At 59.0% G+C, this 56,996-nt stretch carries 57 protein-coding genes (1 of these 57 running past the window's edge); 12 read left to right on the top strand and 45 right to left on the bottom strand.

Annotated elements, in window-relative coordinates:
* The 29 genes from VL688_04775 to nth form a co-directional block, all read right to left on the bottom strand.
* Positions 1–1,454, bottom strand: the 5' portion of a protein-coding gene (locus VL688_04775; protein HTL47358.1) for a glutamate synthase subunit beta. Its footprint begins 46 nt before the window's first position; the window shows 1,454 of its 1,500 coding nt (coding positions 1–1,454); the start codon lies at positions 1,452–1,454; its stop codon lies off the left edge, out of view.
* Between the two features lie 3 nt (positions 1,455–1,457).
* Positions 1,458–6,056, bottom strand: a complete 4,599-nt coding sequence (gene gltB, locus VL688_04770) for a glutamate synthase large subunit (GenBank protein ID HTL47357.1) — start codon at positions 6,054–6,056, stop codon at positions 1,458–1,460.
* Positions 6,057–6,175: 119 nt separating this feature from the next.
* The gene (locus tag VL688_04765; GenBank protein HTL47356.1) at positions 6,176–6,613 is read right to left on the bottom strand and encodes a CBS domain-containing protein; all 438 of its coding nucleotides are present in this window, start codon (positions 6,611–6,613) and stop codon (positions 6,176–6,178) included.
* Between the two features lie 72 nt (positions 6,614–6,685).
* Complete coding sequence (locus VL688_04760) at positions 6,686–6,913, bottom strand: ribbon-helix-helix domain-containing protein (GenBank protein ID HTL47355.1); 228 nt, start codon at positions 6,911–6,913, stop codon at positions 6,686–6,688.
* Between the two features lie 137 nt (positions 6,914–7,050).
* On the bottom strand, positions 7,051–7,308 hold the full coding sequence (gene grxC, locus VL688_04755; GenBank protein HTL47354.1) for a glutaredoxin 3: 258 nt from the start codon (positions 7,306–7,308) through the stop codon (positions 7,051–7,053).
* Entirely contained in the window at positions 7,308–8,510 is a 1,203-nt protein-coding gene (locus tag VL688_04750) for a 4-hydroxy-3-methylbut-2-enyl diphosphate reductase (protein HTL47353.1), read from the bottom strand. Before VL688_04750 ends, grxC begins: the two co-directional genes overlap by 1 nt.
* A gap of 1 nt (position 8,511) precedes the next feature.
* Positions 8,512–9,531 (bottom strand): deaminase, encoded by a 1,020-nt coding sequence (locus VL688_04745; GenBank protein ID HTL47352.1) that lies wholly within the window; start codon positions 9,529–9,531, stop codon positions 8,512–8,514.
* Between the two features lie 155 nt (positions 9,532–9,686).
* Positions 9,687–10,319 carry a hypothetical protein gene (locus tag VL688_04740; protein HTL47351.1) on the bottom strand — a complete coding sequence of 211 codons (633 nt, stop codon included), beginning with the start codon at positions 10,317–10,319 and terminating at the stop codon, positions 9,687–9,689.
* Between the two features lie 53 nt (positions 10,320–10,372).
* The gene (locus VL688_04735) at positions 10,373–10,687 is read right to left on the bottom strand and encodes a ferredoxin family protein (protein ID HTL47350.1); all 315 of its coding nucleotides are present in this window, start codon (positions 10,685–10,687) and stop codon (positions 10,373–10,375) included.
* A gap of 104 nt (positions 10,688–10,791) precedes the next feature.
* On the bottom strand, positions 10,792–11,526 hold the full coding sequence (locus VL688_04730; GenBank protein HTL47349.1) for a M48 family metalloprotease: 735 nt from the start codon (positions 11,524–11,526) through the stop codon (positions 10,792–10,794).
* Positions 11,527–11,605: 79 nt separating this feature from the next.
* On the bottom strand, positions 11,606–12,223 hold the full coding sequence (locus tag VL688_04725) for an HAD family phosphatase (protein HTL47348.1): 618 nt from the start codon (positions 12,221–12,223) through the stop codon (positions 11,606–11,608).
* On the bottom strand, positions 12,220–13,212 hold the full coding sequence (locus tag VL688_04720) for a hypothetical protein (GenBank protein ID HTL47347.1): 993 nt from the start codon (positions 13,210–13,212) through the stop codon (positions 12,220–12,222). Before VL688_04720 ends, VL688_04725 begins: the two co-directional genes overlap by 4 nt.
* 96 nt (positions 13,213–13,308) lie before the next feature.
* Positions 13,309–14,103 (bottom strand): arginine deiminase-related protein, encoded by a 795-nt coding sequence (locus VL688_04715; GenBank protein HTL47346.1) that lies wholly within the window; start codon positions 14,101–14,103, stop codon positions 13,309–13,311.
* Positions 14,093–15,046 (bottom strand): 2-dehydropantoate 2-reductase, encoded by a 954-nt coding sequence (locus VL688_04710; GenBank protein HTL47345.1) that lies wholly within the window; start codon positions 15,044–15,046, stop codon positions 14,093–14,095. Before VL688_04710 ends, VL688_04715 begins: the two co-directional genes overlap by 11 nt.
* Positions 15,047–15,928, bottom strand: coding sequence for a GTPase Era (era, locus tag VL688_04705; GenBank protein ID HTL47344.1), 882 nt, complete (start codon positions 15,926–15,928; stop codon positions 15,047–15,049). It lies immediately after the preceding gene.
* Positions 15,918–17,144, bottom strand: coding sequence for a DUF748 domain-containing protein (locus VL688_04700; GenBank protein ID HTL47343.1), 1,227 nt, complete (start codon positions 17,142–17,144; stop codon positions 15,918–15,920). Before VL688_04700 ends, era begins: the two co-directional genes overlap by 11 nt.
* Positions 17,141–18,406, bottom strand: coding sequence for a Glu/Leu/Phe/Val dehydrogenase dimerization domain-containing protein (locus tag VL688_04695; GenBank protein ID HTL47342.1), 1,266 nt, complete (start codon positions 18,404–18,406; stop codon positions 17,141–17,143). The genes VL688_04700 and VL688_04695 overlap by 4 nt, the downstream gene beginning before the upstream one ends.
* A complete protein-coding gene (locus tag VL688_04690; GenBank protein ID HTL47341.1) occupies positions 18,403–19,539 on the bottom strand; it encodes an aminotransferase class V-fold PLP-dependent enzyme in 1,137 nt (378 codons plus the stop codon). The genes VL688_04695 and VL688_04690 overlap by 4 nt, the downstream gene beginning before the upstream one ends.
* A gap of 26 nt (positions 19,540–19,565) precedes the next feature.
* The gene (moeB, locus tag VL688_04685) at positions 19,566–20,714 is read right to left on the bottom strand and encodes a molybdopterin-synthase adenylyltransferase MoeB (GenBank protein HTL47340.1); all 1,149 of its coding nucleotides are present in this window, start codon (positions 20,712–20,714) and stop codon (positions 19,566–19,568) included.
* Between the two features lie 12 nt (positions 20,715–20,726).
* On the bottom strand, positions 20,727–21,689 hold the full coding sequence (locus tag VL688_04680; protein ID HTL47339.1) for an aldo/keto reductase: 963 nt from the start codon (positions 21,687–21,689) through the stop codon (positions 20,727–20,729).
* 17 nt (positions 21,690–21,706) lie between these two features.
* Entirely contained in the window at positions 21,707–22,756 is a 1,050-nt protein-coding gene (locus VL688_04675) for a tagatose 1,6-diphosphate aldolase (GenBank protein ID HTL47338.1), read from the bottom strand.
* 86 nt (positions 22,757–22,842) lie between these two features.
* A complete protein-coding gene (gene trxA / locus VL688_04670) occupies positions 22,843–23,166 on the bottom strand; it encodes a thioredoxin (GenBank protein ID HTL47337.1) in 324 nt (107 codons plus the stop codon).
* A gap of 151 nt (positions 23,167–23,317) precedes the next feature.
* Positions 23,318–23,683, bottom strand: a complete 366-nt coding sequence (locus VL688_04665; protein HTL47336.1) for a response regulator — start codon at positions 23,681–23,683, stop codon at positions 23,318–23,320.
* Positions 23,684–23,696: 13 nt separating this feature from the next.
* A complete protein-coding gene (locus VL688_04660) occupies positions 23,697–26,132 on the bottom strand; it encodes an ATP-binding protein (GenBank protein HTL47335.1) in 2,436 nt (811 codons plus the stop codon).
* Positions 26,133–26,151: 19 nt separating this feature from the next.
* Positions 26,152–26,994 carry a response regulator gene (locus VL688_04655; GenBank protein ID HTL47334.1) on the bottom strand — a complete coding sequence of 281 codons (843 nt, stop codon included), beginning with the start codon at positions 26,992–26,994 and terminating at the stop codon, positions 26,152–26,154.
* Positions 26,995–26,998: 4 nt separating this feature from the next.
* The gene (locus tag VL688_04650) at positions 26,999–27,391 is read right to left on the bottom strand and encodes a response regulator (protein ID HTL47333.1); all 393 of its coding nucleotides are present in this window, start codon (positions 27,389–27,391) and stop codon (positions 26,999–27,001) included.
* A gap of 65 nt (positions 27,392–27,456) precedes the next feature.
* Complete coding sequence (locus tag VL688_04645; protein HTL47332.1) at positions 27,457–30,075, bottom strand: ATP-binding protein; 2,619 nt, start codon at positions 30,073–30,075, stop codon at positions 27,457–27,459.
* An 89-nt stretch (positions 30,076–30,164) separates the two neighbouring features.
* Positions 30,165–30,413, bottom strand: coding sequence for a helix-turn-helix domain-containing protein (locus VL688_04640; GenBank protein ID HTL47331.1), 249 nt, complete (start codon positions 30,411–30,413; stop codon positions 30,165–30,167).
* A gap of 179 nt (positions 30,414–30,592) precedes the next feature.
* Positions 30,593–31,240, bottom strand: a complete 648-nt coding sequence (gene nth / locus VL688_04635) for an endonuclease III (protein ID HTL47330.1) — start codon at positions 31,238–31,240, stop codon at positions 30,593–30,595.
* A gap of 41 nt (positions 31,241–31,281) precedes the next feature.
* On the opposite strand from nth, the gene VL688_04630 reads away from it, so the two are divergent.
* Positions 31,282–32,160 carry a DMT family transporter gene (locus VL688_04630; protein HTL47329.1) on the top strand — a complete coding sequence of 293 codons (879 nt, stop codon included), beginning with the start codon at positions 31,282–31,284 and terminating at the stop codon, positions 32,158–32,160.
* Between the two features lie 4 nt (positions 32,161–32,164).
* On the opposite strand, the gene VL688_04625 is transcribed toward VL688_04630, so the two are convergent.
* The 14 genes from VL688_04625 to VL688_04560 all read right to left on the bottom strand — a co-directional run bounded on the left by VL688_04625 (position 32,165) and on the right by VL688_04560 (position 46,647).
* Complete coding sequence (locus VL688_04625) at positions 32,165–32,968, bottom strand: DUF1189 family protein (GenBank protein ID HTL47328.1); 804 nt, start codon at positions 32,966–32,968, stop codon at positions 32,165–32,167.
* A 2-nt stretch (positions 32,969–32,970) separates the two neighbouring features.
* Complete coding sequence (gene greA, locus VL688_04620) at positions 32,971–33,444, bottom strand: transcription elongation factor GreA (GenBank protein HTL47327.1); 474 nt, start codon at positions 33,442–33,444, stop codon at positions 32,971–32,973.
* A gap of 106 nt (positions 33,445–33,550) precedes the next feature.
* The gene (locus VL688_04615; GenBank protein ID HTL47326.1) at positions 33,551–34,585 is read right to left on the bottom strand and encodes a ThiF family adenylyltransferase; all 1,035 of its coding nucleotides are present in this window, start codon (positions 34,583–34,585) and stop codon (positions 33,551–33,553) included.
* A gap of 82 nt (positions 34,586–34,667) precedes the next feature.
* The gene (gene mqnE / locus VL688_04610) at positions 34,668–35,756 is read right to left on the bottom strand and encodes an aminofutalosine synthase MqnE (GenBank protein HTL47325.1); all 1,089 of its coding nucleotides are present in this window, start codon (positions 35,754–35,756) and stop codon (positions 34,668–34,670) included.
* A gap of 3 nt (positions 35,757–35,759) precedes the next feature.
* Positions 35,760–36,854 carry a flavodoxin-dependent (E)-4-hydroxy-3-methylbut-2-enyl-diphosphate synthase gene (ispG, locus tag VL688_04605; protein HTL47324.1) on the bottom strand — a complete coding sequence of 365 codons (1,095 nt, stop codon included), beginning with the start codon at positions 36,852–36,854 and terminating at the stop codon, positions 35,760–35,762.
* The gene (gene nadA / locus VL688_04600) at positions 36,851–37,777 is read right to left on the bottom strand and encodes a quinolinate synthase NadA (GenBank protein HTL47323.1); all 927 of its coding nucleotides are present in this window, start codon (positions 37,775–37,777) and stop codon (positions 36,851–36,853) included. The genes ispG and nadA overlap by 4 nt, the downstream gene beginning before the upstream one ends.
* 18 nt (positions 37,778–37,795) lie before the next feature.
* Positions 37,796–39,196 (bottom strand): phosphomethylpyrimidine synthase ThiC, encoded by a 1,401-nt coding sequence (gene thiC, locus VL688_04595; protein HTL47322.1) that lies wholly within the window; start codon positions 39,194–39,196, stop codon positions 37,796–37,798.
* Positions 39,197–39,384: 188 nt separating this feature from the next.
* A complete protein-coding gene (gene phoU / locus VL688_04590) occupies positions 39,385–40,065 on the bottom strand; it encodes a phosphate signaling complex protein PhoU (protein ID HTL47321.1) in 681 nt (226 codons plus the stop codon).
* Positions 40,066–40,142: 77 nt separating this feature from the next.
* The gene (locus VL688_04585) at positions 40,143–41,582 is read right to left on the bottom strand and encodes an ATP-binding protein (protein ID HTL47320.1); all 1,440 of its coding nucleotides are present in this window, start codon (positions 41,580–41,582) and stop codon (positions 40,143–40,145) included.
* Positions 41,572–42,264, bottom strand: coding sequence for a response regulator transcription factor (locus tag VL688_04580; protein ID HTL47319.1), 693 nt, complete (start codon positions 42,262–42,264; stop codon positions 41,572–41,574). Before VL688_04580 ends, VL688_04585 begins: the two co-directional genes overlap by 11 nt.
* 195 nt (positions 42,265–42,459) lie before the next feature.
* A complete protein-coding gene (locus VL688_04575) occupies positions 42,460–43,908 on the bottom strand; it encodes an RtcB family protein (GenBank protein HTL47318.1) in 1,449 nt (482 codons plus the stop codon).
* A gap of 91 nt (positions 43,909–43,999) precedes the next feature.
* Positions 44,000–44,428, bottom strand: a complete 429-nt coding sequence (locus VL688_04570; protein HTL47317.1) for an archease — start codon at positions 44,426–44,428, stop codon at positions 44,000–44,002.
* Positions 44,429–44,444: 16 nt separating this feature from the next.
* Complete coding sequence (locus VL688_04565; protein ID HTL47316.1) at positions 44,445–44,834, bottom strand: response regulator; 390 nt, start codon at positions 44,832–44,834, stop codon at positions 44,445–44,447.
* A gap of 19 nt (positions 44,835–44,853) precedes the next feature.
* Positions 44,854–46,647, bottom strand: coding sequence for an ATP-binding protein (locus VL688_04560; GenBank protein ID HTL47315.1), 1,794 nt, complete (start codon positions 46,645–46,647; stop codon positions 44,854–44,856).
* A gap of 135 nt (positions 46,648–46,782) precedes the next feature.
* Here VL688_04560 and VL688_04555 point away from each other — a divergent pair, with 135 nt between their 5' ends.
* Positions 46,783–47,448, top strand: coding sequence for an FAD-dependent oxidoreductase (locus VL688_04555; GenBank protein HTL47314.1), 666 nt, complete (start codon positions 46,783–46,785; stop codon positions 47,446–47,448).
* A 144-nt stretch (positions 47,449–47,592) separates the two neighbouring features.
* Here VL688_04555 and VL688_04550 read toward each other — a convergent pair whose 3' ends face one another.
* Both VL688_04550 and VL688_04545 read right to left on the bottom strand, forming a co-directional pair.
* Entirely contained in the window at positions 47,593–48,072 is a 480-nt protein-coding gene (locus tag VL688_04550; GenBank protein ID HTL47313.1) for a (deoxy)nucleoside triphosphate pyrophosphohydrolase, read from the bottom strand.
* Entirely contained in the window at positions 48,045–49,052 is a 1,008-nt protein-coding gene (locus tag VL688_04545; protein HTL47312.1) for an RsmB/NOP family class I SAM-dependent RNA methyltransferase, read from the bottom strand. The genes VL688_04550 and VL688_04545 overlap by 28 nt, the downstream gene beginning before the upstream one ends.
* 45 nt (positions 49,053–49,097) lie before the next feature.
* On the opposite strand from VL688_04545, the gene VL688_04540 reads away from it, so the two are divergent.
* The 10 genes from VL688_04540 to VL688_04495 all read left to right on the top strand — a co-directional run.
* Entirely contained in the window at positions 49,098–50,285 is a 1,188-nt protein-coding gene (locus tag VL688_04540) for an FIST N-terminal domain-containing protein (protein ID HTL47311.1), read from the top strand.
* 65 nt (positions 50,286–50,350) lie between these two features.
* A complete protein-coding gene (gene ndhC / locus VL688_04535) occupies positions 50,351–50,719 on the top strand; it encodes an NADH-quinone oxidoreductase subunit A (GenBank protein ID HTL47310.1) in 369 nt (122 codons plus the stop codon).
* A gap of 1 nt (position 50,720) precedes the next feature.
* Positions 50,721–51,506, top strand: coding sequence for an NADH-quinone oxidoreductase subunit B (locus VL688_04530; protein ID HTL47309.1), 786 nt, complete (start codon positions 50,721–50,723; stop codon positions 51,504–51,506).
* Complete coding sequence (locus tag VL688_04525) at positions 51,503–52,087, top strand: NADH-quinone oxidoreductase subunit C (protein HTL47308.1); 585 nt, start codon at positions 51,503–51,505, stop codon at positions 52,085–52,087. Before VL688_04530 ends, VL688_04525 begins: the two co-directional genes overlap by 4 nt.
* Positions 52,088–53,245 (top strand): NADH-quinone oxidoreductase subunit D, encoded by a 1,158-nt coding sequence (locus VL688_04520; protein HTL47307.1) that lies wholly within the window; start codon positions 52,088–52,090, stop codon positions 53,243–53,245.
* A complete protein-coding gene (locus VL688_04515) occupies positions 53,245–53,886 on the top strand; it encodes an NADH-quinone oxidoreductase subunit I (GenBank protein HTL47306.1) in 642 nt (213 codons plus the stop codon). Before VL688_04520 ends, VL688_04515 begins: the two co-directional genes overlap by 1 nt.
* Positions 53,887–55,026, top strand: a complete 1,140-nt coding sequence (gene nuoH, locus VL688_04510) for an NADH-quinone oxidoreductase subunit NuoH (GenBank protein ID HTL47305.1) — start codon at positions 53,887–53,889, stop codon at positions 55,024–55,026.
* 71 nt (positions 55,027–55,097) lie between these two features.
* The gene (locus VL688_04505; GenBank protein HTL47304.1) at positions 55,098–55,610 is read left to right on the top strand and encodes an NADH-quinone oxidoreductase subunit J; all 513 of its coding nucleotides are present in this window, start codon (positions 55,098–55,100) and stop codon (positions 55,608–55,610) included.
* Positions 55,607–55,918: an NADH-quinone oxidoreductase subunit NuoK gene (gene nuoK / locus VL688_04500; GenBank protein HTL47303.1), complete on the top strand. Its 312-nt coding sequence runs from the start codon at positions 55,607–55,609 to the stop codon at positions 55,916–55,918. Before VL688_04505 ends, nuoK begins: the two co-directional genes overlap by 4 nt.
* Positions 55,918–56,996 (top strand): NADH-quinone oxidoreductase subunit L (locus tag VL688_04495; protein ID HTL47302.1); only part of this gene is annotated, 1,079 nt, incomplete at its 3' end. The genes nuoK and VL688_04495, both read left to right, overlap by 1 nt.

The raw sequence follows: 56,996 nt of genomic DNA, 5'->3' as shown, positions 1-56,996 counted from the left end.
TATTCGTCGACCGAGCGCGCGGCGCCGCGTCCTTCGTTGATGGCCCACACGATGAGGCTTTGGCCGCGGCGCATATCGCCCGCCGCGAAAACGCCCTTGATGTTCGTAGCAAACTTGCCATGCTCGGCCTTCGCGTTCGAACGCTCGTCACGTTCGACCTTCAGGTCCGCGAGCACCGTATCTTCCGGTCCTAAAAACCCCATTGCAAGCAGCACAAGACTTGCCGGCAGGAGTTTTTCCGAGCCCGGGATTTCTTTTGGAATAAAACGGCCTTTGTCGTCCTTGGCCCATTCGACCTTCACGATTTCCAGCTGCTTCACGTTCCCCTTTTCGTCCGGGATGAAACGCCTGGCGGTCACGAGGTACTGGCGCGGGTCGTCGCCGTAGACGGCCTTGGCTTCTTCCTGACCGTAATCGAGCTTGTAGACCTTCGGCCATTCCGGCCACGGATTGTTCGACGCGCGTTCCATCGGCGGCTTGGGAAGGATTTCCAGCTGCACGAGGCTTTTGCATTTGTGGCGCATCGAGGTGCCGACGCAGTCCGTGCCCGTGTCGCCGCCGCCGATCACAATGACGTCTTTGCCTTCGGCGGAAATAAAATCAGCGCTCTGCTTCTTGTCGAGCAGGCTCTTCGTGTTGCGGTGCAGGAACTCCATCGCGAAATGGATGCCCTTCAGGTTACGGCCTTCGATCGGAAGGTCGCGCGGCTTGGTCGCGCCGCCGGCGAGCACCACGGCATCGAAATCCTTCAGGAGCTTTTCCGAGGGATAATTTTTGCCGACTTCGGTGTTGGTGACGAACTGCACGCCTTCAGCCGTCATGAGGTCCACGCGGCGCTGCACGTATTTTTTGTCGAGCTTCATGTTCGGAATCCCGTACATGAGCAGCCCGCCGATGCGGTCCGCGCGCTCGAAGACCGTGACCAGATGCCCGGCCTTGTTGAGCTGCGCCGCGGCCGCGAGGCCCGCGGGTCCGGAACCCACCACGGCGACCTTCTTGCCCGTGCGCTTGGCCGGAGGCTCGGCAACCACCCAGCCTTCTTCAAAGCCTTTGTCGATGATGGAGCATTCGATGTTCTTGATCGTGACCGGCGGCTGGCTGATGCCCACGACGCAGGAGCCTTCGCAGGGCGCGGGACAGACGCGGCCGGTAAATTCGGGAAAATTGTTGGTCTTGTGCAGGCGGTCGAGCGCTTCACGCCACAGGCCGCGGTAGACGAGATCGTTCCACTCAGGAATCAGGTTGTTGACCGGGCATCCGGACGCCATGCCGGAAAGCAGCGTGCCCGTGTGGCAAAAGGGAATGCCGCAGTCCATGCAGCGGGCGCCCTGCTCCTGGAGTTTGGGAACCGCCATGTGCTCGTGAAATTCGCCCCAATCCTTGATGCGGTCCTTCGGATCGCGGTCATGCGGAAGCTGGCGGGGAATTTCGATGAAACCTGTAGGCTTTCCCATGGTCTAATTGCCACCAATGCGAGAAAGGTCGCGCGCATTTTCTTCGAACGCCGCCATGATGGCCTCGTCGCCGCTGAGACCGGCGCCTTTGACGCGTTCGAGAGCCTGCAGGACTCTCTTGTAATCTTTGGGGAGAACCTTCACGAACTTCGGGACCATTTCTTCCCACAGGTTGAGGATCTGCTCGGCGCGCTTGCTTTTCGTGTAATCCGCGTGGCGGCGGATGATGGCGCGCAGCTCTTCGATTTCGTTCGGATCGTTCAGGGATTCCAGTTCCACCATCTGCTTGTTGCAGTTCTGGGGAAACGTGCCCGCGGCGTCCAGCACGTACGCGACGCCGCCCGACATGCCGGCCGCGAAATTGCGGCCCGTGGCGCCGAGCACCACGACCTTACCGCCGGTCATGTATTCGCAGCCGTGATCGCCCACAGATTCGACGACCGCATGGACGCCGCTATTACGCACGCAGAAGCGCTCGCCCGCCATGCCGCGGATGTAAGCTTCGCCCGTCGTGGCGCCATAAAACGCCACGTTTCCGATGATGATGTTTTCTTCGGCCACGAAGGTCGCCTTCTGCGGCGGATACACGATGATGCGGCCGCCCGAAAGGCCCTTGCCCACGTAGTCGTTGGCGTCGCCTTCGAGTTCCAGCGTCATGCCGCGCGGCATGAAAGCCCCGAAACTCTGTCCGGCCGAGCCGGTGAAATGAAGATGGATGGTATTGTCCGGAAGCCCCTGCGGCCCGTGGCGGCGCGTGACTTCGCTGCCGAGGATCGTGCCGACCACGCGGTTCGTGTTACGAATCGGGAGCGTCGCCTTGACGGGTTCCTTCCGCGAAAGCGCGGGCTCGCAGAGATCGAGCAGCACGCGGTTGTCCAGCGCGTTTTCCAGGCCATGGTCCTGCTTCACCTTGCAGTAGCGGCCCACCGAATCCGGCACCTTGGGCTGATAAAGGATCTTCGAGAAATCCAGCCCCTTGGCCTTCCAATGATCCACGGCTTTTTTCGGGTTCAGCCTGTCCGCGCGGCCGATCATTTCGTTCAGCGTGCGGAAGCCGAGCTGGGCCATGATCTCACGCAGTTCCTGCGCGATGAAAAACATGAAATTGACGACGTGCGCCGGATCTCCCGTGAATTTCTTGCGCAGCTCCGGGTCCTGGGTGGCCACGCCGACCGGACACGTGTTCAGATGGCAGACGCGCATCATGATGCAGCCGAGCGCGACGAGCGGCGACGTCGCAAAGCCGAATTCCTCGGCTCCGAGCAGCGCGGCAATGGCCACGTCGCGTCCGGTCTTCAGCTGGCCGTCGGTTTCGACCGCGATGCGGTCGCGGAGATTGTTCAGGACGAGCGTCTGATGCGTTTCGGCAAGCCCCAGCTCCCACGGAATGCCCGCGTGCTTGATGCTGGAAAGCGGCGAAGCGCCCGTGCCGCCGTCGTAGCCGCTGATGAGGACAACGTCCGCGTGCGCCTTGGCGACACCCGCGGCGATCGTACCTACGCCGACTTCAGCGACGAGCTTCACGCTGATGCGCGCGTAGTGGTTCGAGTTTTTGAGGTCATGGATGAGCTCCGCGAGGTCTTCGATGGAATAGATGTCGTGGTGCGGCGGCGGCGAAATAAGGCCCACGCCCGGCGTGGAAAGACGCACTTTCGCGATCCACGGATACACTTTCGTGCCCGGAAGCTGCCCGCCTTCGCCCGGCTTGGCGCCCTGCGCCATTTTGATCTGCAATTCTTTCGCCTGCACGAGGTACTCGCTCGTCACGCCGAAACGGCCTGAAGCCACCTGTTTGATTGCGCTGTTGCGCGAATCGCCGTTCGGGTCCAGCGTGTAACGCGCCGGATCTTCGCCGCCTTCACCTGTGTTGCTTCTGCCGCCGATGCGGTTCATGGCAATGGCGAGGCTTTCATGCGCTTCCTTGCTGATGGAACCGTAGGACATGGCGCCGGTCTTGAAACGCTTCACGATGGTTTCCACGGGCTCGACCTCTTCGAGCGGCACCGGCTTCAAGCCATCCAGATTGAATTCAAGAAGGCCTCGCAGCGTGCAGTAATGCCGGGACTGTTCGTCCACGGACTTGGTGTATTCCTTGAAGACCTTGTAGTCTTTCGTGCGCACGGACTTCTGGAGCTTGTGCACGGTCTCGGGATTGAAGAGATGATATTCACCGTCCTTGCGCCACTGGTATTGGCCGCCCGCGTCGAGCGTCTGGCCGTTCACCTGGCGTTCCGGGAACGCGTGGCGGTGGCGGCGGCGCACTTCTTCGTTGATTTCCTCGATCCCGGCGCCTTCGATGCGGGACGCGGTCCAGGTAAAATACTTGTCCACGACTTCCTTATTAAGGCCGACCGCCTCGAAGATCTGCGCGCCGCAGTAGCTGGCGATGGTCGAGATGCCCATCTTCGACATGGTCTTCACCACGCCCTTGGCCAGCGCCTTGGCGTAATTTTTCACGGCATCTTTGTGCGTGCGGCCCACGAGGATGCCCTGGCGGATGAGGTCATCGAGCGTTTCGAAAGCAAGATACGGGTTCACGGCGCCCACACCATAACCGATCAACAGGGCGAAATGATGCACTTCGCGCGGCTCGCCCGACTCGAGAAGAAGACCGACTTTCGTGCGGGTGCCCTGGCGGATCAGATGATGATGCAATCCGGCGACGGCCAGAAGCGCGGGAATCGGCGCTTTTTTATGGTCGATGCCCCGGTCGCTCAGCACGAGGATGTTCACGTTGTTCTTGATGGCCCGGTCCGCGAGCTGGAACATTTTTGCAAGCGCGGCTTCCAGTGCCTTTCCGCCCTTGTCCGGATTGTAAAGAATCGGCAGCGTCACCGATCTGAAGTCGCGGTGGTTGATCTGGCGCAGCTTCTCGAATTCCTCATTTGTCAGGATCGGGCTGTTCAATTTGATCTGGCGGCAGCTCTTCGGCTCCGGCATGAGGAGATTGCGCTCGGGACCAAGCGTCTGGCCTGTGGATGTCACAATTTCCTCGCGGATGCAGTCGATCGGCGGGTTGGTCACCTGCGCGAACAGCTGCTTGAAGTAGCTGTAAAGAAGCTGCGGCTTGTTGGACAGCACAGCGAGCGGCGTGTCTGTTCCCATCGAACCGACGGGCTCGACGCCGTCGCGCCCCATGGGCGAAATGATGAAGCGCAGGTCTTCGAACGTGAAACCGAACGCCTGCTGGCGGATGAGTACGGTCTTGTGATCCGGCTCGTGCATGGCCGGCGCGTCCGGGAGGTGGTCGAGGCTCACGAGATTGTCGTTCAGCCAAACGCGGTACGGCTGCTCGGTCGCGATTTTATTTTTGATTTCCTCATCCGCGATGATACGGCCCTGCTCGGTGTCGATCAGGAACATGCGGCCGGGCTGGAGCCTGCCCTTCTGGACGATGCGTTCGGCGTCGATGTCGAGCACACCGACTTCGGAGGCCATGACCACGAGGTCGTCTTTGGTCACGTAGTAACGCGAAGGACGCAGGCCGTTTCGGTCGAGCGTGGCGCCGATGCGCGTGCCGTCGGTAAAAGCGACGGAGGCCGGGCCGTCCCAGGGCTCCATCATGGAGGCATGATATTCATAGAAGGCCTTTTTCGCATCGCTCATGGTCTCGTGGCCCGACCAGGGTTCGGGAATCATCATCATCATCGCATGCGGAAGCGAGCGGCCGCCGAGCACCAGAAATTCGAGGCAGTTGTCGAACATGGCCGAGTCGCTGCCGTCGGGCTGGATCACGGGAAGGATTTTCTTCATGTCGTCTTTGAAAAGGTCGGAAGCGCACTGGGCCTGGCGCGCGTGCATCCAGTTGACGTTGCCGCGCAGCGTGTTGATCTCGCCGTTGTGCGCGACGTAGCGGTAGGGGTGCGCGCGGTCCCAGCTCGGAAACGTGTTCGTGCTGAAGCGCGAATGCACGAGGGCAAGCGCGCTTTCCATGGCCGGATGCTCGAGCTCGGGATAAAAGGCGTCCACCTGCTCGGACATGAGCATGCCTTTGTAGGCCATCGTTTTATAGGAAAGGCTGGAAACGTAGAAGTATTCGCCGCCCTTCACGCCGCCGTAGCGGAGCATGTTCTCGGCGCGCTTGCGGATCACGTAGAGTTTGCGCTCGAAGGCCATGTCGTCCTGCAGCTTCGCATTACGTCCGATGAAAAGCTGGCGGACGAACGGTTCACTGGCTTTGGCCGTGGGGCCGAGGGTGCTGTTGTCGGTCGGAACCGTGCGCCAGCCGAGCAGCGTCTGCCCTTCTTCCTTAATAATGTCCTCGACCACTTTTTCGCAGGCCTTGCGCTGTTTGGGATCGGGCGGCAGAAACACCATGCCCACGCCGTATTCCCCGGCCGACGGAAGGCGTATCCCGATGCCGATACAGGCCTCTCTCAAAAAGGTATGCGGAATCTGAAGCAGAATGCCGGCGCCGTCGCCGGTGTTGGTTTCGCAGCCGCAGGCGCCGCGGTGGCGCAGATTCAAAAGAACGGTGAGCGCCTGGCGGACGATTTCGTGGGATTTGCGTCCTTTGACGTTGACGACAAATCCAACGCCGCAGGCGTCGTGTTCGAACTGAGGGTCGTAAAGCCCTTGTTTTGGGGGTCTTTTCGTCATCATGGGTTGTAAGGAGGCCAAATTTTTCCGCACATTCTGGGGTATTTTACGAATCGTGTCAACCGATTGATGCGGGCTTCCGTGCTTTGTCAAAGCGGGGTCTTTGCGCGGCAGGTCCCCTGTTACATTACGGGTCCGTAAATAAATTCTTTCAACGTCTGGATCTGGTCTTCCGAATCCTGCAAGAGCGACTTCACGATGTCGCCGATCGAAACAATGCCCTGCAGCGCTCCGTCTTTCATCACCGGCACGTGCCGTATCCGGCTGTGCGTCATGACATTCATGATGGTCTGAATGTCGTCTTCCGGCCGTCCCACGATCACCTTGCGTGTCATCAGGCGGCTCACGGGAAGGTCCTGAAAACCCTCGCCGTTTTCATGGCCGCCGCGAAGGATATCCCTTTCGGAAATAATCCCCGCGACTCTTGCGTTGCCGTCGAGCACGACCAGCGCCCCGATGTTACGGCCGACCAGAAGCTCCACGGCCTCGCGTACGGTCTGGCTTTTGCTCACGGTCCAAACAGCATTCCCTTTGACGCCCAAAATATCTTTCAGTGTCATAGAACGGCCCTCCGTTGATGACACCCGGCCTGCTGCCCGACCTGGTTAACCTTCCTGCCGGATGGGTTAAACTCAGAAAGTCTTTTCAGACGCGGAGCTGCCTGAAGCGACCAAGCTGGCATCTTCCTGGTAAATCCGCTCGGCCAGCGCTAACTTCTTTTCCCGCTGATCGTAATGGTCGACAAGAAGCTCGATGGCCTGATGGCAGAGGCGCGATTTGGGGATCCGTGTCTTCTGGGCAAGTTCGTCCAGTTTTTTGAGGACGGCCTCGTCAAGTTTTGTGGCGAAAGGCTTCAGCATAAGTGGTCCATTTGTAAGACGTTTACTTAAAAAATAGGGGCCTTATAATAGCAACGCCCCCTCCTGAGATCAAGACAATTCTAGACTAAAGGCGCGCAGGGGCGGCGTTCTAAATCCTTGAAATTTCATGGGATAGGTTAGCCCCGGACTTTCTCTTCGAGCTTGCCCTGGCGGTCCAGCGCCACGAGGTCGTCGCAGCCGCCGATGAATTCCTCACCGATGAAAATCATGGGCACCGTCGTCCATCCGGTCTGGCTTGAGATCTTCTCTCTTTGTTCGGGATCGTTCGTGAGGTCGACTTCTTTGAAGGCGATGCTCTTTTGCTTGAGCACGCTTTTCGCGCGCGAGCAATACGGACAGAATTGGGTCGTGTACACCGTGACGGATTTGGCCATCATGCTCCTTCGGGCGAAACGTTCGCCACCTGCAGGATACGCTCCATTACTTCTTCGATGACTTTGTTCGGCGTAGAAGCGCCGGCCGTGATGCCGAGCTTCACCGGGCCTTCCGGCAGCCAGTTGCGCGTTTCAATGATGTCTTTGCTCATCACCTTCTTGTGCTGGAGGAGGTCCGCGGAAAGGATGCATTCGGCGTCTTTGATGTGATACGCCGGGCAAAAGCCGAGCGAGATCTCGACGAGATGCCCGGTGTTGCTCGAATTGTAGCCGCCGACGACGACCATGAGATCCACGTCTTCGCGCACGAGCCGGAGCACCGCGTCCTGGCGGTCCTGCGTCGCGGAACAGATTGTGTCGAAGTGGCGGAAGCGGCGGCAGGTCTCTTCCACGCCGCAGACTTCGGTCATGGACTGCTGGAGCATGTTCGCGATCTCGAGCGATTCGCTGGAGAGCATCGTGGTCTGGTTCGCGCAGCCGATGTGCTGCAGGTCCGCCGCGGGATCAAAGCCCGGCGAAAGCGCGCGCTCGAATTCGCGCATGAATTCTTCGCGGCCGAACTTCCCGCGGATGAAATCGCAGACCTTCTGCGCCTGTTCCTTGTCGCGCACGATCACGTATTTTTTGGCGCGCGAACTTGTCGCCAGTGTCTCTTCGTGGTCGTATTTGCCGTGGATGACGGCCGTGAAGCCGTCGCGGCTGTAGGATTCCACGCGCTTCCAAACGCTCATCACCGACCCGCAGGTCGTGTCGACGAGCACGCATCCCCTTTTCTGGAGATGCTCGAGCTCGATCATGGGATTGCCGAAGGCCGGGATCAGCACCACGTCCTGCGGCGTGAGGTCGTTGATTGTCACGCCGTCCGCGGGGTCCTGGGCCAGAAACTGGATGCCGAGCTCCTGCAGCTTCGCGTTCACGCGCGGATTGTGGATGATTTCGTTGGTGAGGAAAATGCGGCGGTCCGGAAATTTCGCCTTGGTCTCGTAAGCGTAGTCGATGGCGCGGTCCACGCCGTAGCAGAAGCCGAACTCCTGGGCCAGGCAGATCGTGAGCCGGCCGGCTTCCAGCCGGAAATTCTGCGTCTTGATGCGGTCGATCAGCGGGCTGTCGTAGGTGGCTTTGAGCTGGGGCAGGATGTCTTTCTTGAGCCCGAAGCTCTTGCGGATGATGCCCGCACTTTTGGCCGCTTCGTCCTTGATCATATCAAAACGCTCCCGAAGCGGAATTGACGGCAAGCTGCTTCACGCCGACGCCCGCCTGCTGCAAAAGCGCCAGCGACGTATCGCTCATCGGATAACTCACGTTGTAGACGACCTCGTGGATGCCGGCGTTGATGATCATTTTCGTGCACATCAGGCACGGGGAAAACGTCGTGTAGAGCACCGAGCCCTTGATGTTCACGCCGTGGTAGGCCGACTGCACGATCGCGTTTTCTTCCGCGTGCGAACAGTAGCATTCTTCCAGCGCCTGGCCGGACGTCCCGATCGTGTTGCAGCGCGGGCATCCGCCCTCGGAACAGTTTTTCACGCCGCGCGGCGTGCCATTGTAACCCGTGGAAATGATGCGCTTGTCTTTGGCGATGACGGCCGCGACCTTGCGCTTGATGCAATTAGAGCGGAGCGCCACGACTTTTGCGATGCCCATGAAGTAATCGTCCCAGTTCGGCCGCATTTCTTTTTTGGAAAATTCCAGAAGGATTTCGCGCACGCGTTCATGCAGCGCCTTCAGCGGGCCCGTGTTGTCCACGACCACGTCGGCCATGGAGATCGTGCGGTCGAGCTGCTGATGGCTTGTGTTCTGGCTGGCGGATTCTTTCTGCTCGAGCTCGAGAAACTGTTCGTAAGTCAGGGGGTCGCTTTCGCGTTTGCGCTGGCGCAGGCGTTCAAAGCGGAGTTTTTCCGGCGCGCGAACGCTGGCCAGGATAAAATCCGCCCGGCGCCGCAGGACCTGGACTTCGGAAGGATGCCGGACCGAATCAATGACATAATGTTTTTCGGGATCCAGCTTCATGATGACCTTTTCGGCCAGTACGCCGGGCCCCCTCTCTTCCCGCAGCCGGTTGCCCAGTTCCACGAGGATGTCCCGGGTGACTTCTTTGCCTTCCCGGGCGGCTTCTTCGCGCAGCATGTCGGAAAGGGAATAATAAGCATAGCCCCGTTCCTGGAGGAATTTGGCCACCTCGCCCTTGCCTGCCCCGTTTTTACCCGTAAGACCGATAATCATGGGCCTCATGATAGCGGAACAACCATAAACGGGCAAGGGGCATGGGGAGCGGGGATTATGTCAGCATGGACGGGGACAGGTCTTTAGATCTGTCCCCCTAGGCCCAGAATGCAGGAGGCCTATTGAAGGCATGGAAGCGTTTGCAGGCACACGGGCTATTTTTTTCCTCGCGTGGACTGCATCAGGCCCTCGGCCTGGGGAGGAAGAAAGCCCGCGTAGCCGCGGTGGCGCTCGGTGAGCTCGAGGACCGTATACGGCTTGCCCTCGCGCTGTTCGGGTTCGGAAAAAATCTGGCGGAGGTCCGCGCCCCGGTCGCCCACGATGCTGCCGGCAAAAGGCACGTTCTGCTTCTCGAGATAAAAAACCGCGGATTCGATGTCGTCGACGAGAATCGCCACGTGATGCAGGCCTTTGTCGCCGAAAGTCTTCACCCATTCGGGAATCAGGGACCCTTTTCCGCGCGGCAAATCATACGCCTGGTCGATGAAAATCGCGGGGTACCCCGCCTTGCGGTAGACCTTCGCCCACCAGGTGTCGTACTCGATCACGCCGAGCTTGGCATCGTACTCGTAGCCGAAAGGCAAAAATTCCCTGGCCCGGCCGTCGACGTTCAGCGTGCGGAACGTGATGTGGTCCACGATGGGACGGAAGCCGATGCCGATGCACTTGAGGCCCTGGGAGACCACGCGCGCGGCGCGGTTATGCGTGATGAATTCTTCGATGTACTGGCGGAGGAGTTTTTCGAGAGGGTCCTGCGATCCGGAGTCTAAAAGATTGGCGTTTGGCATAGGGCCCCGCTTGATCTCATGGCTTGAACCGGCCTCCGGCCTCTCGGACGAAATTAATTGACCAGCTTGTTGCCCGGTTTGCGGGGAGGATCGTCTTTCGCACGTTCCGGCACTTTGGGGTGTTCTTTATAGGCCGGAGAGAGCTCGGCATTGATCTTGGCCCATTCGGGGCTGTAATCCTCAGATTCCACGATGGCCCCGATCGGACATTCGGGAAGGCAGGCGCCGCAGGTAATGCAGATAGCGGGATCGATCACCATGAATTCTTCGCCGTTATAATCGCCGGGATAAATGCAGTCAACCGGACACACGGCCACGCAGGAAGCATAACGTTCGCCCAAACATTTTTCGATGATTACATACGCCATAACGGCTCCTTTCGTCCAAAAAAGATAAGTTCGGTGCTGAATTCCCGGTTAGTTTAATGGCTCCCCCTTTTAACGTCAATACCTTCGATAAGTTAAGGGAAAAATCAGACGGCGTCTTTATAACGGCCCGCTTTTTCAAGACGGGCGAGGCGCGCTTCCAGGCGGGGATGCGTCCCTTTCAGCCGGAAAAATCCGCCGCCGGGGCAAGGGTCCAGAGGCGGCAAATGCGCCAGGTCTTCCCGCAGTGCCGGATTCGGAAACCGCCGGTTCCGCGCTTCCATTTTTTTGAGCGCGCCCGCGAGATAAAGCGGATGGCCGGACCAGGCAAGAGACGCCTCATCCGCCCTTTCTTCGCGGTTCCGGGGAACCAGCGCATGACGCACCAGCGCGCGGAACGGAAAGAGCAGGGCCTCGGCCAGGAGGACTAAAGGATGGCGGTCCGGGTTTCCTCCCTCGCCTGAGGCGGCCACGGTCCAGCGCACGATTGCGGCCATCCTGGAAAGTAACGCCAGCCCGGCCGCGGCAATCGCCGACCGGGACACGTCGCCCCGGACAATGTGAGCGGCTTCATGGGCAAGGAGCCCTTCAAATTCTTCGCGGTTGAGGATTTCGAAAAGCCCCTGCGAGAGCGCGATCACATGGCCGCGCGGGCCGCGTACGGTGAACGCATATCCGCCGGCGCTTGCGATCACGTAAAGACCCGGAACCGGAATCCCGGCGCGCCGGCAAATTTTTTCGAGGATGACTCGGACCTCCGGCGCCTGTTCGGGAAGGATGAACTGCCCGGGAACCATGGCCAGGATCAGGCGGCCCGCGCAGGAGGAAACAAATGCGGTCATCCATCCATTGTAGGCGGACGGACGCCGCGCTGATTTTTAAAACGCGAAAAAAAGAAAGGAAGCCCGGAATCCGGACCGATTAAATTTTGACGCCGAGCTTTTTCAGGTCGCGGATGAGCTGCTTCTTGCTGCGGAAGATGATGCCGTTCATGCCCGCCTCTTTCGCGCCCTTGATGAATTCGCGCTTATCGTCCACGAACACGGTCTCTTCCGGCTTGTAGCCGATCTTGGCCAGGACGCGCTCGTAAATGATGACATCCGGCTTGCGCGCGCCGACCTCGTGGGAAGGGTAGGTCTTTTTGAAGTGGCGGAGAATTTTAAAATTCTTTTTGATGTGATCGAAATGCATTTTGTTCGTGTTCGAGATCAGATAAAGCGGATACCGCTTCGACAGGTCGGCCAGAAGATCGTCCATGCCTTCGTTTTCCCAGAAGATGTCGTTCCAGTAATGCTTGAACGTCTTGAAATCGACAGGCATTTTGAGGACCTCGCGCGCGTGCTCGTAAAACTGGCGGCAGGTAATTTCGCCGCGCGTGTACGCCTTTTCGGTCTTGGAAGTGAAGAAATGGGTCCAGGCCCGGGTCACGGAGACCTTGCATTCCTTGGAAAAGCGCAGCGCGGAGCGCCGGGCGTCGAAGTTGAGCAGCACGTTGCCGAGGTCGAAGATCACGGTTTTGATTTCGGGTTTTGATTTCATACGATCCTTACCTTTTCGAATTGTTCATCACTTGTGGGTTCGGTAACAGAAACGGTTTCGAGGGCTGCGCCGCATTCGGCCTGCACCCGCGCCTCTTCCGGGAAAGGCTTGCGGGAAAAACGCAGGATGAGCGCGGCCGCCTCTTTCAAATTTTCACGGGCTTCGGGCCCCACGACGAGCGCGGCCGGTCCTTCGAAATTCTGCGGCGTCATGAGCACCGTGCCTTCGGGATGCAGGTATTCAAAATACTGGTTTTGCTCTTCGTTGCGCCCCAGGATCACGCGCGAGCGCGGCGACAAACGAAAATGCCTCCCCATTTTCAGGATCTCGAATTCCCAGCGCTGGTAATCGTCGGCATGCTCGAAGATGTCGCGTACTTTTTGCGCAAATTCCGGCGCCACGAGCGAACAGCCCGACGAAGGCGCCGGCGGATTCATGATGCCGTAGCGCTTGGCGATCGCGATAAGCCGCACGCGTGAACGGCCCTGAAGCCCAAGCATCTTCGCGCGATCGAGCATGCCTTCCTTTTCCGGCCGCGTGACCGGCAGGCGCTTGGCTGAAAGCGGCCGCACGATCAGCCCTTCGAGCCCCGAGTCCGCTTCGATCGTGACGAAATCGCTCATCTTCTGGGACATGGGGCGCTGGTTCAGGACTTCGCCGGTCACGAGAAACGATGCGCCTGTCTGCGCCATGTATTTTTTGGCCAGGTCGAACATGTAAATGCGGCAATCCACGCACGGGTTGATGCCGCGGCCATGCCCGTATTTCGGGCTGCGGACGAGGTTCAGGTAATCGTCGCCCACCTTCAGCACCGCGAAGTCGACGCCGAGATCATGCGCGGCCTGACGCGCGTCGTCCTTGCAGCAGCCGAACATGGTCTGGATGTTCAGGGCATGCACTTCGATCCCCTGCTCGCGCATCAGGCAGATGGCCAGCATGGAATCGAGCCCTCCCGAAAGAAGCGCCACGGCTTTTTTGTTGAGTTCCATACCTTGCCTTTAAGGCCGGCGCGCATCCCACCGGCCTTGTGCATTCGAACCTGTGGGGACAGGTCTAAAGACCTGTCCCCGTCCATTTCGAGGAATTTAGATTTTCAAGACGAGGCACTTGGCCGCGCCGCCGGCTTTCATGAATTCGGAAAAGTCGAGAGGATACACGCGAAAGCCCCGCTTTTCAAGCTCGGCCGTCGTCTGCGGGCATCCGTCCGGCATCACGACGTCGGTGCCGAGCACCACGGCATTGCACGCAAAGCGCACGGCCTCGTTTTCCGGAACCTGGATCGGGTCCGAAACATTTTCCCAAAGGACGAGCTGCGCGTACGGCTCGAAGGCCGGGAAATAAACCAGCGCGGACTTTTCGTTGAGCGGCGCGAAGCACGTATCCAGATGATAAAAGCGTTCGTCGCAAAGCTCGAGCGCAAAGTAGGTCAGGTTCAGATGGCCGGACACGGCGTCATGCGCTTCGACATCCGAACGGAAATGAAACCCCGTGTACAAATCCTTGCCCATCATGAGCGCATCGCCTTCGCCTTCGAAACACAGCGGACGGCCGATCGTCTTCACTTTGTAGCCCTTTTTCTTGAACCACTTCTCGAAATACGGCTCCTCGCCTTTTCTTTCCTTGTGCCGGAAATTGCTGCGCACAAAAAGCCGTTTGTGCACGATGCCGCCGTTCGCGGTGAAGACAAGGTCCGGCAGCCCGCGCACGGGCTCCAGCAGCTCCACCTTCACCTTCAGCGTGCCGGTCAGGAGATTGTAATAATCCTGCCACTGCTTTTGCGCGGCTTCCTGGTGGACGCGGCGCTCGATGCTCATCCACGGATTGATTTCGTAAGCCACCTCGAAATAATCGGGCGGGCACATGAGCAGGTTAAACGCCATGCGGCCTTTCTTTGATGCCCGCCTGCTTTTCGCGGATCGCCTTCCAGAGGTACTCATTGACGGGCGCGGCCTTGCCGGTTTTGCGGGCCATGCGCACGACCGCGCCGCTCAGGGCTTCGATCTCCGTGCGCTTGCCGTTCCGCAGGTCCTGAAGCATGGAAGGGTGGTGATGGTAGGTGCTGGGCACGAGCTTTCCGTAAAATAATTTCCGGTACGCGGCCTCATTCGGAGGATTCATGACAACCCTTCCGGCGCGCGCCACGCGGTAAACTTCGGCAATGATCTCGTCCATGAGCGAGCGCGTCAGTCCGTGGTCGCCAAGAAAACCATAATTTGATCCGAGAAGCGACGCAAGCGGGTTCAGCGCGCAGTTGTAGACGAGCTTCGCCCACAGCACGCTCTGGATGTCCGCGGCCGGCACGCTCGGAAGGCCCGCGCGGTCGAACATGGCTGCGATTTTTTTCGCGCGCGGCGTTATTTTTTTCAATGAGGCTTCGCCCACGGCCGTAGGTTTGGCAATCACCGTCACCTCAAGATCGGCCGGCCCCTTCATCACGACGCCGAAAATAACGCGCGCCCCAAGGACGCGGTCCGCAGGCAGATGGCGCCGCAGGATTTCCAGGTTTCCCACGCCGTTCTGAAGCGACACAACGGCGGTGTTGGGCCCGAGAAGATTTCGGAGCCGGCGCGCGGCCTTTTCCGTGTCGTAGGATTTGACGGTAAGAAGGATCAGGTCATAATCGCGGCCCAGCGCACGCGGATCCGTCGCGGTTTTCAGCCGGCGGAAAACGTGCCGTCCCCAGATGCCGCCCACGCGCAGGCCCCGCCGCCGCACCGCTTCCATGTGAGGTTTGCGGCCGAGCAGCGTCACGTCATGGCGCGGCGAAAGAAAACCGCCGAACGTCATGCCGATGGATCCGGCGCCGAAAACAAGGATCTTCATTTATTGGTACCCCAGCTGGCGGAGCGAGGAAGCGTCCCGCTTCCAATGCTCCATGGTCTTGACCCACAATTTCAGGAAAACCCTTTTCCCCAGAAAATTTTCCACGTCCAGGCGCGCGGCCTGCCCGATCTCTTTCATCTTGGTGCCCTGCTTGCCGATCAGGATCGCTTTCTGCGATTCTTTTTCCACGACGAACGTGGCATAGACTTCCACGACCCCGTCTTCGCGCTCCTTGTAGTCGTCGATCATGAGCGCGGTGTCGTAGGGCACTTCCTGGCCGGTCATGAGATAAATTTTCTCGCGGATGAGTTCCCCTACGATGAACCGCACGTTCTGGTCCGAGAGCTGGTCTTCGGGAAACATCGGCTCGCCTTCCGGAAGATGCTCGAGCGTTTTTTGCACGAGCAGATCCACCTGCGTGCCCTGCTTGGCCGAGATCGGGATGAGCTCCTTGAAGTCATGCAGCTTGGAATAGGCCTCGAGCGCCGGAAGCACATCCGGCTTGGGAAACTTGTCCACCTGGTTGACGAGGAGAAAAACCGGAAGCCCGGATTTTTTCAAAAGCTCCACAAGGCGGTATTCGGCCGCCTCGGGCCGCAGAGGCAGCACCATCCAGTAGATCAGGTCGGAATCTTCGAGCGACTGTTCGACTTCGTGCAGCATCCATTCCCCGAGCCTGTCCGCGGGCTTGTGGAACCCGGGCGTGTCCAGGTACACGATCTGGCCTTCCTTGCGCGAGACGATGCCGCGCGTGACGCCGCGCGTCGTCTGCGGCTTGGGCGAAACGCCCGCGAGTTTCTCGCCGACCAGAGAATTAAGCAGCGTGGATTTGCCGACGTTCGGCTTTCCGATGATAGAAACAAAGCCGCATTTACGTTCCATTCGATTCCCCTTCTTTCGGTTCCGCTTCTTTTTTCACGACAAACGAAGTAATCTTTTCCAGACCGCCGGTCAGCTTCTCCTGCGTGCCGACGACGGTTTCGGTGACAGCCTTGCCCGTCTTTTCCGCCAGGATGACCGGGGCGACCGTGAGCGCGCGGATGCCGGACTGCATCTTATGGCTCAACGATTCCTGGAACGCGCGGCCGAAGGCGCGGTTAAATTCGAACTCCGGCTCACGGATGTCTCCGGACACCGGGATCTTCAGGTGGATCTCTTTTTGGCTTTGCAAAAACGCCAGCGCGGCGGTATACGGCACGCCGAGGAAGAGCTCGGCGGGCTTGCCGCCGGGCATCACGCTCAATTCATAAAGCCGGAGCATGGTCTGCGTCTTGATCTGGCGGTCCATGCAGATCATGCGGATGGCCAGATCGAATTTTCCGTCCTGCACCTGGATCGGATATTCTTTCCAAAACCGGCGGTATTCGTTAATTTTGCCGCCCTTGGCATAACCGGTCAAATCAAAACTCACGTGCTTGGTCGCGAAATTCGCGTCGCCGTCGATCTCGAGAGTAGAAGGGCCGTCGGCGCCCATGATTCCCTTGACGTGAACCTTCTGGTGGAGATCGGTCGGCGAATCCGTGGGCCAATGAAATCCGTCGAGGCTGCCGTCCAGCCTGTCGAACACGTACCTGTTTTCGTGGTCCGCCCGCGTCCTGTCGTCGAAAATGAAGGTGCTGTTATGGAACTCGATCTTCGCGATGTCCACGATCCAGGACGGACTTTCTTCCGGCCCTTCGGGCTTATCGTCATTGCGGTCACGGATGTGATGCACCCACTTCCTGATATTGCTCCACTTGTCGTCCGGAAATTGCTGGCGCTCGATCAGGAAGAAAAGATCCTGAAACGTGACCTTCGAAATCAGAACCTTGTGCTGCAGAAGCCCGAGAAAATCCAGGGAAAAATCAAGCGACTTGGCCCACAGGTGCGGCGTTTCGGAAAATCCGGGAGGATTGCGGATTTCGAAGCCGGACACGTGCACGCGTCCGGTAATGATGTTCATTTGCAGCGCCTCGATCCGGACGGGACATCCGAACAAATTGGCCAGCAGCCTTTCGAGATAAGGGTCCACCGCCTTGCCGACGAGATTATCGACGCAAACCGTAAAAGCAACGGCGAGCGCGCAGAAAAACAAAAAGCGGCGTCGGGCAAGCGTCATGTTCCGCGCAGCCGTTCCGCCTCGGCGACGCGGCCGACACCCAGGATGAACGAGGCGATGCGGTAGGACACCTTGTGTTTGCGCGAAAACTGTTTCATGTCCTGGTAGGCCTTGGTCAGGATTTTTTTCAGCTCCAGGTTGATGTGATATTTTTCCCACGAATACTGCTGGATGTTCTGAACCCACTCGAAATACGACACGATGACGCCGCCGGCATTGGCCAGGATGTCCGGGATCACGACCACGCCTTTCTCCGCGAAAATATCGTCCGCGTCCGGATTCGTCGGGCCATTGGCGCCTTCCAGGATCACGCGCGCGCGTACTTTTTTGGCGTTGGTCTTGTCGAGGACGTTGCCGAGCGCCGCGGGAATCAGGATATCGCATTTAGCCGCGAGCAATTCTTCGTTGGTCATGACGTCGGCCTCGGGATAATCGGTCAGGAGACCGCCCTTGGCCGCGTGATTGAGAAGGTCCGGGATATCGAGTCCTTTGGGATTGTGAAGCCCGCCTTCCTTGCCGGACACCGCGGTGATCTTCACGCCTTTTTCCCAAAGAAGCCTTGCCGCGTGCGAACCCACATTGCCGAAACCCTGGACCGCGCAGGTGGCGCGCGAGAGCGAGAGCTTCAGGTCTTCGCACAGCATTTCCGCGATCAGGCTGACACCGCGGCCCGTCGCCTCTTCCCTTTCCTTCATGCCGCCGAGCGCAGGCGGCTTGCCCGTCACCACCGCGGGCGTGTGGCCGTGCGTAATCGAGTATTCGTCCATGATCCACGCCATGACCTGGGAATTCGTGCCCACATCCGGGGCCGGGATGTCGTGGTAAGGCCCGATCACGCTCTGGATATTATTAATGTAGGATCGCGTAAGCGTCTGCAGCTCGCGGGGCGAGAGTTTTTCCGGCGCGCAGCGCACGCCGCCCTTGGCTCCGCCGAACGGGATGTTGACGAGCGCCGTCTTCCAGCTCATGAGCGACGACAGCGCGCGCACGTCGTCGAGATCGGTTTCGGGATGGTAACGGATGCCGCCCTTGTACGGGCCGCGCGCGGCACTGTGCTGCACGCGGTAGCCTTCGAAGATCCGCAGTTCGCCGTTGTCCATCCGGACCGGCACGATCACCTGGATCTCGCGCCAGGGGGTTTTCAGCAGCGTGCGCATGGGCGCGTTGTAGCCGAGGAAATCAAAGGCCTTTTCCAGGTAGAAATTCACGGACTCGAACGCGCTGAATGCCTTGCTCTTTGAGACGGCTGCTTTTTTTTTCATACGGCCTTTCTTTTCGCCCCTTGCTTGTCCCGGCATTGGGCGAGGGTTTTCACGAAAAATTCGATTTCTTCCATGGAATTGTAGAAATGCGGCGCAAGCCGGAGGCCGCCGCCGCGCACGGTCGTAAAAATTCCGCTCCCCAGCAGCCGGCGCCACACCGGTTCGGGATTTTCCACGCCCACGATCACGATGCCGGACCGGTGCTTTCTTTCCAGCGAGGAAAGGATGCGGAACCCCTTCCTTTGCAACTGTTCAACGGCAAAATCGGTCAATTCCAGTACCCGTTCCTCGATTTTCCGCATGCCGATGCCGGACAGATAATCGATCGCGGCGGTCACGGCGAAAATCGTGGAAAAGCTCGAGCACCCGAACTCGTAGCGCGCCGCCTCGGCCCGCGCCCGCGTGTTTCGGTTGTCCATTTTATCCGAGTCGACAACGCTCCGCCAGCCGAGGGAAGCGGGCTTGTATTTCTTCAGCCATTTCCGGCGCACGTACAGGAGGCCGCCGCCGTAGCCGGCCATCAGCCACTTGTAGCTGTTCGTGCAAAGAAAATCCGCGTTCCATTTTTTGACGTCCACGGGCAGCACGCCGAAACCCTGCGTCGCGTTCACGGCGAGAAAGCGATTCCCCTTCATTTTGCCGAGCGCTTCGAGGTCCTGCCGAAAACCGGTGGCGTATTGAACGTAACTCGTAAGGATTGTTTTGACGCCGGGAAGAACCTTTTTGATTTCCGCCGGCATGACGCCCGGGCCTTTTGGCGTCTGGAAGACCATGCGCGCCTTGCGCCACAGCCAAGGCAGCGTGGACGACGGGAATTCGCTCGTGCTCGCGAGGACTTTGCCTTCGCCCGCGGCCATGTCGGCAATGTAGTTCATGCCCTGCGACGTGCTCTGGATGAAGGCGACTTCGTCCGGGTCTGCATTAATGAAACGCGCCGCTTTTTCGCGCGCTTCATCCAGTTGGCGCGTCCAGCGAGGCCAGGCAAAGTCCGCCTCGCGGGCGTTTTCTTCGAGGTGCTGTTTGATGCGGGAAGCGACGGGAGCGGGAACCGGGCCGCCGGCGGCGTGGTCCAAGTAGACAGAGCGGCGCGCATTGGGGAAGTCTTTGCGGATTTTCTTCCAGAATGACGCCATAAAAGTTGTCCGGTACGGGAAGAAGTTTAGTAACGCGCGACGGCCGGGTCGACTTTTTCCGACCACTGGTCGATGCCGCCCGCGACGTTCTTCAGCTTCTTGAAGCCCCTGGATTGAAGCATCTGCAGCGCGCGGCGGCTGCGGCCGCCATGATGGCAATGCGCCACGATTTCCTTGTTCTTGTAGGCTTCGAGTTCCGGGAGGTGGTCCTGCAGCGTTCCGAGCGGCATGAGTTTCGCCCCCTGGATGCTCGCAATTTGATACTCGAAAGGTTCGCGCACGTCGATCAGCAGGAAATCGCCCTTGGCATCGATCTTGGCCTTGAGCTCGACCACGCTGATTTCGTCGATCGAGTCCTGCGCTCCGCCGCGTCCCAGGCCGCAGAACTGTTCGTAGTCGATGAGCTGGGTGATCGTCGGGTTCTTGCCGCACACGGGGCAGTTGGGATCTTTTTTCAATTTGAGCTCGCGGAAGGTCATCTGCAGCGCGTCGTAAACGAGCAGGCGCCCGACCAGCGTGCGTCCGATGCCGACGAGGAGCTTCACGGCTTCGGTCGCCTGGATGAGTCCGATGACGCCCGGAAGAATGCCCAGCACGCCGCCTTCGGCGCAGCTCGGGACCATGCCCGGAGGAGGCGGTTCCGGATACAGGCAGCGGTAGCACGGGCCTTCGTCGGATTTAAAAACCGTGGCGAGCCCGTCAAAACGGAAAATGGAACCGTAGATGTTCGGCTTATTAAGGAATACGCAGGCATCGCTCGTGAGATAACGCGTCGGGAAATTGTCCGTGCCGTCGATGACGAGGTCGTAGTCCTTGATGATGTCGAGCGCATTCTCGGAAGTGATTTTCACCGGATACTTCACGATTTTCGTGTCCGGGTTCATGGCCTTGATGCGCTTTTCCGCGGATTCAATCTTCGGCGTGCCGATGGAATCGTTCGTGTGGATGATCTGGCGCTGAAGGTTGGAAAGGTCGACCTTGTCGAAATCCACAAGGCCCAGCGTGCCCACGCCGGCCGCGGCAAGGTAAAGGCCGATCGGCGAACCCAGGCCGCCGGAACCGATGAGCAGCACTTTGGACGCGAGCAGTTTCTTCTGCCCGGGCTCCCCGATCTCGGGAAGGATGAAGTGCCGGCTGTAACGCGTGAGCTGTTCGGAACTGAAATCAAAATTCATCGTTTTTGTCCTTTAGCAAGGATTGAGGCCTTTCGAAAAAATTTCTTCCTTCTTGTAAAGCTCGCGAAGCTGGTGCGATTCCTGGATCCGGAGCATCGGGTCTTCCGACGCCAGCAGGTTTTCCAGGACCTGTTCGCGCCGCTTCGCGCCCGGGATCACGGTCGAAACCGCGTCGAAATCCAGCACGAATTCCAGCGCCGCGCGGACAAGCGACAGCCGCCGCGTCGCCAGGATACTTTTCAGCTTCTCGATCTTCTGCGTGTCGATCTCAAGCTTGTCCTTGTGCCAGCGCCGCCGGTGGTCGCCCTTGGCGAACTCGTGGCTCGGACCGTACTTTCCGGTCAGATAACCGCAGGCCAGCGGCTCTCGCGCGATAATGCCGACGTTCGCGGCCTTGGCCTTGTCAAAAACGTTTTCGGCCATGCGCTGATCGATCAAATTGAAGATCAGCTGCACCGTGTCCACGCGCGGGTCTTTCAAAGCAGCCAAAGCCTCGTCCTCGCGGTGCACCGAGATCCCGATGAAGCGGATCTTGCCTTCCTTGCGCAGCTTATCCAGCTCGCCGACCGCCTCGCCTTTCGCGATTTCGTCCAGGCAGGGGTTGTGGAGCTGATGCACGTCAATCGCGTCCACTTCCAGGCGCTTCAGGCTCTGCTCACAGGCGAAACGGATATGCTCGGGGGTGAAATTCTTGCGGACGGGCTCGTGATAAAAATCCCAGCCGGCCTTGCTGGCCACAATGACCTTGTCCCGGGGCTTGGACTTCAAAAATCGCGCGATCAGCTTTTCGCTGTGGCCGTCACCGTAGGTGTCAGCCGTGTCGAAAAAGTTGACGCCATGTTCCCACGCCGTTTCCAGCGCGGCCATCGACTCGTCGTCCACGGTAGCGCCGTACCCCTGGCCGCCGATGGCCCAGGAGCCGAAGCCGACTTCCGATACCTCGAGCTGGGTCTTGCCCAGTTTCCGGTACTTCATCCGGTCGCAAAAACGGCTTAAGCGCGCGCCGTTTCGAGCGTCTTGCCCACGGCCTGGACCTTGTCGCGCCCGCCGTACACGTCGTACCAGCCGGTCGCGGACTTGTCGAGCACCGCGTTCAGGGCCTTGATGTTCTTCACGCCCTGATCGAGAAGCCACGCTTCGAAAGCCTTGGCCCCTTCTTTCGCATAAACCGGGATGCCGTTCTTCCAGGTGGCACGGCCGCAAAGCACGCCGTTGTATCGCACGCCGGATTCGGCCGCAAGCTCGAGGCTTTCGCGGAATTCATCGTCATCCACGCCCGCGCTCAAATAAATGAAGGGCTTCTTGGTGACCTGCGCCGTCTTTTTGAAAGACGCGACGGCTTCGGCCTTGGAGTAGGCCTTCTGTCCCTTGAAGGACTTGGTGCCTTCGACGAACTTCATATTAATAGGCATCTCGACCTTCAGCACGTCGATCTGATACTTTGCCTTGGAAAATTCTTCCATGCTCTTGGCCACGATTTCCGGCTTCTGCTTCGCATATTCGAGCGTGTTCACGTCGCCGCCCGCGGGATCGTAACCCACGAATTCGAAGAAGAACGGGATGTCGCGGTCCGCGCACTCGGCGCCGATGCGCTCGGTCCACGCATGCTTATGGTCGTTGATCGGCTTCGGATCGAAAGGCGTGTAATAAAGAAGGATCTTGATCGCGTCCGCGCCCGCTTCCTGCAGCGAACGGACGGTCTCGACTTCCAGAAGGTCCGGAAGGCGTCCGGGCTTCGTGTTGTCGTAGCCGCTGTTTTCATACGCGAGAAGCACGCCGGCGTTCTTCGAACGGGCTTTCACCGCGGGCAGGCCGAATTCGGGATCCAGCAGGATCGCAGTGGCATGCGGCGTCAGCACCTTCGTGACGAGCGTTTTGAATTCCTGCATCATGGCGTCGGTGATCTGCTTGTCTTCCACGCCCTTGGCCTTGGCCAGGCTCTTGCGCAGGGAACCGCGCTGGTCCATGGCGGCGGCGGCAATTACGCCCCGGTCATTGGAAAGCGCTTCGAGCCCTTTTAATTTTCCTTCAGTCATTTTCATTGGAACTTCTCCTTTGCTTGAATTAAAAAATCAAAGACACTGTGTGTTCCGTTTTTTCAGGGGACCGCCCCGGGGAAACCGGAAGATTAAATGACGGAGTCGATGGCTTTCTGGATTTTTTCCTGGGACTGAAAGCCCACGAGCTGGGAGGCGACTTCCCCTCCCTTGAAGATGATCATGGTCGGGATGCCCTGAATGCCATATTTCTGGGGGACGCTGCTGTTTTCGTCCACGTTCAGCTTGCCCACGACGAGCTTGCCTTCGTTCGCCTCGGCGATACGCTCGATCACCGGACCCAGCATGCGGCAGGGACCGCACCATTCCGCCCAGAAATCCACGAGCACGGGCTGGGAGGAACCCAGCACTTCGGTGTCAAAATTGGCCTCGGTAAAAGTTTTTTCGCGTCCCATAACGTCTCCGACTCAGGTTTAAGGGGGTATTTATTGCCTTGTCCCTTCAGGGGAACTTCCTGGAAAAGGAAGGATTAATATAACTCAGGGGGATGCCCTTTGTCCACGTTCGTTTTCCTCCCAACAAGGCGGGAGGCAGTTTGTTTCGGGACTATTCCTTGAGAAGGTACTTGATGGTTTCCAGGAGCTGTTCCGGCTGGAAAGGCTTGGCGATATAGGCGTCCGCCCCGTATTCGCGCCCGGTCTGCTTGTCCGCGGCCTGGGTCTTGGCCGAAAAGAGAATGATGGGGACCTCTTTCCACTTCGGATCGGATTTGAGCTTCTGGCAGACTTTGTAGCCGTCGAGTTTGGGCAGCATGATGTCCAGGAGGATGAGGTCCGGCTTTTCGCGGTAGACCGCGTCGAGGGCCGACTCGCCGTCGTAGGCCGGAATCACTTCGTAATTGTGCGCCTTGAGGCGCGCGGACACGACTTTTACGATGTTCGGTTCGTCGTCGGTCAGTAGGATTTTTTTCATCTCTCGACTCCGTTCATGCGGCGGACAGAAGCGACAAAAGCTCCTCGCCTGTTGCCCCGTCCTCGGGATAATTCGCGATGCGGAAATCCAGGCCGGCCTTCGCGCCTTTCTTGCCCGCGTTTTCCAGAGCGGATGCAAACTCCGTCCGGATTTTCGAAGCTATCTTTTCGATTTCTTTTTTATCCGCGCCGGAGAAGACGGCAAAAACGCTCTCGCCTTCCCGCAGCACCTGGTCGGCCTGGCTGTGCGTGACGGCGCGGATCACGTCTTCAAGGAGCGCTCCCGCGGTCTTTTCCCTGGCGCTGCCGGCGGACTCGCCGAAGCGAAGGTCTCTCAGCGTGAACGAAACTACGCAAAGCGCGCTTCTCTCGTTCATGGCCGCGCGGAGTTCCCGGGTAAGCTGGTCCTGGAAAAGTTTCTGGGGGGTGTCTTTCGGCAGGCTGAAAAAGAACCGCGTTCCCTGGCCGGGAATGCTTTCCACGCCGATCCTGCCGTGGTGCATTTCCACGATTCCCTTGGCGATCGACAGCCCGAGGCCCGTGCCCTTTTCCCCGCTGGAGGCCGCTCCGCCGAACTGCTGGAATTTCCGGAACACCCTTTCCATATCCTGCTCGGAAATGCCCCGGCCCGTATCGCGCACCGAGCAGATGATCATGTCTTCGCCGTCTTCGATGGAGATCTCGACCGACCCTTGTTCCGTGAATTTCATGGCGTTGCCGACGAGGTTGGTGAACACCTGGACGATTTTATCTTTATCCACGTACATTTCAACGGGCTTCTTGGGAAACCGCGTCTTGAGTTCCAGCTTCTTGGATTTCGCGTGCTGCGCGAACGCCTCCGCCACGCCGGCGGCGATGTCGGACAGGTTCACGTGGACGCGCTTCATCTCCATTTTTCCCGCCTCGATCTTGGAAACGTCGAGCAGGTTGTTGATGATGCGTCCCAGACGGTCGATGTCTTTGAGCGCCATGGACAGAAAGGACTTCTGTTCCGCCGTCGTCGGCCCGAGGATTTCGTCGATGACGAGCGAAACGCCTTCGCGGATCACGGTGAGCGGTGTGCGCAGCTCATGAGAGGCCAGGCTGATGAATTCGGTCTTCATCCGGTCGATTTCCTTTTCTTTGGAAATGTCGCGGAAGATCTCGATCGCACCCATGATTTTGTTTTCGCGCACGATCGGAGAGACCGTGATGGCCGCGGGAAACCGCGTGCCGTCCTTGCGCACGAAATAGGCGATGGCCAGCACTTTTTTACCGCGCGCGAGCGACAGCGGGATCGGGCTCTGCTCCGGCGGCACCGCGTTGCCGTCCTCATCTTCGTGCGCCATGACCACGCTGAAGGTTTTCCCGAGCATGTCCGCGGCCTTCACGCCCAGCATGACCTCCGCCTGTTTGTTGGCCTTGATGATTTTTCCCTGCGGGTCGGTCGCGATCATGCCGTCGCCGATGCTGGCCAGGATGGCTTCGTCTTTCGCCCGCTCCTCGTCCACTTCGGACTTGGCATGCTCCAGGTCTTCCAGCACGTTCAGCATCGCGGCCTTGGACATTTCGAGGATCTTGTTCTGTTCCTCGATCTCTTCCACCTTGTGCCCGAGCTCGCTCGTCTTCTCGAGCACCTTGTCTTCGAGGCCCGCATACGATTCCTTGAGCTTGCGCGTCATGTCGTTGAAGGCCGAGGCCAGATGCCCGATCTCATCGCGGGAAAGAATCTCGATCGAGTGGTTCAGGTCGCCCTTACCGATGACCTCCGCGCCCTGCTTCAGCGCGCGGATGGGCGCGAGAATGCTGCGCGAAACATACAGGCCGAGGCAGATACCCAGAATGAGCGCCAGCGTGCTGATGACCCAAAGCCGCTGGATGGCATTTTCAACCAGATGGTGGGTGTTCATCACCGCGCCGTCGACCTGGCTCGAGGTCAGCTGCAGGGACTCGCCGTACTGCTTGCCGCGCCGCTCGATGTAATCTTCCAGGCCGCGCCGGTACTCGCCTTTCGAGCGCCAGTAATCCGCGGTCTCGAGGATCTGCATGGCCTCCGGCTTCATGCCCTTATCCATGGACGCGAGCGCCTGGTACTCGAGATTAACGAATGTAAGCTTGGCCTGCTGCATGGCCGAAAATATTTTTTTGTCTTCTTCATCGCCTTTCTCGATGGCTTCCCGGATCGCGGCATCAAGGCGCGGCTCGAATTCCTTGTAGCGGTACTTGTACTGCCGGCCGCCGGTGTAAACATAATCCCGCGCGGATTCGGTGAGGATCTGGTCGTAGTGGCGGATCTTCTGGGCGAGAGCATCCAGGTGCGACGTGCTTTCGATTTTGCGCAGGCCCTGGGGAATATCGAACGTGAGCGGTTCGAGCACGCGTTTGAGCTCGAGGAACGAGGAAAAACCCACGCAGCCAACGAGCACCGCCATCGCGAGAAAGGCCATCACCAGTTTTGTTCCGAGCTTCATGACACTGTTTCCTGCGTTGTTAGGCTGCTTCCTTGCCTTGCGGTCCCTGGGACTCGAGCCGCCTGACCTGTTCCTTGAGTTCCTTCATTTTGATTTCACGCCCGATCATGACGCGGTTCATGCGCTCGACTTCCACCGTGCGCCGTTTCAGCGCCTCGACCGCGCGCTTTCTTTCCGTGACGTCGACGAGCGTGCTGTGAATCACGCGCGCCTCGGGGATATACCAGACGTGCTGCTCGTAAATGGATTCGCCGAGCTCGAGCTCGCGCACGGCCACGTCTTTCCGGTCTTTCTGCAGCGCCTCGATCAAGGCCGGCAGGCCGCTCAAAAAAGGATGGTCGCTTTTTTCCAAAAGCTCCGGAAACGCGTGCCGGCCCGCGGGATTGAGGTAAAGGACTTTGCCCTGGAAGCTGCTTTCGAAAATCGCGTTCGGATTTTTCCAGGCAAACGACGCAAGCCGCGCCAGCTCCCGCTCGACTTTTTTGCGTTCCATGGCCAGCCGGATCACGAGCGGCAGGCTGGCGGAACTCCCGGCAGCCTTGACGAAGAAATCCTGCGCGCCTTCCTGCACGGCCTGCAGCGCGAGCGTCCCGTTTTCCACGACGTTCATAGCGATGATCGGAGTGGCGGGCGAAGCCTCATGCACGCGCGTGACGGCCTGGAGGCCCCGGCCGTCCGGCAGCGAAAGGTCGAGAAGCACCACGCGGATGTCGCCCTGAGCCAGGCGTTCGAGGCCTTCGGAGAGCAGTCCTTTTTCCACGACTTCGAAATGGGTGTCTTTGGAGGCGGCGAGCTGCTGCCGGACCAGGCGGACGTCTCCCGGATCGTCCTCGATCAAAAGCACCGGCACGGCATTTTCCATGAGATCAAACCTCGTCTTCTTTTTTTCCGTTGAACGCCCCTTTGATGGATTCCAGAAGGTCGGCGACAAAAGGCTTATTGATGACGTCCTCGGCGCCCGCGCGGAGGCCCTTGGTCAAGAAATCTTCCGCCTGCGAGGCCGTGAACATGATGACCGGCACGTGCGCGGTGGCGTGGTCTTTTTTGAGAAGCTGGCAGACTTCGTAGCCGTCCATGCCGGGCATGGACACGTCGAGCAGGATGAGGTCCGGCTGGAAGGTCTTCGCTTTCTCGAGCGCTTCCTTGCCATTCAGCGCGGTCTCGACGACGAACGAATGCGATTTAAGCCGGTTCATCATGATCTTGACGATCGTGGGCTCGTCGTCCACGAACAGGATTTTTTTGCCTTTGAGATTCATATTCTCCTCACTTTATCCCCTCTCCTTTATCCTCTCCCCTTTGGGGAGAGGGAAGGGTGAGGGGTTCATGCCGTTTTCCGGAAATCGCCGTTTTCGGCGGGGCCTTCTTCGATGAAATGCTTGATCTTGGATTTCATGGCCTCTGAAATTCCGACGAATTGGAATCCGACCAGATAGCGGTCGGGCTTGCCGTCCCGCTGTACCCAGACAACGACGGCCTTCGACCTTACGGTGCCGTTTTTCAAAGGCAGCCTCAGCTCGACCTGCTTGACAGCACCGATGCGGTAAGGCACGGCTGCGTACAGCTTGAAGCCGCCTTGTCCCAGATTCACGGTTTCCGATTCGGCCCATTCCCCGGCGTCGTCCTGGATCGTGACCGCCACGCGGCACGGCAGGCGCATTGAGCCGCGGCGCTCGGGCGCGGAGATGTGCGAAGATTCCGAGGGCCGCGCTTTCGACAGCAGGTTCTCGCTCGTGTCCGCGTCTTCCGGATAAGTCGAAATGCCGAAGGCGATCTCGAAGTCGGACGAGCGGCCCGCGGCATGCGTCTTCACGAATTCTTCAAGCGAGGCCTTGAGCCGCTCGCCGAGCTCCACGGCCTTTTTCTTGTTCATGCCCGGCAGCACGACCATGCTCTCGTCGAACCCGTTCAGGAAGATGTCGCCGATGCCGTTCAACAGGCGCCGCTGGATCCATTTGGAGAACGGCTTCAAGATTTCATACACGCGCCGCGGGTCGGCCTTACCGGCACGGGCGTGCTCGGTCAGCTTCAGCACCATGACGGAAAGGTTCGGCGCCTGCTGCCCGAGCTCTTCCAGCCCCTGATCGATGTTTTTCTGCGCCACGGAATCTTTTTGCAGTCGCGGCAGCGTAAAATAAAAGCAGCTTCCCTCGCCCTGCTGGGACTCGACGCCGATCTGGCCGTCGTGCATCTCGACGAGATTCTTGCAGATCGCAAGGCCCAGGCCCGTGCCCTTGATGCCGGGCCCGGCCGTGCGTCCGACCTGCACGAATTTGTTGAAAAGTTTCGGGAGATTTTCTTCATTGATGCCGATGCCCGTGTCCCGCACGTTCACCTGGATCTCTTTCGCGCGGTTTTGGACATGCACCGTGATGCGCCCATTGTCGGGCGTGAATTTGTAGGCGTTGGTGAGCAGGTTCGTGAGCACCTGCTTGACCTTGTCGGAATCGCAGAAGACATCTGCCATTTCTTCCGGGAGGTCCACAGCCAGATCGATGCTCTTGTTCTTCATCAAGCTCTGGTACGCGAACACGGTCTGCTCCACCAGCTCCTTCAGGTCCACCCAGGCTTTTTTCAGTATGACTTTGCCGGCCTCGATCTTGGAAATGTCCAGCAGGTCATTGATGATCGCGGCCAGGCGGTCCACCTCTTCCAGCGCGATCCCGAGGAATTCCTTCTGGTCCGCGTTGATCGGGCCCAGGATTTCTTCGGAGACCTGCGCCACGCCTTCGCGGATGGACGTGAGCGGCGTGCGCAGTTCGTGCGACACCGTGGAAATGAATTCCGTTTTCGTCTTGTCGATTTCTTTTTCGCGGGTGATGTCGCGAAAGATCACGATGACGCCCGCGGCCTTGCCGTCGAAGAGAACGGGCGACGCCAGGATCTGCAGGGCCACCATGTTGGCGCCCTCGCCGTAACTTGCAGTGATCGCGTTTCTCCTTCCGGTCATGAGCGCGATGGTGGTCGGCCGCCTGTCCGCGGGAATAAGCCGGCCTTTTTCGTCGCAGAGCGGCACCTGTTCCAGGAGCGGCTGCCCGATGATGTCCACCGGATGCCAGTGGAAGGTCGCGATCGCCTGCTTGTTGGCCAGCACAATCCTTCCTTCCTTGTCTGTCACGACAAGCCCTTCGCCGATGCTGGCAAGAATCGCTTCGGCCTTTGCCTTTTCCTGCGCGATCCTCTGGTTCGCGGCCTCGAGGTCCCGCGTGTAGGCCCTGCGGTCGGTGATGTCCGCGCCCAGCACCAGGACTTCGCTCTGGCTGCCGAACGCCTCGCTGAGCGGATTCAGCGTGAATCCCAAAAGGCCGACTTCCCCGTCCGGCTTCCGGTATTTCACGTCCTCGACCTTCACCGACTTTTTCGTCTGCATGCATTCCTTGATCCCTTTCAAGAGCAGCGGCAGATCCCATGCGATCGTGCATTCCGAAAAAGGCCGGTGCACGATCTGGTGCGCGGGAATCCCGAATGTTTTTTCCGCGACCTGGTTCCAGTACGTGACCGTGCCGTCGCGGCGGATGCCGATGAGAATGGACGTGATCGAGGCGAGGAATTGCTCATTGCGGCGGTGCGCCCTCTGAATGTCGGTCTCGGTCCTTTTCTGAAGGCGCTTTTTCTGTTCCATTTTCAAGACGGCCTGGATTTTGCGCGCGAGCGCGCCCGGGCTGAACTCCTTTCCGGACAGATAATCTTTCGCGCCTGCGCGCAGGAGCGCCATGCCCTGTCCCTGGGCCGAGCCCGCGGTCACGCAGATGACGGGCATGCGGAAACATTTGCCGCAGAGATCGAGGAGAAGTTTGCGCGCCGCGGCGGGTTTTTTACGGGCGTCCAGAATGCAAAGGTCGTACTGCGTGTGGTCGAGCTGCTTCAGGGCCTGCTTGCTCGAAAGGATGCAGTCCACGGCCAGCGAAAGGAAAGACAATTCCTGAGGCAGGCACTTTTTCATCCTCAGGCCTTCCTCTTTGGGAAAACCCACCATTAAGATAAGAGTGGAATTACGTTTCATCTTGCGACTTAACCTGTCTTCCGTTGGGATCAGGCGACGCGCTTGGACCGGTTGTTTTTAAACCGGCGATGCATGTCGTTCTTGATCCATTCATCCAGAACATCTTTCCGAAAACGCCAGCTTCCTCCGATTTTAGCGGCCGGGATCTTGCGCTCCTGGATAAGACGGTAGATGGTCAGGTAATGAAGCCCCAGATAATCCGCGACCTCCTGCAGCGTCATGATTTCCGCTGGCGCTTTGGAAGCCGGATCGATCGGAGAACTTTGTTCATTGTCCATGACTGTGATTTCCTTTCGAGTCGGGCCGTCAGAAGTAGACGGCTTCTTTTTAAAAGTTACATAAATAAGAATGGCATTGCAAGCTATTGATCTTTATTTTTTAAGGATGTTATGAATTGATAGTTTTCCGGAGCGGGGTTGGAGCTTTCATTTAAGCTATGGGCTAGCTTAAAGTTAGATCAAACTTTAAAGGCAGAAGGGCAGAGGTCCTTGAGCTCGCAGCCCGGACAATCGGGCTTGCGGGCAAAGCAGCGGGCGCGGCCGTGGTGGATGATGAGGTGGGAATACTGGGTCCAATGCTTCTGCGGGACAAGCGGCATGAGGTCCTGCTCGATCTTAACCGGGTCTTTTTGCCGGGTCAGGCCGAGGCGGTTGTTCAGGCGGATCATGTGCGTATCGACGGTGATACCGGGAATGCCGTAGGCATTGCCGAGAACCACGTTCGCGGTTTTCCTTCCGACGCCTGGAAGCGTGACGAGGTCTTCGAGCTTCGCGGGAACCTCGCCGCCAAAGCGCACCGTGATTTCGCGCGCCGCGCCCTGGATGTTCTTGGCTTTGTTTTTGTAAAAGCCCGTGCTCTTGATCAGGCTTTCGAGTTCCGGAAGCGGCGCTTCCGCGTAATCTTTCGCGGCGGGAAATTTTTTGAAAAGCGCGGGCGTGACCATGTTCACGCGCTTGTCCGTACACTGAGCGGACAGGATCGTGGCCACCATCAGCTCGAGTGGATTGGAAAAAACAAGGGCGCACTCGGCATCAGGATAGGCATTTTCGAGCCGGACCATGATACGGGCTGCCCTTTTCTTTTTTTGCTCCGCGGTTTCTTTCATGATTTTTTCCGGCTCCTGCCGTTCCCTGCTATCATGCTGCCATGAAATTCTCAAAAGATCATCTTGCGAGCGTCTTCCTCATGGTCCGTGCGGCGTTTGCCTTTTCGGTCATGGCCCTTTGCGTCAAGCTGGCCAGCCCGCGCGTCCCCAGCATGGAAATCGTCTTCACGCGCAGTTTTCTCAGCGTGCTCGTCCTCGTACCGCTGATGAAGATGAATGCCATTCCGGTCTGGGGACGCCACAAAGCCGCGCTCGTGATGCGCGGCGTGACAGGATTTCTCGCGCTGTCGCTGCACTTCTACACGATCGGCCGCATGCCGCTGGGCACCGCAGTCCTGCTCAATTATTCGGCGCCGCTTTTCGTCGTCCTTTTTTCGGCCGTCTTCCTGAAAGAAAAGGTGCGCCCCATGCTGGCCGTGCTCGTGTGCGTCTGTTTCGCCGGGCTTTATCTCCTGCTGCACGGCGATGCCGGAGGATGGAACATGAATTTTTTCTGGGGGGTGCTGTCAGCCGTGTTCTCGGCGATCGCTTACGTGACGATCGCGTCGCTGAAGGGCCGTGAGTCATCGCTGACCATCATTTTTTATTTCACGCTGGTCTCGACGCTCGGTTCGCTTCCATTTCTCTTCCGTTCGTTCCAATGGCCGGGAACCGGAGACCTGCTTGCCCTGCTGGGCGTGGCCGCGGGCGCTTTCTGGGGGCAGCTTTGGATGACGCGCGCCCTGCGCCGGGCCCCGGCGTCTTTCGTCAGCCCGTTTTCTTATCTGACCCCGCTGCTTTCCTTTCTCTACGGCCTCTTCTTTTGGGGAGAAACCCTGTCGCCCGCCTCGCTCACGGGCATGATCCTCATTCTCGGCGGCGGCAGCCTGCTTTCCTACTGGGGCGCGCGCGACGAAAGCACCTGCCCGACGCAGGAATAATTCGTCACAAGCTTTCGGGGATCTTCATTTCCGTTTTCTTGACCGCCAGGAAAAGGTAAGCGCCCGTCACGAGCAGCGTTCCGGGCAAGCCGAAAGGGACCGCCGAAAAAACCGGGAGAATCAGGCCGCGCAATTCGAGAATCGAAGCCAGGGTCAGCGCGTAGCATGAGCACGTGAATACCTGCGCGTACGAAAGCGGCAGCTTCCGCAGACGGTTGATCAGCATGCCGATGCCGGACGCGGCAAAAGCCTCGGCCAGGCGGAGCAGGAAAAAAAACGGGATTGCAAGGACGCCCGCCGCGCCGATTATAAAAGGCTTGGCGGCACGCGCCATGGACCGGATAAATTCCCCGTCGATTTGAAGAACCAGCTTGTCCTGCGGGACTTTCTCCGGAGGGCTCGTCAGGTCGTAGGAACGGATGTCGTTGTCGCCAAAATTGAGATAGAGTTTTTTCGAGGTCACGAAAACCGGCGCATCGCCCAGCGCTTCAGGCTCGACCTCGTTCTGGGTCATGTCGAGCGTGGCCAGGAGCCCGTAATCGGGATGCACGAGGTTCAGCGGGCTGCGGGCGTTCATGACCAGGCCTTCCGGCGTCCACGTCATCGGCGGCAATTCGTTCTCGAGCCACGAGGCGAAGCGGTTGATGCCGGGCAAAAGCCGCGTGAAGGAAAAGACCAGGACGATGATGAGACTGAGAGTGCTGAGGACGAGCAGGTGAATGAAACCGGAGGAAAGGCGGCGGCGGAGAATAAGGCGGTAAAAATCCACGCTGAACAGTGAGTAAAGCGGGGCCAGAAGGTAAAACATGATCAGCCGTAAGTGATTTCGATAACTTCCAGCTTGATGGTGCCCGCCGGGATTTTGATCTCGACGGTTTCTTTTACGGCCTTTCCGAGAAGCCCCTTGCCGATGGGAGAAGTCACGGAAATCTTGCCGGCAGCGAAATCCGCTTCGTCCTGAGAAACCAGCATATACACAAACGTGTCTCCGCTGTGATGGTTCTTCACTTTGAGCTTGGCGCCGAGGAAGGCCTTGTCGTGCTGCATGGACTGCGGGTCCACGACTTTCGCGCGGGAAAGCTTGTCTTCGAGCGCGGCAATGCGCTCTTCAAGGCGCGCCTTGGCTTCCTTGGCCGCGTCGTATTCGGAATTTTCGCGCAGGTCGCCGTGAGCGCGGGCCACTTCAAGGGCATTGGCCACTTCGATCCGTTTCTTTCCCTTCAAAAAAGTCAATTCTTCAACCAGCTTGTCGAAACCTTCACGCGTCAAAATCACTTTATCCATGAGTCCGTCCTCTTTGATGGTGGTCAGGCCGTCCGGCCGATGCAATAAACTAGCACAAAGGCATGGGAAGGTGAAGCGAAGTTCTTGGGACCGCGAAAATCCGGGATCAGCAGCCGAGGTATTTGGCGTAGAGGCTTTTGGCGCGGCCCATGTCCTCGGTGCCTTTGATGATGGCCCGCCCGTTCTTGAAAACGGTAATTTCGTACGGGTCGGGAGTGCGGATGTTGAGCAGGTATTCGTTGAATGTGACTTCCGCCTGGTGCTCCAGCCGGCTGGCGAGGGCCTTGAAATTCAGCTCTTGCTGCACGGTCTGGTAAATCTGGACCGCGTTCCGGCCGCAGAGCGTAACGCCGCGCGTGGCCGGGGCCTCGTCGTCCAGGTAAGGAAGATGGCCGCCGCGGCAGCCGGTGCACGGATTGGCTTTCAGGTGCGACACGGAAATCGTCTTGAAGTGGCGGTGCCAGACGTCGACTTTCCAGAGTTTGCGCTCGACCGCGGCCTGTTTTCCCGCAAGGATCTTGATGGCCTCCGTCGCCTGGAACGAGGCGACCATGTGCGCGACGGGCGCGAGGATGCCCACCTGATCGCAGGTCTGCATGTCTTTGTGCGGCGGCACTTCGCCGAAAAGGCATCGCAGGCACGGCGGATCATCCGGCAGGACCACGTACGTCATGCCTTCGGTCCTGACCGCGCCTCCGTAAATCCAGGGAATCTGTTTGGAAATCGCGTAGTCGTTCAGCAGGAACCGAGTCTCGAAATTGTCCGTGCCGTCCACGATGAGGTCGACACCGTCCAGGACTTCGTGGATGGAAAGAGGGTTCACGTCCGCGACTTTTTCCTCGATCATGATTTCGGAATTGATGTCGCGCAGCTTCCGCGCCGCGATCACGGCCTTCGGAAGGTTTTGGGAAAGGTCCTTTTCGTCGTAGAGGACCTGGCGCTGCAGGTTATTGATTTCGAGGAAATCGCGGTCGATCACGACCAGATGCCCGACGCCCGCGCGGGCGAGCAGGTTGGCGGAAACCGATCCCAGGGCTCCGAGCCCGACGACGGCGACGCAGGACTGATCCAAAAGGCGCTGGCCCTCGCGTCCAATTTCTTTCAGAATCATCTGACGCTGGTACCGGCTGTGGTCTCTCATGTTCAAAACAGGGGTTGAACTGCGGGTTCACTGCTGTTGTAAGTATGCTCGGCGTCCGCCATTTTAGCAAATGGGGCCGGAATCAGCCGACAAACTGGTAAGAACTGTCCACGAGACACGGCTCGTAGCCCGCGTCACGGATCAGGCGGACCATCTCGTCCTGGGAAAGGTCGACCGGCGTTTCGGAACCCGCGTCGTGGACGATCTTTTCGTTCAGGTTGGTCCCGCCCAGGTCATCGACCCCGAAGGAAAGCGCCACCTGCCCCATCTTGAGACCGGTCGTGATCCAGTGCGCCTTGATGTGCGGGATATTATCGAAGAGAAGCCGCGACACGGCATAAACCTTCACGTCGAGGAAACCGCCCGCCTCGCCCAGTTTCTGGAGCGGGTTGTTGTCTGAATTGTAGGCCAGCGGGATAAACGAATAAAAGCCCTTGGTCTTGGCCTGCAGTTCGCGGAGACGAAGCACGTGGTCGACGCGGTCTTCGTCGGACTCGATATGGCCGTAAAGCATGGTGGCGTTCGTCCGCAGGCCGAGCTCATGCGCTATTTCATGAATGGCCAGCCACGTATCCGCGTCGATTTTTTCGTGGCAGATCTTGCGCCGCGTCACCGGATGGAAGATTTCCGCGCCGCCGCCCGGAAGCCCGTCCAGACCCGCGGCCTGAAGCTGCGCGAGCACGTCGCGGTAAGAAAGCCCGGTACGGTGCGCCAGGTCGTCGATCTCCGGGGCCGTCAGCGCCTTGATATAAATCGAAGGCGCGGCCTCGCGGATCTTGCGGAACATGTCCACGTAATAATCGAGGCCAAGATCGGGATTGTGGCCGCCCACGATGTGGACTTCATTGATCTGCCATTTCGCGATCCCCTGCCGGACCTTGTCCTGGATCTCGTCCGTGGAAAAGGTATAGCCGCCCTCTTCGCCGGGACGGCGCGCGAACGCGCAGAAAAGGCAGCGCAGCGTGCAGACGTTCGTGTGATTGACGTGGAGGTTGATCGAGTAGAAAACGCGGTTGCCGTTGATGCGGCGGCGTACCGTTTGCGCGAGGCTGCCGAGCAGCGGAAGATCGTTGGTGCGATAAAGCCGCACGCCGTCTTCGAACGAAAGCTGTTCTCCGGCTTCAACTTTTTCCGCGATGTCCTGGAGAGGCCCGTAATCGAAGAAGCTCATGGATTATTCCTTGGGAGCGGCGGTCGAGTCTGCAGTATTCGAAGGGGCGTTCTTCTTGGCGTCGATTTCCTTGAAAAGTTCGTCGACCAGCGCATTTTCATCGACCACGCGATGCTGCTTGCCGTCGATGTAGATCATGCCCTTGTCTTTGCCGCCGGTCACGCCGAAATCGGATTCATGAGCTTCGCCCGGGCCATTCACGACGCAGCCAAGCACCGAGATCGTCATGGGATCGTTCAATTTCATGGCGCGGTCTTCGACCTGCGCCGCGAGCTTAAACACGTCGACTTCCGCGCGGCCGCAGCTCGGGCAGGAAATCACGCGCACGCCCTTGCGGATGTTGAGCGCTTCCAAAATCATTTTGCCGACTTTCAGCTCCTCGACCGATTCGGCCGTCAGCGAAACGCGGATCGTGTCGCCGATGCCGTCGTGCAGCAGCATGCCGATGCCGATGGCGCTGTAAACGCTGCCGCGCAGCAGCGTGCCGGCCTCGGTCACGCCCAGATGCAGCGGATAATCGAACGTCTGGCTGGCGAGACGATACGTCGCGACCATGGTCGGAACATCGGAAGCCTTGAGCGAGAGAATGATGTCGTGAAAATCGAGTTCTTCGAGGATTTGGACGTGGCGCTTGGCGCTTTCGACCAGCGCTTCGGGCGTGGGCCCGTATTTTTCCATCAGGTCTTTTTCCAGCGAGCCGCCGTTCACGCCGATACGGATCGGGACTTTGCGGGCCTTCGCCTTCTGCACGATCTCGACCGTACGTTCTTTCTTGCCGATGTTGCCGGGGTTCAGGCGCAATTTGTCCACGCCTTCGTCGAGCGCGATCAGCGCGAAGCGGTAATTGAAGTGGATGTCGGCGACAAGCGGGATCTTGATGCGGCTGCGGATTTTGCCGAGCGCGCGCGCGTCTTCTTCCGTGGGACAGGCCACGCGGACGATTTCGCAGCCGGCTTCCGTCAGCTGGTGGATCTGGTCGACTGTCGCTTCCACGTCGCGCGTGTGCGTCGTGCACATGGACTGGATGCGAATGGGAGCGTCGCCGCCGACGGTCACGCCGCCGATGCTCACCTGCCGCGTTTTCTTTCTTTCGATCATACGATTTCCATCATGCGCTCGATGCAGCGGTAGGCCTTGCGCGCGAGCTCTTCGGGCACCTTCACCTCGTACTGGAGATTTTCCAGGCTGGCCACGACTTTTTCGAGCGTGTTCATTTTCATGTAGCTGCAAACGGCGTGCGACGACGCCGGGATAAACTGTTTGCCGGGATTGTCTTTGCGCATGCGGTGAAGGATGCCGGTTTCGGTCGCCACGATGAATTTCCCGCACGGTGATTCGTTCGCGTACTTCACCATGCCTTCGGTGGAAAGCACCTTGTCCGCGTATTCCATGGATTTCGTCATGCAGCCGCATTCCGGGTGCATGAGAAATTCCGCGCCGGGATTGTCATGCTTGATCTTATCGATCGCTTCCGACTGGATCATGACATGCGTCGGGCAATAACCTTTCCACAATTCCATGTTCTGCCGGCCGGTCTTGCGCTTGACGAATGTGCCGAGAAAATAATCGGGCACGAAAAGGACTTCCTTGTCCGCGGGAATCGCGCGCACGACTTTTTCCGCGTTCGCGGACGTGCAGCAGTAATCGCATTCGGCCTTTACCGCGGCGGACGTATTAATGTAGCAGACCACGACGCCGTTCGGATGCCCGGCTTTCCATTTGCGGATGTCTTCGGGCAGCACCATGTCGGCCAGCGAGCAGCCGGCTTCCAGGTCCGGGACGAGCACTTTCTTGTCCGGGCAAAGGATGCTGGCGGTTTCGGCCATGAAATGCACGCCGCAGAAAAGGATCACTTCCGCGTCGGTTTTCTTGGCTTCCTGCGCGAGCCGGAGCGAGTCTCCGGTGAAGTCCGCGATGTCCTGGATTTCGGCGATCTGGTAATTGTGGGCCAGGATCACGGCGCGGCGTTCCTGTTTCAGCGCCTGGATTTCATCCTGGATGGAGTTGTAGAATTTTTTCATGGAGAATTCTTCGGAAGATCAGCTCTTCTGAAGGAGTTTTTCCCGCCTTTCCTCTTTCTTTTTGTCTCTGGAATCTTTATTCGCCTGGCCAAGCTGGGTCAGCTCCTGGGAAATGGCCATGGAGCAGAACTTCGGGCCGCACATGGAGCAGAATTCCGCTTCCTTGAAGTAATCGTCGGCCAGCGTTTCGTCGTGCAGCGCGCGCGCGTGCTCGGGATCCATCGAAAGCTCGAACTGGCGGTTCCAGTTGAACGTAAAGCGCGCCTTCGAAAGTTCGTCATCGCGGTCGCGGGCGCCCGGGCGCTTACGCGCGATGTCCGCGGCATGGGCGGCAATCTTGTACGCGATCACGCCCTGCTTCACGTCGTTGAGATCCGGCAGACCAAGATGCTCGCGCGGCGTCACGTAGCACAGCATCGCGGCGCCCGAGTGGCCCGCGATCGCGGCGCCGATCGCCGACGTAATGTGATCGTAACCCGGCGCGATGTCCGTCACCAGAGGGCCGAGAACGTAAAACGGCGCTTCATGACAGACTTCGATCTGCTTCTGGATATTCATGGGAATCTGGTCCATGGGCACGTGGCCGGGGCCTTCGACCATGACCTGCACGTCCTGTTCCCAGGCTTTCTTGGTCAGCTCGCCGAGCGTTTCCAGCTCCGCGAACTGCGCCTTGTCGCTCGCGTCCGCGAGACAGCCGGGACGGAGGCCGTCGCCGAGGGAAATTGTCACGTCGTACTTTTTGCAGATGGCGAGGAGGCGGTCGTATTCGGTGTAGAGAAAGTTTTCCTTGTGATGGCGCATGCACCACTGCGCGAGGATCGCGCCGCCGCGGCTCACGATGCCCGTGATGCGCGTGGCGACCAGCGGCAGATGCGCGCGAAGGACACCCGCATGGATCGTCATGTAGTCGACGCCCTGCTGCGCCTGCTTTTCGATCACGTCGAACATGATGTCCGGCGTCAGGTTTTCAGGAATGCCGTTCACTTCTTCGAGCGCCTGGTAAATCGGAACCGTGCCGACCGGAACCGGGCTGTGCTTCAGGATCGCGATGCGCGTTTCATCCAGGTCGCGGCCCGTGGAAAGGTCCATCACCGTATCCGAACCAAACTTCACGGACATGTGGAGCTTTTCGATTTCTTTCGGAATGTCGGAGGTGACGGCGGAGTTGCCGATATTCGCGTTGATCTTGCAGAGGGCGTTGATCCCGATGGCCATGGGCTCGAGATTGCGGTGATTGATATTCGCGGGAATGACCATGCGGCCGCGGGCCACTTCGGAACGCACGAATTCCGGCTCGAGCGACTCGCGCCGGGCCACGTAAGCCATCTCTTCCGTAATAATACCCTTGCGTGCGTAGTGCATCTGGGTCCTGTTGCCATCGCCCTGGCGCTTGTCGACCCATGCGTCACGAAGATTCATATAAAGGACCTCCTGATAAGTAAGAATGCTGTGATGATTGCGATAGGGGAACTCCGGAGGGACTCCCTTTCCCGGAGGAGTTATGATACCTCAGGCGAGTAGATTTGTCTAGACTGCTTAAACCATTCGAAGGAGTGGGGTTGCGATGAAAAAAAACGGACGCCCGGGAAGAAGGGACGGGAAGAGGCTCAGGTGTTTTCCGCGCGCCTTTCGCGAATGTGGTGGCGAACGTCGATGCCTCGCTTCACGTAAATGACGTCTTCGGCGATGTTCGTCGCCAGGTCTCCGACACGCTCGAGGTTGTGGCACACCATGATGAGGCTGACGCCCGCGCGCACGCAGCCCACGTTTTCCTGCATGATCTTCTGGACTTCGTCGTAGAGCTGGTCGTTCAGGTCGTCGATCATGTCGTCGCGCTCGAGGATTTCCTTGGCCTTGGCCGGATCCGTCTCCATGAAAGAGTCCAGCGCGTCGCGGACGATCTTGAGCGCGGCTTCGGTGAGCTTCACCAGGTCCCGCGAAGGCTTGCTGAGAGGCGGTTCCTGGTTGATGATGAGCGCTTTTTCGGCGATGTTGACCGCCTGGTCCCCCATGCGCTCGAGGTCATTGTTGATCTTGAGGACCATGGTGATGAGCCGCAGGTCGGCGGCGGCGGGCTGGTAAAGGGCGATAAATTCGTGGCCGGCCTCGTCGATCTCGATTTCCTGGAGGTTGATCTCCTGGTCGTGCTTGATGACTTCCAGAGCCTTTTTGGAATCGCGTTCAAAGAGAGCTTCGGTGGCCTTGCGGATGGCTTCTTCAACGAGAAGCCCCATGCGAAAAAGTTTTTCTTTGAGCGTTTTGAGTTCGTCTTCGAAATGCCGTTTCACTTTGACCTCGCCATTTTTTCCCGCCCGGGAATCTTCCCGCAGGATGCACGGAGAAGACTAACAGATTTCGACCCGACTCACAAGCTGCCGGTTCGGTCCGGCCCCTCGACCGGCAGCGTGAACGAAAATTTGGAACCGCGGCCCAGCACGCTCTCGCATGCGACTTCTCCGCCGTGGGCTTCGACGATGTGCTTCACGATGGCCAGACCGAGCCCCGTGCCGCCCGCGTCCCGGCTGCGCGCCTTGTCCACGCGGAAAAAGCGCTCGAACGTCCGCGCCACGGCCTCTTCCGGAATGCCGATGCCCGTGTCTTCCACGACGACGCACACGCGGCCGTCCAGGGCTTCGGCGTCGAGCGCGATGCGCCCGCCGTCCCGGTTGAACTTAATGGCGTTGTCCACGAGGTTCAGCAGGACCTGGCGCACCCGGTCCTGGTCCGCGTTTACGGCAGGAATTTTTTTGGATGCCATCCGGTTTTCGACGGCGATATTTTTTTCTTTCAGGCGCTTGCCGAATCCTTCCATCACCTGCCCGGCTTCACGGGCGAGGTCCACGGCCTTGAGCTGCAGCGGCGCCTGGCGCGCCTCGAGCCGGGAAAGCTCCAGCAGGTCGTCGATCAGCCTTTCCAGCCGCCGCGAATCGTCTTCCATCATGCGCAGGAACCGCTCGCTGGTCGCCGCGTCGCGCAGCGCACCGCCCAGCAGGGTCTCGACGAAACCGCGGATGGAAGTCAGCGGTGTGCGCAGCTCGTGGGAAACGTTTGCGACGAATTCGCGCCGCAGGTTCTCGAGCCTTCGGATCTGGGTGATGTCGGAAAGGACAAGGATGCCGGACACGCTTTCGGCGTTGCGTCCGATGCCGAGAGCGCTGGCCTGCAGCGTCTTGGATTCGTCGCGGACGAGCTCGATCTCACCGGAAACGCTCGCCCCCCGCTCGATGGCGTGGGCCATCATCTCGTCGAGCCGCGGCTTTTTGGTCAGGGTCAGCAGGCTTTTGCCCGGTCCCGTGCCGCGCGGCACGTCGAAGATTTCTTCCGCCGAAGAATTTGCGAGCAGGACCTGCCGGGCTTCGTTGACCGCGATCACGCCTTCGCCCATGTGCTCCAGGATCGCGGTCAGCTTCGCGCGTTCCGACTCATTTTCCGCCATGCGCCTTTTCAAAGAAGAGACCATCTGGTTGACCGAATGCGCGAGCGTGCGCAGCTCGTCGTCACCCTCGACGAAAATTTTTCCGGTCACGTCGCCCTGTGCGAAACGCGACGCGGCATGGGAAATCCCGTTGACCCGCCGGCTGAAGCGCTTGCCCCAGACAAGCCCCATCAAAAAAATGACGGCGCTTCCGAGCAGCGCCCCGGCAGCCACCGCGCCCCTGAAAACGTCCGGCGATCCCGATGAGCGTACGGCTTTTTCCACCGCCCAGCCCGCGGCCAGGAAGACGAGGAGAAAGGCCAGAGACGAAAGAAGGGCCAGCCGCCAGCCCAGCGTCAGATGGAAAAAAGGTTTCTTTTTAGGCTTCACGTTCAAACCTGTAGCCGGCGTTTTTGACGGTCACGATCTTGAGCGCCTCCGATTTCAGTTTTTTTCGCAGCTGTCCCACGTGCATGTCCACGGTGCGCGTTTCGATGTTGGCGCCGCGGTCGAATTCCCACACGTGCTCCAGGAGATACGCGCGGGAGAGCACGCGGCCCTGCGCCGCCATCAGCGCTTTCAACAAATGGAATTCCTTGGACGTCAGATCCAGGATCTTTCCTTTCAGGGTAACCTGATGCGTTTCGGCGTTCAGTTCCAACGGGCCGCAGCGCAGGAGCGCCGTGTCGGGCGCGGGCTGCGAGCGCCGCAGCACGGCCTTGATGCGGGCGACCAGCTCGCGCGGGCTGAAAGGCTTGGTCACGTAATCGTCGGCCCCGAGCTCCAGGCCCAGGACCTTGTCCACTTCCTCGCCCCGCGCGGTCAGCATGAGGATGGGAATGCGAGACGTCTCCGGATTCTGGCGCAGCGTCTTGCAGATTTCGAGCCCGTCCATGCCGGGAAGCATCAGATCCAGGATGAGGACCGACGGGAGATGTTTGCGCGCCAGGTCCAGGCCTTCCTCCCCCCGGAGCGCGCTGAAAACGCGGTAGCCTTCCTTTTCCAGGTTGTACTGCAAAAGCTCGACGATGTTTTTTTCGTCTTCGATGATGACAATAATTTCCTTAGCCATGCCCATGCTTTTGATTTTTTTGCCGCGACGGCTCACTTACTATCAATGAAGTCCTGCGTTCTCGACCTGGAGGGACAGGTCTAAAGGCCTGTCCCCGCCCATGCTGACAAATCCTGGTGCGCATACGGAAGCGTCCCGCTTCCGAGAGCCTGCCGAAACTATAAAGTTTTGGCGTCCCGTCCATGCTGACGGCTGCTATCCTTTGATCACTCCCATGGGCCGCATGCGCGCCACTTTGCGGACAATCCCCGCCGCGTGCACCACCTCGACCACGTCGTTGACGTCTTTATACGCGGCCGGCTGTTCTTCGGCAATGCCTTTATGGCCCTTGCCCATCACGATGATGCCCTTCTCTTCCAATTCCTTCTCGATCGAGCGGCCGCGCGCAGCCTTCAACGCCGCGCCCCGCGACATGGCCCGTCCCGCTCCATGGCAGGACGTGCCGAACGTTTCTTCCATGGCCCGCGGCGTTCCCGCGGCCAGGTACGAATTGCGCCCCATGTCGCCCGGGATAATGACCGGCTGCCCGGTTTCGCGGTAAGGCCCGGGAAGTTCTTCTTCGCCCGGCGCGAATGCGCGCGTCGCGCCCTTGCGGTGCACGCACAGTTTCATTTTTTTGCCGTCGACCTCGTGCGTCTCGAATTTGGCGATATTATGCGCCACGTCGTAAATCAGTTCCATGCCCAAATCGCGCCAGCTCCGGCCGAAAAACTTTTCGAAAGATTCGCGCGCGAGCGCCATCAGGCATTGGCGGTTGGCCCACGCGTAGTTGGCTGCGCAGCGCATGGCGCCGAGATACCCCCGCCCTTCCGGCGAATCCACAGGCGCGCAGGAAAGCTGGATGTCCGGCACCGCGATCTGATATTTCGTAAGCGCGCGCCGCATGCCTTCCAGCGAATCGTCGCAGATCTGGTAGCCGAAGCCGCGCGAGCCCGAATGGATCATGACGAGCACCTGACCTTCTTCCACGCCGAAGGCGCGCGCGGTTTCTTCGTCGAAAATTTTTTCCACTTCCTGCACTTCGAGAAAATGATTTCCCGAGCCCAGCGTGCCGAGCTGGCCGCGGCCTCTTTCGTAAGCGCGGGCGGACACAACGTCCGGATTCGCGCCTTCCAGCGCGCCGCCGCTTTCCGTGGCTTCCAGGTCTTCTTCGCTGCCATAGCCTTCAGAAACCGCCCAGCGCGCGCCCTGCGTCAGCATGCGCCGCTCGTCTTTTTTCCCGATCTCGATCGAGCCGGAAACGCCGACGCCGCATGGCACCTTATTAAAAAGAAGCGCGACCAGGCTTTTCAGGCGCGGCCGGACTTCTTCTGCGCGCAGGTTCGTGCGCACAAGCCGCACGCCGCAGTTGATGTCGAAGCCGATCCCGCCCGGCGAAATCACGCCGCCCTGCTGCGGGTCGGTCGCGGCCACGCCGCCGATCGGAAAGCCGTAGCCCCAGTGGATGTCGGGCATGGCCAGCGAATATTTCACGATGCCGGGAAGATGCGCGACGTTCGCCACCTGCTCGACGGCCTGGTCCATTTGCAGCGCGGGCAGCATTTTTTCGCTGGCGAAAATCAGGCCGGGAACCCGCATGCCTTTCTTATAAGACGTGGGCACTTCCCAGCGGTAATCGTCGAGTTTCCGTAAAGGCGAAGTCAGCGTCGTCATGCCCTTATTTTATCAGGAAGCCTTTGCGGCTCCTTTCTATTTTATGTAAAGGGCGTGTAAAATCCGCGTTTTGCCGGCCGGCTCAAACGTCAAAGATGACGCGGGCTTCCCATCCCCCCGCCGGGGTGCGGGATAGGAAAAATTGATGGCGGGTCACGGCTTTCACTTCCATTTTGGACACGTGCCGGGCAGGATCGAAAGGGGTGCCGCGCGCCACGGCCTCCAGGCGGCCGGACGTCAACGCGGAGAATTTAAAACGAGTGAAGACGACTGACGACGCGGAAAAAAGATAGACCAGTTCGCGCAGCCACGAGAACAAAAGCTCGGGCATGTCTTCGGCTTCGAGCCGGATCGTGCGCTCCACGGAAGGAACGGCGGACGCAAGCGCTGCCGCGTCCGTGACCAGGTCTGCAAAGCCCAGGGCCGCGTGTGTGAACAGTTCTTCCTGGGTTTTGCCGCGGATGATGAGTCCGATGTCCGCGGGATGGTCGAAAGGCTCGTAAGGCTTCATGGAAGGACCGGAGAGATCAGCGCTTGGCGCCGTTGCTCAACGCCTGCTCGATGTGCTGGACAAGCGTTTCGATCGTGAACGGTTTTTTGAGGATCGCGTGGATGTTGCCGAGGTTCAGAAGCTTGGGGGAAATCTTGTCGTTGACGCTCGCGATGATGACCGGGATGTCCGCGATTTTCTTTTCCGTACGCAGCTTCACGAAAAATTCTTCGCCGTCCATGACCGGCATGATCATGTCCAGGATGATGAGCCGCGGCTTTTCTTTTTCCAGGATATCGAAGGCCTCCTGCCCGTTGTAGGCGCGCAGGATTTCGTAGTCCTGGCCCTGGAGGTAAAGGCCGTAGAGGACGTGGAGATCCTCGTCGTCCTCGACAATCATGATTTTGCGCTGCCCGTTCGTGCTCATCGCGGCTCCAAAGGTGTTGCTAGAATTTTACTTTAAAAGTCGAGCCTTTTCCAAGGCCCTCGCTTTCGGCCCAGACTTTCGCGTGATGCAGAATCGCGATATCTCTAGAGATGGTAAGGCCTACGCCGATGCCGACCGACGCCGCGGTTTTTTGCACGAACCGGTCAAAAATGGTCTTGAGGTCCTTTTCCTCGATGCCGATGCCGGTGTCCCGGACTTCGGCCATGATGTTCGGGCCCTTGCGGCAGCTGAACACCTTGATGGCTCCCTTGGGCGTATACTTGATGGCGTTCTGGATGAGGTTGACGAAAAGGCGGTAGAGCATGTCGCGGTCGCCCTCGATCATGAGCGGTTCCGTGCTGATGTGATTTTCCAGGACCAGCCCTTTGTGAACGCACAGCGGCTCCATGTCCTGAAGCACCTGCCGCAGCACATGATTCAGGTCGAGCTTTTCCCGGTTGATCTGCAGCACGCCGGACTCGAGTTTCGACAGGTCCATGATGCTCGTGATCGTGCGCATGAGCCGGTCGGTGTTGTTTTTGAGCATCTCGATGATGGAGGCGTATTTGGCCAGCTCCGGGTTCTGTTTGATTTCCTTTTCGAACCAGTTCACGGCCATCTCGAACTTCGCGGTCGGCGTCTTCAGCTCGTGCGCCACGTCGCGGATCAGGGATTCCTTCATCAGCTCGATGCGCCGCAGCTCGGTCACGTCGCGCATCATGCCCTGGATCAACTTCACCTTGCCGTCATGGTCGACGAGCGGCGTAAAGCTGGTCAGGTAAAAAATCTCGCTCTGGTCGCTGCGGTGGATGTGCGTGGTCGCCACGTTGATCACGGATTCGCGCGTGTCCTGCACGAGCGCGAGCGCGCGGTCGAACTCCTTCAGGGAATCGCTCTGGTGCAGATCCTTGAACAGCTTGAGCCCGCCGTCCAGGATCTCTTCGCGCGTGCACCCGGAAAACCCCTCGTTCAAGAACACGATATCGCCGGACGGCTCGAGCGCGAAAATGATGTCGCTTGCGTTGTCGACGATGAGGCGGTACTTTTCCTCCGAGTCTTCGAGCGCCTGCGTGCGCGACCGGAGATTGTCCAGGCTTCGCGCGAGGCGCGACACCATCTCGTTGAAGGCGCCGGCCAGGTCCTCGATCTCGTCGAAGGTCGTGATCTGCGCGCGCGCGTCCAGATTGCCGGACAGAATCTCCTGCACGGTTTTTTTGAGCCGGAAAAGAGGCCGCACCGCCGCCCAGGTGATCAAGGCGGTCATGAGCGCCAGCACCGCGCCCATGGAAAACGCGAGAAGCATGCGATCGACGAAAATCTGGCGCAGGTCCTGTTCGAGGCCGAGCTGGGAAAAAACGATGACAAGCCGCCCGAGAGGATTGCCTCCCACGTCGATCGGCACCGCGACTCCGTAACGGTCCTGCGAAATCCGCTGCACGCCTTTGAAACTCGGCAGCTTCAGCGGCGCCGGAAGCGTAAGCAGCTGCGGGTTCGTGCTGCCGACGATGCCGCCCTGCGTGTCTTCGACGCGCACTTCGATCACGTCCGAACGCTCGGCCATCCATTGAAGCGTGGCGACGAGCACTTCCTGATTGCTGAGGACGAGCGGGACTTTCAGGGACTCGGTAAAGACTTCGGCGATGGCAAGAAGGCGGCTTTCCGTGCGCTCGAGAACCAGCTCGCGCACGAAACGGAACGTCGTGCGGAAGAGCAGGAACAGCATCAGCGTGACGAAAATCAGCACCGGAAGGGCGACTTTATACCGCAGCGAGAAGCGGAAGCGGGACTTTGGATGTTGGGGGTCTTTGGTCACTTGGCCCGGCCTGAGGGCGCCGGCATGCCGGTCCTGCCCTCCTAGTTTCCCATAGCTTTTTTAAAAAGGTTACTTTATATTATAACGCCTATGCGAGCCGGAATCTTTACCGTTACCATTGAATCTATTAAAGATATGGGAATTCAGGACACCCGCCATTTCCACATGGTGTTTGACCCGGGTACCGTCTTCGACTTCGACGCCGGACAGTTCTTGAACATCATGGTTCCCACTCCCGAGAAGGTGATCAAGCGCCCCTACTCCATCGCCTCTTCGCCGCGCTGGAAGGGTTCGCTCGACCTCTGCTGGAAAAAAGTCCCGGGCGGCAAGGCCACGGAATGGCTGTGGACCTTGAAGGAAGGCGACAAAATGGAAATCCAGGGCCCGCTCGGCCGCTTCACCGCGCGCCGGCCGCTTCCCAAGACCCTCGTTTACATCTCCACAGGCACGGGCATCGCCCCCTTCCGCTCCATGATTCACGACCTGCTGGACGGCGGGGAAAAAATCCAGATCTGGAACATCTTCGGCAACCGCTACGAAGAAGACGTGCTTTATAAGGAAGAATTCGAAGAGGCCGCCAGGAAATATCCGAACCTTCACAACGTGTTCACGGTCTCGCGCCCCAAAACCTGGAAAGGCGAAACCGAATACGTGCAGAATATGCTGAAGAAATACATCCCGGTGAATCCGGATACGCACATCTACATTTGCGGCCTCACGAACATGATCAACGCCGTCGTCGAGATGGGCACGCAGATGGGCTTCGCCAAAGAACAGATCTTCTACGAAAAGTACGACTAAACCGCCGCACGCGGAGGCCCGCATGCACTCGAGAGGCCTCTTGCATTCTCAGCCATGGGGCACGCCTAAAGGCATGTCCCCGTCCATGCTCACATTTTCTTTCTGCAGATCCCGGCTTGCGCGCCAGCGAACGAGGACAGGCTTTTAAGCCTGTCCCCTTCGTTTTTGCGCCGACTTCTTCCCAAAGTAAAAAACTCTTTTCCGTATCAGGTGCCGGATAATCGTGTCATCCGCCGGCGGAAATTTATAGTTCACTAATTCCTCGGGCTCCACGAAAGCAAAGCCCTGGCAGTCATGCGCCGCGGGTTTCCCGCTGATCCAGTCGCACAGATAAAAATAAAGCCGCAGCTTCCGGTCCACGTAGGGATGAAACTTCGTGAAGAGATGCTTCCGCGCCTTGATCCGCACGCCCAGCTCTTCCTTCACTTCGCGCGCAAGGCATTCTTCGATCGTCTCGCAATCTTCCATCTTGCCGCCGGGGAATTCCCAATAGTTTCCGTACGTGTCCTCGGGATTCCGCTGGGCAATGAGCAGCTTGTCCTTCTTCCTGATGATGGCGCAGCCCACGTCGATAATGCGGATTTTTTTCCGGGCGGTTACGTTTTTTTTCTTTCGGCGGTCCATGAGTCGGTTTTCCTTATCTTGGCGATGTAAAAGGCTTCGGTGAGCCCGTCCGGCAGGATGCGCCGGGTCTTCCGGACGGCGGGGTCCAGCTCCCTCTTGCCCCAGGAGGCCAGGCCTTCCATATATAATAAGGGCGGCTCAAAGGCCTCCACGGCCGCGGCCGGGCCGAATTTGCCCAGGCCCCAGCTGATCACTTCCTCATTTTCCTCGGGCGCGAACGTGCAGGTCGAATAAACCAGGACACCGCCCGGCTTGAGCGCCGAAAACGCGGACAGCAGCAGGAGTTTCTGCTTCGCCGCAAGCGCTTTGACCTTGCCGGGCTTCCACTGTCCCAGGCTTTCCTTTGAAGTCGCGCAGAAGCGCGCCTCGCCCGAGCAGGGCGCATCCAGCAGCACGCGGTCGAACGATTCCGGGAATTGCTTCCACAAAAACTGTCCGTCTTTCATGATGAGGCGCACGTTTTGAAATCCCTGGGCGTCGATCGCGGCTTTGAGTTTGAAAAACCTCGGCCGGCTCGCATCGTTCGCGGTGAGTTCCCCTTCGCCTTTCATCATCAGAGCGATCTGCGTGGTCTTGCTTCCGGGCGCGGCCGCCATGTCGAGCACGTGCTGCCCGGGCCTGACGTCCAGGACGAGCGGGACCAGAAGGCTCGACGCGCCCTGAATATAAAGAAGGCCCTTGTGGTAAAGCTCCGTTTCCTGAAGCCCGCGCACGCTTCCCTCTTTCAGGACAAACGCGGTTTCGCACCACGGCAAGGCTTCGGCCATCAGGCCGTCCTGTTTCAGGAGCGCGGGAATTTCTTCCGGCGCCGGGCCCGCGGCCGCGTGCAGGCGAAACACCGCGGGCCGCGAAGCCTCGAAAGATTTCATCACGCGCTCCCGATGTTCCGGCGGAATGATTTTTTCCAGCCGCTCCAAAAAAAGTGGCGGCAAAAAACCATTTTCGTTCGCGGCGGGCTGATCCGTTTTTTGCTTTTTCATTTTTTCCAAAATTTTTACTGAGCGTTTGCGGCGCGCCATTATATAATGATGCGCATGATCTTTGCCGCATCATCTTATTCCAAAGACCGGAATGCGGAAAATGCCGCGGAAGTCTGCGGCCGCCAGGCCATGGCGAGACTCGGCAGGCCCAAAGCCGACGTGGCCCTTGTTTTCGCCACGCTCCATCACCTCCGCAGCTTCGAAGTCCTTCTCGAAAAAATCCGCAAGGTCACGGGCGCCGCGCACATCACGGGCTCCAGCGCGAGCGGCATTCTCACGGAAATGGCGGAACTCGATAACGGGCCGGGCGTCAGCGTCCTGCTGCTGTCCTCCGACGACCTGGCCTGGGATTCCTTCCTGGTCCGCCATCTTCAGGAAAGCAATCTGCGCGCGGGCCTGCGGCTGGGCGAGCGCATCAAGAACGAATTCCCGGACCCGTCCGGGCTTTTCATGACGGCCGATCACTTCAGCTTTCACAGCCCGATTTTCTTCGAAGGCCTGGAAAGCACGTGCGGCTATGTCCCGGTACTCGGCGGCACGGCTTCCGAAGACGGGAAACAGGAAAAGACCTATCAGTTCCACGGCACCGAGGTTTCTTACGACGCGTTCGGCGGCTTTGCCTTTTCGGGACCGGCCCGGACCGAGACCGCGCTCACGCAGTCCTGCCTGCCCTTCGGCGAGCCGCTTCGCATCACTCGCTCGCGGGGCCACATGATTTACGAACTCGAGGGGCGCCCGGCTTACGACATTTTCATCGAGCATGTCTCGCAGATCGAGTCGGAAGACCCGCAAAAGGCCCATGACGACGTGATGGTCGGGCTTCCCATGCGCAGCTTCCAGACCGATTTCAGCAAATCCAATTACGTGGTGCACAACATCACGGAAGTGAACACCAAAAGCGGCGTCATCGCCTGCACCGCGCCCGTGGAAGAAGGCGAATTCCTGACTTTCGCCGTCCGCGATGCCGCTTATGCCCGCGCCGATATGGAAAACACCCTCCGGGACCTCAAGACTCGTCTTGACGGCCGAAAGCCCGCCTTCGGTTTGTATTACAACTGCGCCTCCCGCGGCAAAAACCTGTACGGTTTTCCGGATCAGGACGTCAACCTGATCCGCGCGGCCTTCCCGGACCTTCCGGTCGCCGGATTTTTCTCTTACGCCGAGCTCGCGCCCGTCGACTACATCAACCACCTGCATCACTATTCGGGCATCCTGACCGTCGTCGCGCCGTAAAAAAACTCTAAATGCGTGTGAATGTTTGACTTTTGAGCGGCGAAATCCGTATAATGCCCCAAATGATGAATGACACTTATTTTTACAAGTATCTATTCATTGGCATTTTTATTTTGTTCGCGATCGTTTTTGCTGTCCTTCCGGTTGTTCTCGCTTTTTTCGTTGCCCCCAAAAAACCTTCCGATATCAAAAACGCTTCGTACGAATGCGGTCTCGAAGCCGAGGGCGATTCCTGGATCCAGTTCCGCGTGCAATATTACATCTTCGCGCTGATCTTCGTGATCTTCGACGTGGAAACCGTTTTCATCTTTCCCTGGGCCGTGTCCTTCAAAGGGCTGGGCCCCGAGGCTTTTGCAGCCATGGCCGTCTTCATCGGCGTCCTGTTTCTCGGCCTCGCCTACGAATGGAAGAAAAAAACCCTGGACTGGGAATAACATGGCGTTCACGCAAAACGTTTCGGCAATCGACCACGGCCTGAAAAATGAGCTGGGCAAAAAAGGCGTGGTCGTCACGACGCTGAACGAGCTCTACAACTGGGGCCGCCGCTCCTCCATCTGGCCCATGCAGTTCGGCCTGGCCTGCTGCGCCATCGAGATGATCGCGACGGCCTGCGCGCGCTACGACATCGCGCGTTTCGGCGCGGAACTCTTCCGTGCGTCTCCCCGCCAATCCGACCTTATCATCATCGCCGGCACCGTGACGAAAAAAATGGCGCCGCAGGTCGTGCGTCTTTACAACCAGATGGCCGAGCCCAAATACTGCATCACCATGGGCGCCTGCTCCATCGCGGGCGGCCCGTTCATCGACGGCTACAACGTGCTGCGCGGCATCGACCGCTACATTCCGGTCGACGTCCACCTGCCCGGATGCCCGCCGCGTCCCGAGGCCCTGCTTTTCGGCCTGCAGGAATTGCAGCGCAAGATCGACAACCAGGAAATCGAAAACACGGAATGGTATCGCAAGGGTTTCAAGCGCGAATACCCGGTTCCGGAATTCGGGCCGCACGGCCTTGTCCCCAAATACAATCCCGAAGTGTGGAACCCTCGCGACGTGGACCACCGCAAGGAACGCTACGGCGAACCCATTTTGATCGGAAAGAAAATCAAGGCGCCCGACCTGGATACTCCTCCGGCGCCGCCGAAGCCCGCCGCGCCCGCGGTGCCCCCTTCGGCAACCGCTCCGAAACCCGCGGCGCCTCCGCCGCCTCCGGCAAACGCATGAAGACCGAAGAAATCAAAGCGCTCATCGAAAAGGCCCTGCCCGGCGTGAAGCTCAAGCTGGTGCGCGAGAGCCTTCTCGTGGAAAACGCCGCGGACCTTCCGCGCGTGGCCAAATGCCTGAAAGAAGATCCCGCGCTGAAATTCGATTATCTGTCGTCGGTGACCGGCGCGGATTATCTGACCTATCTTGAATCGGTCTATCACCTGTACTCCATGGAAAAGAAGGCCGGAAGCATCGTGCTGCGCGCGCGCACCGACCGCGCGAACCCGCGCCTTCCCTCGCTCGTTCCCATTTACCGCGGCGCCGAGTATCAGGAGCGCGAGGCCTACGACCTCTACGGCATCGTCTACGAAAATCATCCGGACATGCGGCGCATTTTCATGTGGGACAGCTTCGAAGGCTGGCCCATGCGCAAGGATTACGAGCAGGAAGATTCCGAAACGCTGGAAGCCGCGGACGTGGAATGGCTGGAAAAGCGCGGCGTGAAAGTCTCGGACGCCGACCGCGCGAAAGCCGAAGAACTCCGCAAAACGGGCAAGCGCGCTGTCGCGCAGAAGCCGACCGGGAGCCCCGAAGCTTAAATGAACAAAGGCGAGATCAGCCCCAAAAACGAAGTGCAGCACGACGGACAGACGCTGGAAATCAACGTCGGGCCGCAGCATCCTTCCACGCACGGCGTCTTCCGCATGAACATGGTGCTGGACGGCGAAACTGTGGTGTCGCTGAAGCCGGTCATGGGCTACCTGCACCGCAATCACGAGCAGATCGCGGAAAACATGTCGTACGCCGCGTCCATGCCGTACACGGACCGCCTCGATTATTTCAATTCCATGTCGAACAATTTCGGCTGGTCGCTCGCCGTGGAAAAACTCGCAGCGATCGAAGTGCCGGAGCGCGCCCAATATATCCGCGTGATCATGGCGGAATTGACGCGTATCGTGAACCACGTTTCCGTGATCGGATTTCTTCTGAACGACCTCGGCGCTTTTTTCACGCCCGTCCTTTATGCGTTCCGCGAGCGCGAAAAAATCCTCGACCTCTTCGAAGAAGTCTCGGGCGCGCGCATGATGTGCAATTACTTCCGCTTCGGCGGCATCAAGTACGACGTGCCGCAAAGCGTGCTCGAACGTATCCGCGAAATCGTGGACAAGTTCCCGAAGTTCCTGGACGAATTCGAGACGCTGCTCACGAAAAACGAGATCCTGTGCATGCGCTGCCAGAACGTCGGCGTGCTTCCGGCGGAACTCGCCGTGAACGCCAGCATCACCGGCCCCATGCTCCGCGCGTCCGGCGTGAATTACGACATCCGCAAAGTGGACAAGTATTCGATCTACGACCGCTTCAACTTCAAAGTCCCGCTCGGCAAAAAGGGCGACGTGTACGACCGCTACTACGTGCGCGTGCTGGAAATCCGCGAGAGCCTGAAAATCCTGGACCAGGCCCTGAAGGAAATAAAACCCGGCGAAATCATGAACAAGAAGATGGTCCCCTTCCTCAAGTCGCCGCGCAATTTCAAGCCGCCGGTCGGCGAAGCCTATGGCCGGGTGGAAGCGCCCAAAGGCGAGCTGGGATTTTATGTCGTCTCCGACGGCACGCCGCAGCCCTGGCGTTATCACGTGCGCGCGCCTTCCTTTATTAATCTGACGATCCTCGAAGACCTCTGCCTCGGCCACAAGCTCGCCGACGCCATCGTGATCCTGGGCAGCGTGGACATCGTGCTCGGGGAGGTGGACCACTGATGTTTTACGGCTACGGCATTCTCCAAGGCATGTGGGTGACGCTGAAGCAGTTCTTCGCCTCGTATTTCAAGAAACGCGGACAGGACGGCGCTCTCTTCACCGTGGAATATCCCGAGCAGCGTCTGCCGGAAAAAGAGCGCTTCCGCAATTTCCCTTTCCTGATTTATGACAAGGAACCGGAAAATCTCCGCTGCGTGGCCTGCGACATCTGCGCGAAAGAATGCCCGCCTAAGTGCATTTACATCGTGCGCGAGTTCGATAAAGACGGCAAGCCGCTCAAGCGTCCGGCTATTTTCGACATCGACTTCACGGTGTGCATGAACTGCGGCATCTGCGAAGAAGCCTGCCCGTTCGAAGCCATTTACATGGACCACGAATTCGAGATCGCGTCCGCGGAACGCAACGACGACCTCCTCTACCACAAAGACGACCTGCTGAAATCCAATGCCTATTTCCACAAAATCCGGCCGAACGATGCCACGGCTGTCGACGCCAAATTAAAAGAAGCCGAGGACAAGAAAAAAGCCGCGGAAGCCGCGGCCAAGGCAAAGGCCGAGGCGGCCGCGAAAGCTCCGCCTCCTCCCCCGCCGGCGGCTCCCGGCACAACTCCGCCTCCCCAACCTCCGAAACCGGCGGTGTAAATGGAATCGATCTTCGTCAATCTGAAAGGCGCGATCCTCGGCGTCCTCGGCAAATTCATGCCTGAGTGGACGATGCCTATCCATTCCATCATGATCAGCATCACGGCCATCGCGGTCCTCGGCCCGGCCATCATGATGTACCTCACGCTCATGGAGCGCAAAGTCGTGGGCCGCATGCAGAACCGCATCGGCCCGAACCGCGTGGGCAAATGGGGCCTTCTCCAGCCGCTCGCGGACGGCGTGAAGATGCTGACTAAAGAAGACATCGTGCCCAAGGGCGCGGACCCTGTCCTTCACCTGCTCGCGCCGATCCTGATCGTGGCCCCGGCGCTGCTTCTGTTCGCCGTGCTGCCGTTCGGCAAAGGCATGATCGCGGTGGACCTGAACGTCGGCATTCTTTATTTCCTCGCCGTCTCTTCCACCACGACCATCGCGATCTTCATGGCCAGCTGGGGCTCGCGCAACAAATACTCGATCCTGGGCGGCATGCGCGCCGTGGCGCAGATGATCTCTTACGAAGTCCCGATGGTCTTGTCGGTCGTGCCTGTCCTTCTCGTCGTGGGCAGCTTGTCCACGCGGCAAATCGTCGAGGCACAGGCGAGCGGATGGTTCGTGCTCACGCCCTGGGGCTTTTTCGGCGCGGTCTTCTTCTTTTTGTGCACGGTCGCCGAATGCAACCGCTCTCCCTTCGATCTTCCGGAAGCCGAATCCGAAATCGTGGCCGGCTTCCACACCGAATACAGCGGCATGAAGTTCGCGCTCTTCTACATGGCCGAATTCATGAACTGCTTTTCGGGCGCGGCGCTCACGACCACCCTTTATTTCGGCGGCTGGCAGGGCCCTGGCTTCCTGCCCTCGTGGATCTGGTTCTTCCTCAAGACCTACTCTTTCATCTTTGTGATGATGTGGTTTCGCGGCACGCTTCCGCGCCTTCGCGTGGACCAGCTCATGGGCCTGGCGTGGAAATTCCTGCTGCCGCTCACGCTCGTCAACATTCTTGCGGCCGGGCTTTGGTATTATCTCGGCGGCATTTTGAAATTTTTCATCCCGCTTGTCCTGATGGCCGGCTCGTTTACGATTCTCACGTGGCTGAACAAGCCTTATGTGCCGGAAAAGCGGGAGTATCAGTTCGCGGATTAACCGGGCAAGCATGGGGACAGTTCTTTAGACCTGTCCCCGTACGTTGCAAGCAGTGAAACGGAGATTTCCGGATGGACGTTCTCAACACAATCGTTAATGCAGGCATCTACGCGCTGATGGGCCTTGGCGTAATCGCGGCTCTCGGCGCCGTGACCTGCCGCAACCTGTTTCACGCGGGCTTGTGCCTGGCCGTCGTGCTCATCGTCGTGGCCGGGACTTACCTTTCGGTAGGCGCGGAATTCCTGGCCATGATCCAGGTCCTGATCTACGTGGGCGCGGTGCTGACGCTCATCATTTACGCGGTCATGCTCACCGCGCGGCTGAGTGGGGGCGAGGCTTCGGCATCCAACGGCCAAGCCGGTCCCGTGTTCGCGGCTTGCGCGCTCTTCCTTGCGTTTATGGCCCCGCGGCTCATGAAGACGCCATGGCCCGTGTCGCCTGCAGCCTTAAGCGCCACCCTTTCGGTGAACGGCCTGGGCCAAAGTCTTATGACCACTTACGTGTTCCCGTTCGAAGTCCTGGGCATTCTGCTTTTCGCGGTCTTGATCGGCGCCATTGTCGTGGCCAGAAAGGACAAGGCGTGAGAATCCCCCTCGAACATTACCTGCTTTTCTCGCTGCTGCTTCTGGTCCTCGGCGTGTATGGCGTCATGACGCGCCGCAACGCCATCGCCGTGCTCATTTCCATCGAGCTCATCCTGAACGCGGTCAACGTGAACCTTGTTGTGTTTTCCAGGACGACTTCACTTTCGCCGGAAACCGGACAAATCTTCGCGTTCTTCGTGATCGCCCTTGCCGCCGCGGGCGCTGCCGTCGGCCTTGCCATTGTGCTGGCCCTTTACCGTAACCGCAAAACGATCCAGATGGACGAAATCCATCTGATGAAATGGTGATGCCGGTGGAAAAAGCCTATCTCATCCCGCTTCTGCCGCTCATCGCCTTCACGATCAACATTCTTCTGGGCAAACACGTGAAACACAAGGCCGCGCTCATTTCGATTGCGGCGAGCCTCGGTTCCTGCGCCGTTGCCTGGCCCCTCATCTGGCAAGTGTCGCAGGGCGCGACGCTGCGGCATGAATTCGCTTTCCTCGCGCTCGGCTCCCATCCGTTGAACTTCGGCATCCTGATCGATCCGCCCGCGGCCACGCTGCTTCTGGTCGTCACGCTGATCGGCACGCTGATCCAGATTTATTCCTCGGGCTACATGCACGACGAGCCGCGCTTCTCTCGCTTCTTCGCCTATCTTTCGCTCTTCATGGCCGCGATGCTCATGCTGGTCATCGCCAACAACTACCTGCAGTTTTTCATGTCCTGGGAAGTCATGGGCCTTTGCTCGTACCTGCTCATCGGCTTTTACTCCGAGAAAGACTCCGCGGCCAATGCCTCGAAAAAGGCCTTTCTCACGACACGCATCGGCGACGTGGGCTTTTTCCTCGGCATCCTGGCGCTGTTCTCGGCCATCGGCACGCTGGATTTCACGCACATGCACGAGGCCGTGCACGCCAACGCCTCGAGCACGCTGCTTCCCGCGGCCGCGCTCCTCATCTTCTGCGGCACGGTCGGCAAGTCCGCGCAATTCCCGCTGCACGTGTGGCTCCCGGACGCCATGGAAGGCCCGACTCCAGTGAGCGCTCTCATCCATGCGGCCACGATGGTTGCAGCAGGCGTGTTTCTCGTGGCCCGAGTTTATCCTTTGATGTCCGGTTCACCCGAGTCCACTCCGACCGCAACTACCGCTCTCCAGGTCGTGACGTGGGTTGGCGCTATCACCGCCGTTTTCGCGGCGACCATCGCCGTCGCGCAAACCGATATCAAACGCATCCTCGCCTATTCGACCGTCTCGCAGCTCGGCTTCATGATGATGGGCCTTGGGGTCGGTGGAGTGGCGGTCGGCATGTTTCACCTTATCACCCACGCCTTCTTCAAAGCGTTGCTGTTCATGGGCGCCGGCTCCGTTATTCACGGTTGCCA

The organism is Verrucomicrobiia bacterium, from assembly GCA_035495615.1.
Lineage (GTDB): Bacteria > Omnitrophota > Omnitrophia > Omnitrophales > Aquincolibacteriaceae > DATJFP01.
Note: the sequence above shows the minus strand (reverse complement) of the source record. Positions and strands in the feature narration are given on the sequence as shown.

Bases quoted from the DNA above. Each gene is read 5' to 3' on its own strand.
- gltB (HTL47357.1), bottom strand. From the start codon at position 6,056: ATGATGACGAAAAGACCCCCAAAACAAGGGCTTTACGACCCTCAGTTC.
- VL688_04765 (HTL47356.1), bottom strand. From the start codon at position 6,613: ATGACACTGAAAGATATTTTGGGCGTCAAAGGGAATGCTGTTTGGACC.
- VL688_04760 (HTL47355.1), bottom strand. From the start codon at position 6,913: ATGCTGAAGCCTTTCGCCACAAAACTTGACGAGGCCGTCCTCAAAAAA.
- grxC (HTL47354.1), bottom strand. From the start codon at position 7,308: ATGGCCAAATCCGTCACGGTGTACACGACCCAATTCTGTCCGTATTGC.
- VL688_04750 (HTL47353.1), bottom strand. From the start codon at position 8,510: ATGATCAAGGACGAAGCGGCCAAAAGTGCGGGCATCATCCGCAAGAGC.
- VL688_04745 (HTL47352.1), bottom strand. From the start codon at position 9,531: ATGATTATCGGTCTTACGGGTAAAAACGGGGCAGGCAAGGGCGAGGTG.
- VL688_04740 (HTL47351.1), bottom strand. From the start codon at position 10,319: ATGCCAAACGCCAATCTTTTAGACTCCGGATCGCAGGACCCTCTCGAA.
- VL688_04735 (HTL47350.1), bottom strand. From the start codon at position 10,687: ATGGCGTATGTAATCATCGAAAAATGTTTGGGCGAACGTTATGCTTCC.
- VL688_04730 (HTL47349.1), bottom strand. From the start codon at position 11,526: ATGACCGCATTTGTTTCCTCCTGCGCGGGCCGCCTGATCCTGGCCATG.
- VL688_04725 (HTL47348.1), bottom strand. From the start codon at position 12,223: ATGAAATCAAAACCCGAAATCAAAACCGTGATCTTCGACCTCGGCAAC.
- VL688_04720 (HTL47347.1), bottom strand. From the start codon at position 13,212: ATGGAACTCAACAAAAAAGCCGTGGCGCTTCTTTCGGGAGGGCTCGAT.
- VL688_04715 (HTL47346.1), bottom strand. From the start codon at position 14,103: ATGGCGTTTAACCTGCTCATGTGCCCGCCCGATTATTTCGAGGTGGCT.
- VL688_04710 (HTL47345.1), bottom strand. From the start codon at position 15,046: ATGAAGATCCTTGTTTTCGGCGCCGGATCCATCGGCATGACGTTCGGC.
- era (HTL47344.1), bottom strand. From the start codon at position 15,928: ATGGAACGTAAATGCGGCTTTGTTTCTATCATCGGAAAGCCGAACGTC.
- VL688_04700 (HTL47343.1), bottom strand. From the start codon at position 17,144: ATGACGCTTGCCCGACGCCGCTTTTTGTTTTTCTGCGCGCTCGCCGTT.
- VL688_04695 (HTL47342.1), bottom strand. From the start codon at position 18,406: ATGAAAAAAAAAGCAGCCGTCTCAAAGAGCAAGGCATTCAGCGCGTTC.
- VL688_04690 (HTL47341.1), bottom strand. From the start codon at position 19,539: ATGGCGTCATTCTGGAAGAAAATCCGCAAAGACTTCCCCAATGCGCGC.
- moeB (HTL47340.1), bottom strand. From the start codon at position 20,714: ATGAATTTTGATTTCAGTTCCGAACAGCTCACGCGTTACAGCCGGCAC.
- VL688_04680 (HTL47339.1), bottom strand. From the start codon at position 21,689: ATGAAGTACCGGAAACTGGGCAAGACCCAGCTCGAGGTATCGGAAGTC.
- VL688_04675 (HTL47338.1), bottom strand. From the start codon at position 22,756: ATGAAAATGACTGAAGGAAAATTAAAAGGGCTCGAAGCGCTTTCCAAT.
- trxA (HTL47337.1), bottom strand. From the start codon at position 23,166: ATGGGACGCGAAAAAACTTTTACCGAGGCCAATTTTGACACCGAAGTG.
- VL688_04665 (HTL47336.1), bottom strand. From the start codon at position 23,683: ATGAAAAAAATCCTACTGACCGACGACGAACCGAACATCGTAAAAGTC.
- VL688_04660 (HTL47335.1), bottom strand. From the start codon at position 26,132: ATGAAGCTCGGAACAAAACTGGTGATGGCCTTTCTCGCGATGGCGGTG.
- VL688_04655 (HTL47334.1), bottom strand. From the start codon at position 26,994: ATGGAAAATGCCGTGCCGGTGCTTTTGATCGAGGACGATCCGGGAGAC.
- VL688_04650 (HTL47333.1), bottom strand. From the start codon at position 27,391: ATGAATCTCAAAGGCAAAAAAATCCTGTTCGTGGACGACGAGCCCACG.
- VL688_04645 (HTL47332.1), bottom strand. From the start codon at position 30,075: ATGAAAAAGTGCCTGCCTCAGGAATTGTCTTTCCTTTCGCTGGCCGTG.
- VL688_04640 (HTL47331.1), bottom strand. From the start codon at position 30,413: ATGGACAATGAACAAAGTTCTCCGATCGATCCGGCTTCCAAAGCGCCA.
- nth (HTL47330.1), bottom strand. From the start codon at position 31,240: ATGAAAGAAACCGCGGAGCAAAAAAAGAAAAGGGCAGCCCGTATCATG.
- VL688_04630 (HTL47329.1), top strand. From the start codon at position 31,282: ATGAAATTCTCAAAAGATCATCTTGCGAGCGTCTTCCTCATGGTCCGT.
- VL688_04625 (HTL47328.1), bottom strand. From the start codon at position 32,968: ATGTTTTACCTTCTGGCCCCGCTTTACTCACTGTTCAGCGTGGATTTT.
- greA (HTL47327.1), bottom strand. From the start codon at position 33,444: ATGGATAAAGTGATTTTGACGCGTGAAGGTTTCGACAAGCTGGTTGAA.
- VL688_04615 (HTL47326.1), bottom strand. From the start codon at position 34,585: ATGAGAGACCACAGCCGGTACCAGCGTCAGATGATTCTGAAAGAAATT.
- mqnE (HTL47325.1), bottom strand. From the start codon at position 35,756: ATGAGCTTCTTCGATTACGGGCCTCTCCAGGACATCGCGGAAAAAGTT.
- ispG (HTL47324.1), bottom strand. From the start codon at position 36,854: ATGATCGAAAGAAAGAAAACGCGGCAGGTGAGCATCGGCGGCGTGACC.
- nadA (HTL47323.1), bottom strand. From the start codon at position 37,777: ATGAAAAAATTCTACAACTCCATCCAGGATGAAATCCAGGCGCTGAAA.
- thiC (HTL47322.1), bottom strand. From the start codon at position 39,196: ATGAATCTTCGTGACGCATGGGTCGACAAGCGCCAGGGCGATGGCAAC.
- VL688_04580 (HTL47319.1), bottom strand. From the start codon at position 42,264: ATGGCTAAGGAAATTATTGTCATCATCGAAGACGAAAAAAACATCGTC.
- VL688_04570 (HTL47317.1), bottom strand. From the start codon at position 44,428: ATGAAGCCTTACGAGCCTTTCGACCATCCCGCGGACATCGGACTCATC.
- VL688_04565 (HTL47316.1), bottom strand. From the start codon at position 44,834: ATGAGCACGAACGGGCAGCGCAAAATCATGATTGTCGAGGACGACGAG.
- VL688_04555 (HTL47314.1), top strand. From the start codon at position 46,783: ATGGGAATTCAGGACACCCGCCATTTCCACATGGTGTTTGACCCGGGT.
- VL688_04550 (HTL47313.1), bottom strand. From the start codon at position 48,072: ATGGACCGCCGAAAGAAAAAAAACGTAACCGCCCGGAAAAAAATCCGC.
- VL688_04545 (HTL47312.1), bottom strand. From the start codon at position 49,052: ATGAAAAAGCAAAAAACGGATCAGCCCGCCGCGAACGAAAATGGTTTT.
- VL688_04540 (HTL47311.1), top strand. From the start codon at position 49,098: ATGATGCGCATGATCTTTGCCGCATCATCTTATTCCAAAGACCGGAAT.
- ndhC (HTL47310.1), top strand. From the start codon at position 50,351: ATGAATGACACTTATTTTTACAAGTATCTATTCATTGGCATTTTTATT.
- VL688_04530 (HTL47309.1), top strand. From the start codon at position 50,721: ATGGCGTTCACGCAAAACGTTTCGGCAATCGACCACGGCCTGAAAAAT.
- VL688_04525 (HTL47308.1), top strand. From the start codon at position 51,503: ATGAAGACCGAAGAAATCAAAGCGCTCATCGAAAAGGCCCTGCCCGGC.
- VL688_04520 (HTL47307.1), top strand. From the start codon at position 52,088: ATGAACAAAGGCGAGATCAGCCCCAAAAACGAAGTGCAGCACGACGGA.
- VL688_04515 (HTL47306.1), top strand. From the start codon at position 53,245: ATGTTTTACGGCTACGGCATTCTCCAAGGCATGTGGGTGACGCTGAAG.
- nuoH (HTL47305.1), top strand. From the start codon at position 53,887: ATGGAATCGATCTTCGTCAATCTGAAAGGCGCGATCCTCGGCGTCCTC.
- VL688_04505 (HTL47304.1), top strand. From the start codon at position 55,098: ATGGACGTTCTCAACACAATCGTTAATGCAGGCATCTACGCGCTGATG.